This window comes from Kitasatospora sp. NPDC001309, assembly GCF_042896295.1.
GTDB lineage: Bacteria > Actinomycetota > Actinomycetes > Streptomycetales > Streptomycetaceae > Kitasatospora.
In genome coordinates this window covers 1-54,413 of record NZ_JBIAXC010000033.1, presented here as the reverse complement: position 1 = coordinate 54,413, position 54,413 = coordinate 1, and the positions used below count along the sequence as shown (strand labels likewise).

The following is a 54,413-nucleotide window of genomic DNA, read 5'->3' as shown; positions in this document are numbered from 1 at the left end:
GCAACCCGCAGAACTTCTTCGCCGAGACCGAGCAGGTGGCCTTCCACACCGCCAACGTCGTCCCGGGCATCGACTTCACCAACGACCCGCTGCTCCAGGGCCGCAACTTCTCGTACCTGGACACCCAGCTGATCCGCCTGGGCGGCCCCAACTTCACCCAGCTGCCGGTCAACCGCCCGCTTGCCGACGTGCGCACCAACCACCGCGACGGCTACGGCCAGCAGGTCGTCCACGACGGAACCAGCTACACCCCGAACTCCGTGGGCGGCGGCTGCCCCTTCACGATGGGCGGCGGCCGCTTGCCCGAGGGGGTGTTCGAGCACTACCAGGAGCGGATCGACGGCGCGGCCGTGCGCCGCCGCAGTCCCAGCTTCGCCGACCACTACAGCCAGGCCGCTCTGTTCTGGCACAGCATGAGCGACTGGGAACAGCAGCACATCACCGCCGCCTTCGCCTTCGAACTCGGCAAGCTGGGCAGCGACGAGGTCCGCCGCCGCATGGTCGGCAACCTGGTGCACGTGGACGGAGGGCTGGCCGCTGAGGTCGCCCGGCGGATCGGCGAGCCCGAACCCGAGGCCGAGCCCGCAGACAGGGCGACGGCATCGGCCGGTAGCGGTACGGCCGGGCCTCGGACTTCCCCCGCGCTGAGCCTGGAGAACCTGCGCGGTTCCGGCATCCGCACCCGCAAGGTCGCCGTACTGGCGGCTCCGGGCGTGGACGGGGAACAGATCCGTTCCGCCCATGAGCAGTTGGGTGCCCGGGGCGCCGTGGTGGAGACACTGGCCGCGCACGGCGGCCACGTGCTCGCGCACGACGGCGCCCGGGTGCCGGTGGACCGGCCGCTGCCGACCGTCGCCTCGGTCCTGTACGACGCGCTGGTGGTCCCCGACTTCGGCGACCTGGCCCGTCACGTCGATCCGGACGCGGTCCGGTTCCTCGCCGAGACGCTGCGCCACGGCAAGCCCGTCGCGCTGCTGGGATCCGGCGTCGAGCTGTCCCGCATGGCCGGCCTCGACCTTCCGAACGCGACGGCGGGTGTAGCGGTCCGCGGTGCCGACGAGGCAACCGGGCCGGCGTTCTGGGGGGACTTCGCCCGCCTCGTCGAGCAGCATCGTTTCCCACAGCGCTGACTCTGCGCAACCGCGTCCGGTGGTGCCCGCTCGTTCGGGCACCACCGGACGTCGTGGTCGAGGTCGGGACCTCAGGCGGGGGAGATCCTGCCCCGCCAGCCGCCTTCCTCCCGGCCGCGCTGCTCGATGAACTCCTTGAACCGGTGAAGGTCTCCCTTCACCCTGCGGTCCACGACGCCGAACAGGTCGCCGGCCCTCTCCGCCATGCCTTCGGGCTGGAAGTCGATGGCCATGTTGACGCGGGTGTGCCGGTCGTCGAGCCGCTCGAAGGTCACGACGCCCTTCTGTTGCACCTCCCCGTCCATGGTGCGCCAGGCGATCCGCTCGTCGGCCAGCTGGTCGACGATCTCGGTGTCGAACTCACGGCTGACGCCGCCGATGCTCGTGCGCCAGTGGTTGTGCCGGTCGTCCAGCTGGGTCACCGAGTCGACACCCTCCATGAACCGGGGGAACTCCTCGAACTGCGTCCACTGGTTGTAGGCGGTGCGCAGCGGGACGCCGACCTCGACGGACTCCTTGACCATGCTCATCCTGTGCCTCCTCGGGGTCACCGACCGGGTCTCTCCCGGCCGCCCCAGCGCCTGCCCGGCCCGCGCCGTCGTAAGCGCGGATGCCGGGACGAACCGACCGGGACGCGCCGGGGTTGCGTGGGGTGGCCGAGTCCGTGCGTTCCGGAGGCAAGGCGTGGGCGGGGCAACCTGCCGCAGGCGTTCGTGCACGTGATGCTGCTGGAGTGCTCCGGGCGCCTGGCAGGGACCGTCAACCAGCCGGAATCCGCAGCTCGCACCAGACGACCTTTCCCGGGCCCCACCGACGCCAGCCCCAGCGCAGTGCGAGGCGGTCCAGCAGCAACAGGCCGTGGCCGCCCGGTTCACCGGGGCCGCGCGGGCGACGCGGCACCGGCGGACGGGGGCTGGAGTCGCTGACCTCGATCCGTAGGAGGTCGGGGCGGCGGACAAGGAGGAGCCAGCCCGGCTGACCCGTGTGGCGTACGGCGTTGCCCACCAGTTCGGCCACCAGGAGCGCGGCGTCGACTGCCACGACGGGATCGGCCACGTCGGCCAGGAAGGCGACGGTCAGGGCCCGGGCCTCGGCCGAGGCCCCCGCGTGCCGCGACAGCCGCAGTCCTCGAGCCCGTACCCCGCCGTGAGCGCGCGAAGCGGCGGCCAGCGGTGCCCTGGTCATCCGTCAGCACCTCCCGTGCTCCTCCGCCGTGTCGTCCGGGCTCTACCACTCCTCTGTTGTCAGTGTCCGAACAGGTGCCGGATCCGGCCGCCTCGTGCGGGTTCGGCCTCCGGCATCCCGGCGGCCCGACCACCCTGTTCGGCGGCCCGCCGTTCCGGTGTCGGGGTTTCCGCCTCCACCGGCGGGGCGAGCGGCTCGACAGGCCCGATGGGCTGCGCCGGGCGGGCCCGGCGGTACGGTGCCCGGTGGGTGATCGGCCGCGGCCGGCGGCGCGGGGCCCGCCTGGTCAGCCCGATCAGGGCGAGGCCGAGGCAGAAGAGCAGGGCGAGGGCGACGCCGGACAGGAAGACGCCGAGGCTGTTGAGCGTCACGAGGTCGTTGCCCAGCACCGTGACCTGGTACTCGGGTCCACCGGAGAGGTTGTCCGCGATCAGCAGTCCGGCGAATGTGCCGGACGCCGCCGTCAGCAGTAGTCCTAGCAGTAGCAACATGGGAGTCCCTTTCGGTCCCGGTCTCGGCCACCCCCTCACTCGGCCGCGCCTACCCGGACCCGTCCGCTCCTAACGCTGCGCGCACACGCCGCCGCCCGCTCTGTGCGACCTATTCGACCCGGACGGCGATCAGGCAGGTGTCGTCCTGGGTGTCGGCCGAGCTGAGGGCCAGCAGCCGGTCGAGGTAGTGCTCCAGGTCGGGGCCGGGCGGCCCGGCGGCCCGGATCAGCTCGTTCACGGACTCCTCGGCCGGGCGGTCCCGCCGTTCGACCAGGCCGTCGGTGTAGAGCAGCAGTACGTCGTGGGTGCCGAGCCGCACGGTCCGCTCCTCGTAGCGGGCCTCCTGCAGAGCGCCGAGCAGTACCCCGTGGGGCAGTGGCAGGAGTTCCGCTCCCTCGCCACTGAACCGGACCGGCGGCAGATGGCCCGCGCGGGCCCAGCGCAGCTGGCCTGCCGCCGGGTCGAAGAGCACACAGGCGGCTGTGGCGGTCACCTGGCCCGGCTCGCGCAGTGCGACAGCGTTCGCCCACTCCAGCAGTCGGCCCGGCCCGGCACCCGTGACGGCCAGACCGCGCAGCGCGTGCCGCAGGGCGACCATGCCGGTGGCAGCGCCGACGCCGTGGCCGGCCACATCGCCGACCGCGAGCAGTACCCGCTCGTCCGGCAGCGGCAGCACGTCGTACCAGTCCCCGCCCACCCGGTCGCGTTGTGCGGCCGGCCGGTAGCGTACGGTGGCGCGCAGGCCCATCGCGGCGAGCGGAGGCGGTGCGCTGGGCAGGATGGCCTGCTGCAGCCGCAGCGCCAGCTGCTCACCCTCAGAGGCCTGCTTCTCGCTGTCGACGAGGCGCTCCTGGGTGGCGTCGAGCGCGACCTCGGTCCGGTGCTGCGCGGAGACGTCGTGGTAGGCGCCGCGGATTGCGAGGAGCCGGCCGTCGTCGTCGAGCAGCGGCTCGGCGATCACGTGGGCGTAGCGGTGCGTGCCGTCCGGGAGGGCGAGGCGGAAGACCCCTGAGGCGGTGCGGTGTCGTTGTCGGACCGTGTCGACCAGGCGCCGTACGGCGGGTTCGTCGTCCGGGTGGACGAGCCGGGTCAGGTGGCGCAGTGGGACGGGTGCGGCTTCGGGCGGCAGGCCGAAGAGTTCTCGCAGGCCGTCGCTCCAGCGGATCACGTCCTGGCCGGGGAGTTCCTCGAATCCGGCGACGCGGGCCAGCCGTTGTGCCTGGCGCAGTAGTGCGACCTGCTGGTCGTCGTCGGACGGTGAGGTCCCCAGCTGCCATCCGACCACCAGCCGGCCACCGAACGGGGCGATGGCCAGCTGGGTGTCGGCGGGAAGCGCGAGTCGTCCCGTGGTGAAGCCCAGTTTGACGGACTCGCCGGGCAGGGGGATGCCGGTGCGGTGGGCCCGCAGCAGCCGTTCGAAGAGCCCGGTGGCGCAGGCGAGCGGGTAGGTCTCCAGGAGAGAGGCACCCTCCAGCGCCTGCCGGGGGCGGCCCAGCGGGTCGTCGAAGCGGGTGTTGACCCGCACGAGCGTGAAATCAGTGGCCTGCCCGCCCCGGATGACCGGTTCCAGCAGCAGCGCGGGAGAGAGCAGCCCCTCCAGCAGGACGGCGAGTTCGTCGGCCGGTTCGGGCTCCTGTACGGGGCCGAGGAGGGTCGCGCAGAGGTCGGCGAGCCCGACCAGCAGTCGGCGGTGGGACGGACCGAGGGCGGGAGCGGGCCCGGACCACAGCACCTCGAACGCGCCACGGCAGCGGCCCCCGTCCAGCAGCGGCAGCACGGCCCGCGCGTTTGCGGCACCGATCGAAGGAAGTGCTGCGGCCCGGTCGCCGGGCCACAGGGCCGTTCCGCCTTGGACGACATGCTGCGCGGGGGTGTCGACGCGGGGCGGGACCCGGCTCCAGACGGCGGCTTCGTCGGCGGTGAGCCCGGCGTGCGCCGCGAGGGCGAGCGCTCCGCCGGGCAGCCGCTGCCAGAGTGCCACGCCGCGGACGCCGAGCGGGTCCGTCTGTTCCAGGACCGCGTCGGCGGCCCGTTGGAGGTCGGTTTCGGCCGCGAGGGCGGGCGTCAGGTGCGGCGGGGCGGCCAGGCCGCCCTCGGGGGCCTCGGGCGTGGCGTCGTGGATGCGGGCGATGTCGGCGGCCAGGGTCGGGACCGGTACGCCGGCCTCGCGGGCGAGCCGGGCCAGGCGTGCGGAGGCTTCGGCGGGCACGAGCCCGAGTCGTTCCGCCAGCATGCCCGTGGCCACGTCGACGACCGTTCTGCGTCGGGCCTCCTCCCGGGTTCGCGCGGCGGCGTCCTGGAGTCGGCGGACGGTCGCGGCCAAGGCCCGGGCGGTGGTCCTCCCGGGCTCCTCCTCGGCGGTCACGGAAGGTCCGTCCACTGTCGGATCCGGTCGAGCAGGCTGCCGGTGTCGACCGGCTTGGTGACGTGGTCGTCGGCGCCCGCCGCGAGGCTCTTCTCCCGGTCCCCGGGCATGGCCTTCGCCGTGACGGTGACGACCGGCAGGTGGGCGAAGCGTTCGTCGGCACGGATGGCGGCGATGGCGCCGTAGCCGTCCAGCCCGGGCATCATCACGTCCATCAGGACGAGCGCGGTTTCGGGGTGTGCTCGCAGCAGGGCGAGACCGGCGTTGCCGTCCGGGGCGTGCAGCACGTTCAGACCGCCCTGTTCGAGGGCCTCGGCCAAGGCGAAGACGTTGCGGATGTCGTCGTCGACGATCAGGACGGTCCGCCCGGCGACCGCTTCGTCCGCGGTGGCGGATGCCGGTGCGGGGCTCTGCTGTACGGGACGGCGCCCGCCGAGCAGCTGGATCACCCGGTCGTGCAGGTCGTCCAGTCCGTGGACGAGGTCGATGCCTCCGATCGCGTCACCGGGGGGCCGGCGCGTCCGGTCGCCTGCGTAGCCGAGGACGGGAGTACCGTCCGCCAGCTCCTCCAGCAGGGTCGGTGCGAGTTCGCCGGAGCGGGAGATGTCGAGGATGACGCACTGCGGGCCGGGTCCGGACAGGGCCGCCCGCAGCCCCGGTGCGTCTTCGGCGCTGACGACCTTTGCCGCCGCCTCGGTCGCGCCCACGGATTCGACGGCGGTTCGGGTGAGAAGGGTGAGCAGGCCCGGCGGGTCGGGTTCGACCACGAGGATCAGCGGATCGGCGGGGTCGCCGTTCTCCTGCTGCGGCTCGGTGACCGGCAGGTAGAGCGTGAAGCGGCTGCCTCGTCCGGGTGTGGAGGTGACGTCGAGGCTTCCGCCGAGGAGCCGGGCGAGTTCGCGGCTGATGGACAGGCCGAGGCCGGTGCCGCCGAAGCGGCGGCTGGTGGTGCCGTCCTCCTGCTGGAAGGCGCCGAAGATGGTTTCCAGGTGGGCGGTGTCGATGCCGATGCCGGTGTCCTCGACGTGGAAGGCCACCGCGGTTGTCCGGCGGAGCTCGGGCGGCACGTCCGCTCCCTCGGCACGCTCGATCCGGAGCTCGACCCGGCCGGTGTCGGTGAACTTGACGGCGTTGGAGAGCAGGTTGCGCAGTACCTGGCGCAGCCTGGCCTGGTCGGCGACGAGTTCGTCGGGAATGCTGCGGTCCAGGGAGACCTCGAAGTGGAGTCCCTTCTGGTCCGCAAGGGGTTTGAAGGTGGATTCCACGTACTCCAGGAGTTCGCGCACGAGGAAGGGCTCGGGAGTGATCTCCATCTTTCCGGCCTCGACCTTGGAGAGGTCGAGGATGTCGTTGATGAGCTGGAGCAGGTCGGTGCCGGCGGAGTGGATGACGCCCGCGTACTCGACCTGTTTGGCGGTGAGGTTGCCGCCGGTGTTCTGGGCGAGCAGTTGGGCGAGGATGAGCAGGCTGTTGAGCGGGGTGCGCAGTTCGTGGCTCATGTTGGCCAGGAACTCGGACTTGTACGTCGAGGTCAGGCTCAACTGCCGGGCGCGTTCCTCCAGTTCCTGACGGGCCTGCTCGATCTCCAGGTTCTTGGCCTCGATGTCGCCGTTGCGTTGGGCGAGCAGGGCGGCCTGCTCGCCCAGTTCGGTGTTGGAGCGTTGCAGCTCCTCCTGCCCCTTCTGCAACTGCTCGGACCGGGCCCGGAGTTCGGCGGTCAGTCGCTGGGACTCGGCGAGCAGTTCGTCGGTGCGGGCGTTGGCGAGCAGGGTGCCGATGTTGACGCCGCAGGACTCGGTGAACTGCTCCAGGAAGTCGAGGTGGACCGGGGTGAACGGGTGGACGGAGGCGAACTCCAGGACGCCGAGGAGCCGTTCCTCCAAGGTGATGGGCAGGACGACCAGGTACCGGGCGTCCGCCCGCCCGGCTCCGGAACCGATGACGGCGTAGCCGGCCGGCAGGTCGTCGACGGCGATGATCCGCCGACTACGGGCGGCCTGGCCGACCAGGGAGTCCCCGAGCCGCAGGCGCTGTTCCGGGAGGTCCGCGAGGGAGCGGCCGTAGGCACTGATGAGGACGAGCTCGGGGTGGTCCTCGGTCTCCTCGGCGAGGTAGAAGGCGCCGTACTGGGCGCCGACCAGGGCGGTCAGTTCGTCGGTGATCATGTCGGCGACGGCCCGGACGTCACGTCGACCCTGGACGGCGGCGGAGAAACGGGCCAGGTTGGTCTTCAACCAGTCCTGTTCCTGGTTGGCCAGGGTGGTGTCGCGCAGGGACCCGACCATGGCGTTGATGTTGTCCTTGAGGTCGGCGACCTCGCCGGAGGCGTCCACGCTGATCGAGCGGGTGAGGTCGCCGGCTGCGACGGCGCTGGTGACCTCGGCGATGGCGCGGACCTGCCGGGTCAGGTTGCCGGCCAGTTCGTTGACGTTCTCGGTGAGGCGCTTCCAGGTGCCCGAGACGCCTTCGACCTCTGCCTGGCCGCCGAGCCGGCCTTCGCTGCCGACTTCGCGGGCGACCCTGGTGACCTCTGCGGCGAAGGAGCTCAGCTGATCGACCATGGTGTTGACGGTGGTCTTCAACCGCAAGATCTCGCCGCGGGCGTCCACGTCGATCTTGCGGGTCAGGTCGCCCTCGGCGACCGCCGTGGTCACCTGGGCGATGTTGCGCACCTGGCTGGTGAGGTTGTGCGCCATGGAGTTGACGTTGTCGGTGAGGTCCTTCCAGGTGCCGGCGACGTTCGGCACCCGGGCCTGACCGCCGAGGATGCCCTCGGTGCCGACCTCGCGGGCGACCCTGGTCACCTCGTCGGCGAACACCGACAGGGTGTCGACCATGGTGTTGATCGCGCCCGCGAGGGCCGCGACCTCGCCCTTGGCCTCCACGGTGATCTTCTTCGAGAGGTCACCGCGCGCGACGGCCGTCGCGACCTCCGACATCGAGCGCACCTGGCCGGTCAGGTTGGAGGCCATCTCGTTCACGTTCTCGGTGAGGTCCCTCCAGGTGCCGGAGACGCCCCGGACGGTGGCCTGCCCGCCCAGGTTGCCGGCGGTGCCGACCTCCCGGGCCACCCTGGTCACCTCGTCGGCGAACGCGGACAGCTGGTCGACCATCGTGTTGATGGTCTCCTTGAGCTCCAGGATCTCCCCGCGGGCATCCACCCGGATCTTCTGCGTGAGGTCGCCCCCGGCGACCGCCGTGGTCACCTCGGCGATCGAGCGGACCTGGGCGGTCAGGTTGTCCGCCATGACGTTCACGGACTCGGTGAGGTCGCGCCACGTCCCGGAGACGTCGCGCACGTCCGCCTGTCCGCCCAGGCGGCCCTCGGTGCCGACCTCCCGGGCGACTCTGGTGACCTCGTCGGCGAAGGCGGACAGCTGGTCGACCATCGTGTTGAGGGTCGTCTTGAGCTCCAGGATCTCCCCGCGGGCGTCCACGTCGATCTTGCGGGTGAGGTCACCCTCGGCGACGGCCGTGGCGACCTGGGCGATGTTGCGGACCTGGGCGGTGAGGTTCCCGGCCATGAAGTTCACCGAGTCGGTCAGGTCGCGCCAGGTCCCCGCGACGCCCTCGACCCGGGCCTGTCCGCCCAGGCGGCCCTCGGTGCCGACCTCGCGGGCGACTCTGGTGACCTCGTCGGCGAAGGCGGACAGCTGGTCGACCATCGTGTTGACGGTGTTCTTGAGTTCCAGGATCTCCCCGCGGGCGTCCACGTCGATCTTCTGAGTGAGGTCACCGCGGGCCACCGCGGTGGTCACCTGGGCGATGTTGCGCACCTGCCCGGTCAGATTGCCCGCCATCGCGTTCACCGAGTCGGTCAGGTCCGACCAGGTGCCCGACGCTCCCGGCACCTGCGCCTGGCCGCCGAGACGCCCCTCGGTACCGACCTCGCGGGCCACCCGGGTCACTTCGGAGGTCACCCGGGCCAGCTGGTCGGCCATGCCGTTGAAGACCTCCGCGATCTCCGACAGCACTCCGGGCTTCCCCGGAGTCAGCCGGATGCGAAAGTCGCCGTCGCGGACGGCCGTCAGCCCGGCCAGGAGCTGCCGGAGCGCCTGCTCTCCGCCCGCCGCCAGTTGCTCGTCCATCCGTCCCACCGTCCGGATCGCCCTTCGGCCAGGCGCCGTGCACTGCGCCCCGGCCCGACGGCGGCAGCCCCGTCGCCTGATCCCACTGTGCCACCGGAGGCCGAAGGGTGACAGCCGTGACAGGTATCAGGCCGCAGGGCGCGGGCGAACGCCGACCTTCGGACCGGCCGGGAACTGGCCTCTTCGGCCGGTTCGGCTCCGGTTCGACGGTGGTCAGCCGGCCGTCAGGTGCCTTCCCCCATCAGCCGGGGACGGTGTCGCGGATCGGGAACGCGTGCGTGACGCCGGTGAGTTCGAGCATGCGCCGAATCATCGGCCGGGGGAGGCCAGCTCGATGCGGCTGCCGTCCGCCGTCGCGCGGGCCCGGGCCCGGAGCAGGAGGTTGAGTCCGGTGGAGTCGCAGAACTCCAGGCCGGCGCAGTCGACCACGATGACGCTGCCGGGCTGGGCCAGCGCCGGGGTGAGGGCAGCCTCCAGGTCGGCGACGGTTTCCAGGTCGAGCTCGCCGTACGGCGCCAGGACGGTTCCTTCGGCCCACGGGTGGACCTGAACGGTGAACCCGTCCTCGTTCGGTGGTTGGCGGGTCATGGTTCCGGGCTCCTTCCGTTGTGGGTGGTGTCCGGAGGGCGGATTCACCCGCTGCGGTACTCGGCGGCTCGGGCGCCGGTGGCCCGCCTCGCCGGCCGGACGGGATGTCGTGCGTCGAGCTGCGGCTCCCGGTCTTCGACTCCCGTGTCGGGCACGTTCCTTGTCAACCGTGTGGCCGCGGTCTCCTCGGCCTGTTCCTCGTCCACCTGTGGTCGAGCAGGCTCTCCTTGGTGTGCTCGCAATGGCGCCCCCGCTCGGGGCTGGACCCTCGCCCCTGCGGATGGCCACCGGGCCCGCTACCCGGCCCAGCGCGTCTGCGCCTGGCCCGGTCCGACGGGGTAACCGGGTTACGGGGCAGAGCCGGACCTGATACGGCGTCCGGATCGGTCCGTCACACCGGCGCGGTTCGTCCGGGACGGCGCGGGCCCCGCCCGGCATCAGGCGTGCATGGTCACGGTCCGGAGGACTCCGGCGTGGTCGGCGCCTGGCCCCGATGGCCGTCCGTTTCCTGCTGGCCGTCGGCAGGTCGGTGCAGCAGGGCGGCGAGGAGTTCGGCGACAGTCGGGCCGGCGTCGGCGGGGTGCCGCAGCTGTTTGGCGGCGATCACGCGGTAGTGGTTGGCGCGGCCGCGGCGTTCGTGGCTGAGGTATCCGGCCTGTTCGAGGTCGCTGATGATGCGTTGGACGGCTCGTTCGGTGAGCAGGCAGCAGGTGGCGATGTCGCGCACCCGGATGCCCGGGTCGCGGGCGATCTGCACGAGGACGCGGGCGTGGTTGGTCAGGAACGTCCACTGCCGGTCGGTCGTCCTGCCGCTGTCCATGCCTCCACGATAGGACCCGTCTTTCACCATTGCCGACGCACGAGAAAGGATTCGTGCATCGTTCGACGTGTCCGGCCCGGGGTGAGCGCACCGCTGTGGCGGCCGACCTGGGGTGCCGGCCGCCACAGCGGGTGACGATGGCCGTCCCGGTGGTCACTCCGGAGCCGGGACATACCGTGCGCCTGCCCGGGAAGGGCCGCGGTAAACCGCGCGGGCCGTCGGCGGATCCACCTGTGGTGGCTCCGCCGACGGCCCGCGTTTGGTGCCGCCCTGCCAGGGGACACGCCCGGTTCACACAGGGGGCCGAGGACGAAGGAGCCCTGCGATGTCGAACGATGCGATCGTCCTGCTGCGGGAGGACCACAAGGAGGTCCGCGGTCTGTTCCGCGAATACCGGGGGCTGGCCCAGGACGGCGACGACCGGGCACGGACCGATGCGGTCCGGCGGATCATCGAGGCGCTGACCGTGCACACCTATCTGGAGGACGAACTGGTCTACCCCCGGATCCGCCAGGAGGTACCCGGGCTCGCCGAGGACATGGACCGGGCCAAGGAGGAACACCACGTCGCCGACGTGCTCTGCGAGGAGCTGAGCCGGATGTCGCCCGGCGACGAGGGCTACGACGCCAAGACCGCCGTCCTGATCGACGCCGTCGAACGGCACATCGAGCAGGAAGAGGCATCGTGGTTCCCGATGGTCCGGGCCGCCCTCGGCCGCAAGGAGCTCCAGGAGATCGGCGAGCGGATGCAGGCCGTACGCGAGACCGCGCCGCGCCGCCCGTCCGCCGGTGGCGTGCTGCACCGCATAGCCGACGCCCTGGAGGGCTGAGCCGCGCACTCCGACGAAGACCTGCTGGACCAGCTCACCGCCGACCATCGGGCCGTCCAGATGGGCGACGACGAAATAGCTGTCGGTCACGTGGAAGTCGATGGGCGGCGGGGCCAGCAGCACCCCGGTCAGGCCGCCGAGTATGAAGGTCGCCAGGAAGCCCAGGGAGAACAGCATCGGGGTCTCGAAGGACAGCGAGCCGTTCCACATGGTGCCGACCCAGTTCAAGAACTTCACCCCGGTCGGCACGGCGATCAGCAGCGAGGCCAGGGAGATGAACGGCAGCGCCACGATGTAGACCTCGGGATGGCCGAAGAACCCCGCCGAGCATCTCGAACAGCAGCCGGGCCCGTCCGCGGGTGGAGTGCTCCTCCTCCAGGGTCGCGCGGTACGAGGGGCACATCACCCCGCCCCGGTGGGTGCGGCAGTTGCCGATGCCGACGCACCGCAGGACGGCCTGCCCGAAGTCGCCGTCGTCGTCGGGGTACGCGAACTGCGTCGCGCGGTGCGGTTCAGGGCGCCAGCGGGTGCCGAGGCGCAGGTTGTCGTCGACGCGGTACGGGCGGACGACCTTGCCCGGGTTCATCCGGTCGCCCGGGTCGAAGAGGGACTTGAGCTCGCCCATCGCCTCGACCAGCGGCGCGCCGAACATCCGGGGCAGCAGTTCGCCGCGGGCCTGGCCGTCACCGTGTTCCCCGGACAGCGAACCGCCGTAGGAGGCGACCAGGTCGGCCGCGTCGAACAGGAAGGCCCGGAACGCCTCGACCCCGCGGCCCTCGCGCAGTTCGAACGGGATCCGGGTGTGGACGCAGCCCTGCCCGAAGTGTCCGTACAGGGAGGCCTGCTGGTAGCCGTAGCGGTCGAAGAGCCGTTCCAGGTCGCGCAGGTAGTCGCCCAGTTTCTCGGGCGCGACGGCGGAGTCCTCCCAACCCTCCCAGGTCTCGGCGCCGTCCGGGGGCCGGGCGGTCACGCCCAGCCCGGCCTCCCGGGCCCTGAGCATCTCCTGCTCGCGCGGCGGGTCGTCCGAGAGTGCCACGGACGGGTCGTCCTCGGAGCGGCCGAGGGCGCGCAGCAGGTCCCGGGCCTTGCCGTCGGCCTCCGCCTCGGTGTCGCCGGTGAACTGGAGCAGCAGCCAGCTGTCGCCCTCGGGCAGCCGCTCCAGGGAGTCGAGGTAGGCGCGCTCCTCGCGCATGAGCTGGGCCATCCGCCCGTCGACGGCCTCCAGCTGGCTGGGCCGGCTGTGGGCGAGCAGTTCGGGGACGGCGTCGGCCGTCCGGTAGATGTCGTCGAACCCGAGCACCAGCAGGGCTTCGGCGGCCGGCACCGGGACCAGTTCGAGTTCGGCCCGCAGGACGGCCACCAGGGTGCCCTCGCTGCCGACCAGGGCCCTGGCCACGTCGAAGCCGTTCTCCGGCAGCAGTGAGTCCAGGTCGTAGCCGGAGACCCGGCGGGGGATCTTGGGGTAGCCGCGCCGGATGGCGGCCAGGTTGCGGTCGACGAGGTCCTTCATGCCTCGGTAGAGCCGGGCCCGCGGACCGCCGGCGCCCACGATCCGCCGGTACTCCTGGTCGTCGGTGGGGCCGGCCCAGAAGCGGACGCCGTCGTAGGTGAGCACTTCCAGGCGCCGGACGTTGTCGACGGTCTTGCCGTAGGCCTGGGCGGAGGCGCCGCAGCTGTTGTTGCCGATCATCCCGCCCAGCGCGCAGTGCGCGTGGGTGGACGGCTTGGGACCGAACATGAGCCCGTGCGGGGCGAGTTGCCGGTTCAGTTCGTCCAGCACGATGCCGGGCTCCACGACGCAGGTCCGTGCGGGCGGATCCACCGACAGCAGGCGGTTGCAGTACTTCGTCCAGTCGATGACGACGGCGGTGTTGGTGCACTGTCCGCCCAGGCTGGTGCCGCTGCCGCGGGACAGCACCGGCGCGGCGAAGCGCGAGCACACCGCGAGCGCCGTCGCGCCCGCCTCGACCGTCCGGGGCACCACCACGGCGAGCGGCACCTGCCGGTAGTTGGAGCCGTCGGTCGCGTACGCGCCGCGGCTGCCCGGGTCGAAGCGGACCTCGCCGTCCACCTCCTCCCGCAGCGCCCGTTCCAGGGCCGCCAGGTCCACGTCCACCTTCCGCGCGTCGGCCATGGTCAGCTCCGGCCGCCGGGCAGGAACTCCTGGACCTTGGCCTTGACCCCCTGGCGGACGACGGCGGCCCGGTCGCTGTCGCCGTGCAGCACGGCGGAGGCGGCGGCCTTGACCTGGTCCCAGGTCGCGTGCGGCGGGATCGGCGGCACCGCCGGGTCGGTGCGGAAGTCGATGACGAACGGTCGGTCCGCCGCCAGCGCCCGGCTCCAGGCGGGCCCCACGTCCTCGGGCCGCTCGACCCGTACGCCGTCGAGGCCGAACGACCGGGCGACGTCGGCGTAGCGGACGTCGGGCAGATGCTGGGAGGGCTCGAACTGCGGGGCGCCCTGCATGGCGCGCATCTCCCAGGTGACCTGGTTCAGGTCCTGGTTGTTCAGCACCGCCACGACCAGACGCGGATCCGTCCACTCGTGGTAGTACTTGGCGGCGGTGATCAGCTCGGCCAGGCCGTTCATCTGCATGGCGCCGTCGCCGACGACGGCGATGGCCGGCCGATCGGGGTGGGCGAACTTGGCGCCGATCGCGTACGGCACGCCGGGGCCCATCGTGGCCAGCGTGCCGGAGAGCGAGCCGCGCATGCTGCCGCGCATCCGCAGGTGGCGGGCGTACCAGTTGGCGGCCGACCCGGAGTCGGAGGACAGCATGACGTCCTCGGGCAGCAACGCGTCCAGGGTGTGCAGCACGTACTCCGGGTTGACCGGGTCCGCGGTCACCTCGGCTCGGCGCTGCATGACCTCCCACCAGCGCTCGGTGTTCTCCTCGACCGTCTTGCGCCAGGTGCGGTCCTCCTTGCGCTCCAGCAGCGGGAGCAGCCGGCGCAGCGTCTCGGCGGCGTCGCCGACGACGTTCACCTCGAACGGGTAGCGCAGGCCGACCATGGACGGGTCCAGGTCGATCTGCACCGCCCTGGCCTGGTCGAAGGCGGGCAGGAACTGGCTGTAGGGGAAGCTCGATCCGACCACGAGCAGGGTGTCGCAGTCGCGCATCATCTCGTAGGAGGGCCGGGTGCCGAGCAGGCCGATCGAGCCGGTGACGTACGGCAGCGTGTCGGGGAGGACGTCCTTGCCGAGCAGGGCCTTGGCGACGCCGGCACCGAGGAGTTCCGCGACCTGCTCGACCTCGGCGCGGGCCCGGCGCGCGCCCTGGCCTACGAGCACGGCGACCTTCTCGCCCGCGTTCAGGACCTCTGCGGCCCGGGCCAGGTCGTCGTCCCCCGGCACCGGCGCGTAGTGGGGGACCCCGAGACTGGAGGGGACCTGCTTGAAGACGTGGGCGGGCGGCTCGTAGTCGAGTTCCTGCACGTCGGCGGGGACGATCAGCGCGGTCACGGTGCGGCGGGTGGTGGCGATGCGGATCGCCCGGTCCAGGACGTTGGGCAGCTGTGCGGGGACGGTGACCATCTCGCAGAACTCCGAGGCCACGTCCTTGTAGAGCGACAGCAGGTCCACCTCCTGCTGGTAGGAGCCGCCCATGGCGCTGCGGTCGGTCTGCCCCACGATCGCCACCACCGGCACGTGGTCGAGCTTCGCGTCGTACAGCCCGTTGAGCAGGTGGATCGCGCCGGGACCGGAGGTGGCCGCGCACACCCCGGTACGGCCGGAGAACTTGGTGTACCCCACGGCCTGGAAGGCGGCCATCTCCTCGTGACGGGCCTGGATGAACCGCGGCCGGTTCTCGGCCCGGCCCCACGCGGCGAGCAGTCCGTTGATGCCGTCGCCGGGGTAGGCGAAGACGTGCTCGACCTCCCACTCGCGCAGCCGTCGCAACAGGTAGTCGGCAACCTTCATGATCTTTCCTCCGTGGTCCCCGCAGCTGGTCCCGGCGGCGGTCGTCGGGCGTGGCGGGAGCACCCACCAAGTGCGGGTAACCGTCAGAAGAGGGACAAAACGTGGCGGCCCGGAGACGTCGGCACAGCTGCCTGCCCCGCGTCCGGGCACACGCTGTTGCGAAACGCGGTTCGGCCCCGGCCGTCCGAACCGGGCGCTGCCCCGGGTCGTCCGGAGCCCGGGGCAGCGGCTGGGGGGCCGGCTACGCACTACCGGCCGGTTTCGTCCTGCTCGCGATCCGGGCCCGCCCCGGACCCCGCTGGGCGGCCCGCGCGGCGGTCGTCGAGCTGTCGAGCGGGTGTGTCAGTGTCCGAGTGCGTCGGCGAGTTCCTCCTTGTTCATCTTCGAGCGGCCGTGGATGTTGCGCTGATTGGCCTCGTTGTAGAGCTGCTCCTTGGTCGGTCCTTGGGAACCCGAGTGGGACCGCAGGCCGCCGCGCCGGGCGGACGAGATGTCGTGGATTGAGGAGCGGCCGGCCGTCCTGGACTCGCCGTGCCGCGCCCGTTCCTTGTTCACCGTGCGGGCGGCGATCTCCTTGGCCCGCTTCTCGCTCTCCCCCCGGTCCAGGGCGCTCTCCTTGATGTGCTCGTACTGGCGCTCACGCTTCCTGCTCGAACCGGCCGGCATGGTCTCCTCCTTCGTCGGCAAGGACGCCTCGGCGACGGTGTCAGGGCTGGAACAGCACCTTGACCATGCCGTCGTCCTTGTGTTGGAACATCTCGTAGGCGCTGGGGGCCTCACTCAGCGGCAGGTGGTGGGTGGCGAAGTCCTCGACGCCGAGCGGATCGCCGTCGTTGACGAGCGGCAGCAGGTCGTCCATCCAGCGCAGGACGTTCGCCTGGCCCATCCGCAGCTGCAACTGCTTGTCGAACATGGTCAGCAGCGGCAGCGGATCGGTCATGCCGCCGTAGACGCCGGAGAGCGAGACCGTGCCGCCGCGCCGGACCAGGTCCACCGCGAGGTGGAGCGCGTGGAGCCGGTCGAGGCCGACCCGGGCCATCAGCCGGGAGGCCAGGGCGTCCGGCAGCAGGGACGTCATGCGCTGCGCGGCCGTCGCGGCGGGCGAGCCGTGGGCCTCCATGCCCACCGCGTCGATCACGGCGTGCGGGCCCCGGCCGCCGGTGCGCTCCCGGACGGCGTCGACGACCCGGGCGCCGAGCCGGGCCAGGTCGAGCACGTCGACGCCGCGCTCCCGGGCGCGCTCCAGCCGTTCGGGCACCAGGTCCACCCCGATCACGGTGCCTGCGCCGCGGTGGCGAGCGATGCGCGTGCACATGTCCCCGATCGGGCCGAGGCCGAGCACCGCGACGCTGCCGCCGGGCGGGATCGCCGCGTACTCCACGGCCTGCCAGGCGGTGGGCAGCACGTCGGACAGCAGCACGTAGCGGTCGTCCGGCGGCCCGTGCGGGACGACGACGGGCAGCGTGTTGCCGAACGGCACGCGCAGGTACTGCGCCTGGCCGCCGGGCACCTGTCCGTAGAGCTTGGTGTAGCCGAACAGCGCCGCTCCGGTGCCGTACTCGTGCACCTGGGTGGTCTCGCACTGCGAGTGCAGGCCCTGGACGCACATGTAGCAGGTGCCGCAGGAGATGTTGAACGGCACCACCACGCGGTCTCCCGCCGACACCGCGTGGACGGCGGGTCCCACGTCGAGGACGACGCCCATCGCCTCGTGGCCGAGGATGTCGCCCACGTCGAGGAAGGCGCCCAGGACCTCGTAGAGGTGCAGGTCCGATCCGCACAGCCCGGTGGTGGTGACCTCGACCAGGACGTCCGTCGGCTTCTCGATCACCGGGTCGGGGACGGATTCGACGCGGACGTCACGGCGTCCGTGCCATGTCACGGCCTTCATGGCGACTCCCTCAGGACGTGGTCGGCTGGTTGTCGGCCCGTCCGGCCCGGCGTCCGAGCACGGTGAGCCGGTGCACCGGGCCGCCCGGTCGGTGCCGGGCGGCAGCGCGCACGCCCGGCACCCCGTGCTCGGGGGCGCCGCCGGCCGGCGGCAGCAGCCGGGACGCCAGTGCGAGCAGGCGGCCGGTGGTGGCCGGCGCGACGCCGTGGGCGAGCACGCCGGCCTTGGCGAGGGGGGTCAGGACCAGCTCGCGCCGGCCGCCCTCGACGGCGCGGACGATCCGCCGGGCGGCCCGCTCGGCGTCCATCGACACCAGGGGCAGCGACGCGGCGGCGGCGAACCAGGCGTACTCCTGCCCGGCCTGCCCGGCGAACTCGGCGGCGGTGTGCGAACCCGTGCGCATCAGGCCCGGGAGGACCGTGGTGACCCGGATCCCGTGCGGCGAGAGCTCCGCCGCGAGCCCCTCGGACAGGCCGGTGAGCGCGAACTTGGCCGCCACGTACGGCAGCAGGTGCGGCGCCGGGACACGCCCGGCGAGCGAGGAGACCATGACGATCGAGCCCGTGCCACGGGCCCGCATCGACGGGAGCACCGCCTGGACCAGCCGCAGCGGTGCCATCGTCATCAGCTCGTGGGCCCGCCGGAAGTCCTGCTCCTGCATCGCGGAGACCGGGCCGACCTGGATCAGGCCGGCGTTGTTGACCAGCAGGTCCACGTCGGCGCCGAAGCGTTCGCGGACCGCGCGGACCAGTCGGAGCGGCGCCTGCGCGTCCACGAGGTCGCAAGCGGTGGCGGCGACCTCGCCGGGGCGGCCGTTCAGCCGTCGTACGGCCCGCTCCAGCGCGAACTCGTCGCGGCCGCACAGCATCACCCGGCACCCGCGGTCCGCGAGTTCACCCGCGATCAGCAGGCCGAGGCCCCGGGAGGAGCCGGTCACCAGGGCGGTTCGCCCGGTCATGGTGCCGTTGCCACGGTGCATCGGCCGTACCTCCTCGGTCGGTGACGGTTCGATGCTCCGGCGTCTGTCCGACTACCGGGGGCGCAAACCCGTGCGATCCGCGCCCGCCCGGATCCGGGTGCTTCTGGTGAGCCGGGTAGGCACAGCAGGCGGTCAGGCGGGGCGCAGTTCGAGTACGCAGCACTTCGGGCCGCCGCCGCCTTTGAGGAGTTCGGGCATGCGGACCGGGACGGGGACGTACCCCCCGGCATGCAGGCGGCCCGCCAGTCCGCGGGCGGCGGCGGGCAGGACGACGTGGCGGCCGTCGCTGACGGCGTTGAGCCCGAACGCCACCGCGTCCGCCTCGGAGGCGAGGATCGCCCGCGGGTAGAGCACGTGCAGCAGGCGCCTGCTGGCCGGGGCGAACGCGGGCGGGTAGTACATGATCCGGTCGTCGTCGAGGACGGCGAGCGCGGTGTCGAGGTGGTAGAATCGCGGGTCGACCAGGGTCAGCGTGACCACCGGACGGTCCAGCAGCCGGCGGGCCTCGCGGTGTGCCGCCCGACTCGTGCGGAAGCCGGTGGCAGCCAGGATCCGCGGCCCCGCGAGCAGGAAGTCGCCCTCGCCCTCGTTGACCGGCCCCGCCGTGTGGACCGGCCGGTAGCCCGCCGCGACGAACCAGCGTCGGTGCGCGTCGGCCTCCGCTGCGCGCTGGTGGTGCCGAAAGCGGGCGACCAGGACCCGGCCGTCGACCACCGTGGCGCCGTTCGCGGTGAACACCATGTCCGGCAACCCTCGTACGGGGGTGAGGAGTTCGACCCGGTGTCCGAGGTCGAGCAGGACGGCGCGCAGCCCGTTCCACTGCTGGAGCGCGGCAGCCGGCTCGACCGGCCGGGCCGGGTCCATCCACGGGTTGATGGCGTACTCGACGGCGAAGTGGCGTGGTGGGCAGAGCAGGTAGCGGCGGCGCCTGGCCGCCCGAGCAGAGCTGGACGTCTTCATGCGGCGCGCGTGCCCGGTGCGGTGGGCGGGAAACCGGAGGGTGGCGGGAGCCGAGGGCGTCGTTGCTTGCGGCGGGGGACGACGGGCAGCGCGCAGGCGGGCCGTCCGCGTCTGCTCCGGCGGGTCGTCAGGTGATCGGATCGGGCGGGGGAACCGGCGCGGGCTGTGGGTCGAGCTCCGGCCGGGGCGGCGCGGGCGGGACCGGGTCCGGGCCGCCTGGCCCGGGGACCGGCCCGGGCAACGGACCCGGCTGCGGGCCTGGCCCGGGGAGCGGGGTGGGGCTGGGCGGCACCGGATCGTTCGGCGGGGTTCCCATGATCGCTACTCCAGTTCTGCGTCGCCGGTTCGTGCCGACGGCACGCGAGCGGTCCGGGCGGCTGGTCGGACCGCTCGGACCGGTTTCCTTGTCGGGCCTCGTCCGGGGACGGGCTCGACCCGCGTCTGCCCCCGGGGGAGGAGGTCAAACGGCACTGGAGCAGTCGGGACCCGTGCGGAGTGAACGGGGGCCGGCTGGGTACCCGCCGGAGCGTTCCGGCCGGAGCACTCCGGCCGGAGGCACCGACGACAGCCCGGGAGGCGTGGTGGACCAGCGCACCGAACACCCCGAACCGACCCTGGTCCTGAGCCGGGAGGCGGACGACGGGCCTTCGCGGTCCACCGCTTGCACGGCGCGGAACACCGACCGAACCGCGCCGGGCGGGTGAGGGGACCATGACGCTCGACCACCCGGCCGAGCGCGGCCGGGGGCGGTTCGCGCGGCTGGCGGAGCGCGCGTCCAACCTGACCAGTTCCCCGCTGTTCTACGCGCTGTGCGTCCTGCTCGTGGCGGGCTTCGTCGCGGTGCACGCCGCGGGACTCTCGACCTCGTGGCAGCTCCTCGTCGGCGACATGATGTCGGCCGTCACCCTGCTGCTGCTCGCGTTGCTCAAGAACGCCGAACGCCGGGCCGAGCACGCGATCCAGCGCAAGCTCGATGCCATCGCCGCAGCCCTGCTCGCGGAGGAGGGTGGTGATCGGAGCGAGGCCGTGCAGGATCTCAGAGACGCGATCCGCATGGAGGATGAGATCTGACTGGTGCGGGAGGAGGCGGGAAGTGATGGACGGAGATGAGCGGGGCACGGCGTACGGGGTTCGGGGGCCGTTGTCGGCGGCGGTGCTGGGGTTGGTGACGGCGGGGCCGCCGGGGGCGGGGCGGTTGCTGGTGTCGCCGGGGTCGTACGGCGAACCTTGGGGCGAGGACCACCAGTTCGCGCTGCACCTGTGCTACGAGCTCCATGACCGGGGGCTGGACGGGGTCCTGCCGGGCTGGGAGTGGGAGCCGGAACTGCTGCACCTGCGGAGGGAGTTGGAGCGATCGTTCCTCGCCGCGGTGCGCGCCGAGGCGGAGCCCGTCCGGCCGGTGCGGGAAGCCCTCGACCAGCTGTTGGCGGAATCCCCGGACGACACCGGGCCGTCGCACTTCCTGCGTGACGAGGGCAGGCTTCGGCACGTCCGTGAGTACCTGGTGCACCGTTCGGTCTACCACCTCAAGGAGGCCGATCCGCAGCTGTGGATGCTGCCGAGGATCCACGGGCCGGCGCAGGCCGTCCTGATGGCGATCGTCTACGACGAGTACGGTGCCGGCCGTCCCGAACGTGCCCACGCGGGCCTGTACGCCCGGATGATGGCGGCGTTCGGCCTCGAACCGGGCTACGCGCACTACCTGGACCTCGTACCGGCTCCCGCCCTCGCAGTGGTCAACCTGATGACGCTCTTCGGCCTGCACCGGGCGCTGCGCGGCGCCGCCGTCGGGCAGTTCGCCGCCCTGGAGATCACCTCCTCGCCCGGGTCCGCGCGGCTGGCGGCCGCACTGGAGCGGCTGGGCGGCGGGCCGGACGGGACACTGTTCTACCGGGAGCACGTGGAGGCCGACGCCGTCCACGAGCAGCTGGTCCGGCACGGGGTCGTGGAGCAACTGATTCTGAGTGAGCCCGAGTTGGCAGCGGGTATCGCCTTCGGGCTGGCGGCCGCACAGGTCGTCGAGGGCCGGTTCGCCGACCACGTGCTCGGCTGCTGGCGAGCCGGCCGTACGTCGCTGCGCTCAGCCCTTCCCGCCGCGCTTCCCGCTGGTGTCCCCGCTGCTTGAGGTGTCCCTGTTGTTCGAGCGCGGCCTGCGGGGGCGTCGGTGACTGGTGTCGCAGAACGGGTAGCACCGGCTCCGGTGGCACGCGCACAGTGCCACGACCGGTCGCTCGGACACCCGGACCTCTCCGTCCGGCAGGACCACTTCCACCGGTCCCTCGACGAGCAGCGGACCGCCCGGCACCACGACCACCCGGGTTGTCGACCGGTCAGCGTTCCCGGACACCGCGCACCACCACCAGGACTTCGTGCCGCTGGCCCGGGGCGATCAGCCCGAGCCGCTCGAAGCGTGCGGCCCGCGCTGCCATCACCGGCCCGAAGGCCTGTCGGCGACGAGCCGCCACCGTCGTCCGCAGTCCGGCCGTGCCCAGGGACACCAGGGTGGCCGGCACGTTCGCGAGGGAGGACTGGACGAGGAGCAGGACGCCCCCGCGGGCCAGCCGCCGGGGTGCCTCCCGGCAGATCCGGTCCAGCACGAGCCGTCCGTCCGGTCCCGCGTCCCACGCGAGCCCGGGCCCGGTTCCGGCACCCGTGGGGGCCGCGGTGGCCGCGGCCGGGACGTAGGGCGGATTGGCGGTGATCAGGTCGAAGCTGAGCTCCGCGACCGGGGCCAGCAGGTCGCCCCGGTGCAGCCGGATGCCGCTGCGGTGCAGCTTGGCGTTGAGCCAGGCCGTGGCCACGGCACGGCCGGAGAGGTCCACCGCCGTCACCCGGGCGCCGTCCTCGGCGGCCGCGAGGGCGACCGCTCCCGTCCCGGTGCAGAGGTCGAGCACCCGGCTGCCGCTGCGGAGGCGCTCGCGGTGCAGGCAGGAGACCAGCAACTCGGTGTCGCCCTGGGGTCGGTAGACGCCCGGCGGTCTGATCAGCAGCATGCCGCTCGGCCCCCTTTCGGGGACGTTGGCGCGGGGGATACGGGGATGACCTTCATGACAGGCGGCTTTCCGGGTCCGGGGCGGCGAAACCGTTCTGCCCCGTTCCATGGGGTCGGAGCGATCCGTCGGGCGTGTGCGCGGGGCCGCGCCGGGTAGAAGCGCGTGGCCGGACGCGCGGCGGAGGCGCTCGGGCTGCCTATACTGCGGTGATCAACTCCGGCCCGCGAAGCCGCCGTGGCGGTGGAGAACCGGGTGTGGCGGTCCCGCCCCGGCTGCGGTGCCGGTCGGCCGACGTCCGTCGGCCGGAGTCCGGAGCCGTACGTACATCCGGAGGTGCCCATGTCCCTGGTGGACGTGGCCGCGCTCGCCCATCTGGTCGCGGAGTACGACGCCCTGTCGGCGCTGCGGTCCGCGGAGGCCGAGCAGAGGCTGCACGACGTCTGCTACACCATCGCGGTGTACACCGGCGAGACGGAACCCGCCCGAGCCGTCGCCCGCGCGAGGGTCCTGATCGGCCTGGACCGTGGGAAACCCGGCCCGGAGGCGGTGACCGACGAGACGACGGCCGCCGGCGAGTCCGGCCCGCTGCTGACCGAACTCGGCGAGCCGGCGGCCCGCGAGAACGGACGGTCCCGGCCGTTCTCCACCCTGCCCGACGTCCTCCAGCTGGCCAGGACCACCGTCCCGGACTGCGTGGGCGCCGCCGTGAGCGCCTGGCACGACGACGGTTCCGTCGACGTCCTGGCAGCGAGCTCCCCACAGCTCCTGGCCCTCGAACGGGCCCAGAGCGAGGCGGGCACCGGGCCGCTGGCGCGGATCCGCCACCAGGGCAGCGGACAGGTGGTCCTCGGACTGGACCCGGGCCGCCCCGGCCGGTTCGCGGACCGGGCCCGGCGCTGCGGGGCGCGGACGGTGGTCGCCGCACACCTGCGCACCCACCCGCACGGGTGCACCGCCCTCAGCGTCTACCTCGGTTCGCCCGCGGAACCCGCGGGCCCCACACCGGGGCTGGTGGCGGTCCTCGCGCTCCACGCCTCAATCGCGCTCGACCGCTCCGCCCTGGCCCGCGCGGTCGCCGACCTGCTCGACCGCCGGCACGCCACCGGCGTGGCGATCGGCGTCACCACGGAGCGGTTCGAGGTGACCCCGCACATCGCCCTGACGCTGCTCGCGAGGGCGGCCCAGCGCCTCGGGACGGACCTCGACACGGTGGTCAGCCGGGTCGCCGTCGAGGGGCGGCCGGTCCCGGTCGGCCGCGAGAACGGCGGTTCGCCGCGCCGGTGACCCTCGATGACTCCGGTGAGAGCCCTTCGGGGCGGCCGGGGGGCCGGTTCGCCCGCCAGTCGCCCCGGCACCTGCCAGGGTGGCCGTGCCACGGGAAGTCGACGCCGGACGGGCCCGCGAGCCGTCCCGGTCACAGCTGGGCGACCAGTGCGACCAGGAGGGCGGCCAGGCCGACGGTCAGCCAGGCGATGTAGTCGCCGAGCAGGCCGGAGTGCAGACGGCGCAGCGGCAGGACGGTGGCCCGGTACAGGACTCCGGAGCCGCGTCGGGGGTCGCGGTTCAGGGCGGCGGTGGCGAAGGCGGCGGCCAGGGCGGCGGAGAGCAGGCCGAGCAGGACCCCGGCGGGAGTCCAGCCCGCCTCGGGGGTGGGCAGGGCGGCGGGTGCGGGGTGGCCGAGAGTGTCGGCCAGGTAGCCGGCGCGGTCGGTGAAGGCCGCGGCCGCCGTCGCGAGGGCCCGGCCGACTCCGGGGACGACGCCGACGGCCAGGCAGGCCGCCAGCAGGCCGGCGGGGACGGCGACCATCGGCACCGGCACCCGTCGGCTCGGGTCGCCGATCTCCGGCTCCTCACCCTCCCCAGTGGTCGCGGCGACCTCGGGGTGCTCCTTCGGCGGGGAGCCGATCCCGCCGAAGACCCGCAGGCCTGCGCGCAGCACCGCGCCGCCGGTGAGGGCCGACACCAGGACGAACACGGCGGGCAGCCAACCACCCCAGCGTCCGGCGGCCTCCTCGGTGACGGCCTTGCCCAGCGCGGTGCCGAACGGCGGGAGCCCGGCGAGGGCCAGTGCGCCGAGGACGAACAACGCGCCGGGCAGCCGCAGTTCGCGGGCCCGGCCGTGCAGGCCGTGCTCGTCCACCGAGCCGTACCGGTCGAGGAGGACGCCGGTGAGGCCGAACAGGGCGGCCTTGGCACCGGCGTGCCCGGCCACGTAGACGGCCGTCCCGGCGAGGCCGGCCGGGGTGAGCAGCGCCGCGCCGACCAGGAAGAGGCCGACGTGCCCGACCGTGGAGAAGGCGAGCATCCGTTTCAGGTGGCGCTGCTGCCAGCACATCACGCCGCCGACCAGCGCGGTCAGCACCCCGGCGGCGAGCAGGGTGTCCCGGACGGCGGCGTCCGGCAGTCCTCCCGCCCCGGCGAAGACCACCCGGTGGATCCGGGCCACCCCGTAGACGCCGAGTTCGACCATGACGCCGGAGAGCAGCATGCACACCGGGCTGGGCGCCACCGCGTGGGCGTCCGGCAGCCAGAAGTGGAACGGCGCGGTCGCGGCCTTGACCAGCGGGCCGGCGAGGACCAGGACGAAGGCTACGACGACCAGTGCGTCCCGGCCGTGTCCGGCGGCCGCGCGTTCGTCCAGCACGGCGCCGATCCGGGCCATGCCCAGTTCCCCGGTCCGGGCGTAGAGCAGGCCGATGCCGAGCAGCGAGACGTACGCCGCCGCCGAGTTGACGAGCCCGAAGGCGAGGGCGCCCTGCAACGGGCGCGGGTCCTCGATCCGGTAGCCGGTGAGCGCGTAGGCGACGGCGCCCATCAGCTCGAAGAAGACGAAGGCGTCGAAGAGGTCGCCGGTGAGCGCGAAGCCGCACATCCCGGCCTGGAACAGCAGGAGGAGAGCGGGGAACATCCCGCCGTGCTCGCCCGACGGCTCGTCGAAGTACCGCCAGGCGTAGCAGAACACGGCGAGCACGAGCACGGCGGCGAGCAGCGCGAGGCCGCTGCCGAGCCGGTCGGCGACCAGCACGATGCCGACGCCGTGGCCCTGGCTCGGAGTCCAGCCGCCGAGCCAGGAGACGGCGCGGCCGTCCGGGGCGGTACGGCACCACAGCAGGGCCAGGCAGCCGACGTCGACGGCCGAGCAGGCGGTGGCGAGCGCGTCGCGGCCGGGGCGGGGCAGCCACCGTCCGGCGACGGCCAGCAGCGCCGCGCCCAGCAGGGGGACGGCGACGGCCAGCGGTAGGAGGTCGGCGGTGCTCACCGGCGCGTCACCCTCGCAGTCCGGTGAGGTCCTCCGGGTCCACCGTGCCGTGCCGCTTGCGCAGTTGGATCACGAGGGAGAGGAGGAGCGCGGTGACGGTCGCGCCGACGACGACGTCGGTGAGCGCGAGCGCCTGGACCACCGGGTCGACGACCGGCGCGTCGGTCGGCAGGTCGGAGTAGACGGGCGCGGTGGCGCCCCGGCGGTAGCCGACGGCGAGCAGCAGCACGTAGGTCGAGCACTGCGCGACGGCCAGGCAGCCGACCGCCTGCACCAGGTTGCGGCTGGTGACCAGGCCGTACAGGCCGGCGAGCAGGATCCAGGCGGCCACCAAGTAGGGGAAGACGGTCATCGGGGGCTCCTTCGGGGGGTGACCTCCACGGCCTGGTCGAGGAAGTGCGCCAGCAGCACCACGACGGCGGAGCCGACCTCCACGCCGACGGCGGCATTGATGACGGCCACCAGTCCGCTGGAGGAGAGTTCGTTGAAGGTGCCGAGCGGCAGGGTGTTGGCCAGGTAGCCGGCGCCCTGGATCAGGCCGATCAGGCCCAGCGCGGCGTAGGAGCCGGCGGCGATCGCGTCCGTGACGTCGAGGGCGGCCAGCGGGCGGATCCGTTTCAGCACCCGGTAGTCGGCGGCGACGTAGGCCAGGTGCAGGGCGGTGGTGAGCACGACGCCGCCCTGGAAGCCTCCGCCGGGGCTCAACTGGCCGTGGGCGACGAGATATCCGCCGGTCAGCACCGCGACCGGGAGGAGGGTGGCGCCGAACAGCCGGGTGGCGGGCAGCACCCGCTCGGCGGCGGCCCGGCGCTTGTGCTCGTCCCGGGCCAGGCGCAGCAGTATCCCCGCGCCGAGCACCGAGCCGAACAGGATCGACTCCTCGCCGAGGGTGTCGAAGGCGCGCTGGTCGAAGTTGACGGCGGAGACGATGTTGGCGGTCCGGCGGGCCAGACCGGCTGCCACCGCCCTTTCGCCGTAAGAGTGTTGGGTGCCTCCGAAGCCCGGGAGCTGCTCGGCGGCGACGACCAGGGCGGCGGCGAGGACGGCGGCCGCGGTCAGGAAGAGCCGCAGGCGCGTGGTGCGGCTCACTCGGTGCGGTCCGGACGGTCGTCGTCGGTGTGTTCCTTGCGGCTCACCTTGCGGACGGTCAGCAGGATGAGCAGCGGGGTGATCGCACTGCCGACGCCCAGCTGGGACAGTGCGACGTCGGGTGCCTGGAGCACGGTGAACAGCAGGGCGAGGCTCAACCCGAGCAGAGCGAGGACGGCGGCCTGCCGGACGGGGTCGCGGGTGAGCGCGGCGGCGGTCGCGGTGACGGCCGTGAGCAGCAGGGCGATCACGATGAGGGCGTCGGTCACCGTCCGGCCCCCCGGTCCGAGTGCTGCTCGGCACGGAGGGTGGTGCGGCCGATGGCCATGGTGGTCACCGTGCCCCCCGCGGCCAGCAGCGCGCCGATGACCAGGAGTTTCACCGCCGCCCGCCCCGGCCCGGTGTCGATCGCCAGCGCGAGCGCGACGAGTGGGGCGCCGAGGGTGGCGGCGGGGGAGAGCGCGTGCAGCCGCAGGTGCGGGCCGGGCAGCACGACCAGCGCGAGGGCGGACAGCAGAAGGACGGCGGTGCCCGCGCAGAGCAGGACCACGGCGAGGACGTGGCGGCTCATCGGCGCTCCTCCCCGCTGTGCTTCCCGGCGTCCGATCCGGCGAGGAGACGGGTGAACACGAGTGTCCCGGCCGGCGCGAGCACCGCCAGGTCGAGGGCGAGGTCGGTGTAAGAGGGGCGGCCGTAGCCCTGGGCGAGCAGCAGCAGGACGGTGGAGCACACCGCGGCGGCGAGGTTGAGTCCGGCCAGGCGCTCGTGGGGCTCGCCGCGCAGCCCGACCAGCAGGCACGGGCCGAATCCGGCGGCGGCGAGCAGGGTCGCCGCCAGCAGCCAGGCGTTCACCGGCCGCTGCCCGTCAGGGCGGCTTCCAGCGCCGAGGTCCGCCCGCCGAGGCTGTGTACGGTCAGCGCGACGCCGCCGCCCGAGTCGCCGTCATCCCAGCCGCCCTCGTGGGAGACGACGTACGCGCCGGGGGTCGAGGACAGCAGGGCTGCGGCCCAGGCCGGTCCGGTACCGGTGGGGAGGCGGACGGTGCGGAAGCCGGCCTCCTGTCGGCGGGCGGGCGACGTCAGGAGGAGCACCAGTCGGCCGGTGTCGGCCAGCAGGGTCCAGGGGAATGCCAGGGTGGAGCGGGCGAGTCGGGCCGGGCCGCCGGGCGTGGCGCCGGAGGCGCGCCGGACGGCGAGGGCGCCGACCGCACCGAGCAGCGCGACGCCGCCGCCGACCGCGATCTCCAGCGGTGTCACCGAGCTGATGAACACGGTGTTGAGGAGCAGCAACATCCCCCACCAGAGCATGAGTTCGAACATCGATCGCATCGCACCACCCCCATGTGTCGTTGCCGGGCACGCCACCATGGCGAGCGGCCCCAGGTGTACCGTTCGGCCGACGGGAGGATCCCGCGCGCAACGCCGTCGCGTGCGGGATCACCCTGTCGGACCACCCGGTTGCCGCAGTGCGGCAGCGGATCCTGTGATCATCGGCCGGCCCGTCGCCCCCGCTCGGGTGACGCGGACTCGTGGGCCGGCTCGGTGACTTCGTACTCGGGGCCGTCCTGCGGTCCCTTCTCCTCCTCGTGCTCGGGCGGCGGTCCGCCCTCGCCGGTCATCCGTGACTCGGGCGTCTCGACCGGGGGTACCGACTCGACCGGCACGCGGTCCTTCCCGTCGTTCATCCTGTTCACCTCCTCGAACGTCCCGGCGGCCGTTCTGGCGCGGGCCGTCTCGGCCATGTCGCCTGGCTTTCGGGAGAAGCCCATGGCGTTCGTCGTTTCGCCGGTGGGGGCAAGTCCGTCCCTTGCGGCGCCTGCCCGGGGAACGCGGTTCCATGCGCGGCTACGGGGGGCGTTCGGTCAACGCGGTTTCCGGGGCAATGAGTTCATCTGCCCGGTCACCGCTCGTCACCGCCCCCGGGCCAGGGCACCGACCGCCGCGGCGCCGAGCAGGGCCGCCCCGCCGGCGGCGAGCAGCCCGTGGTGCTGGGAGGCCCACAGCTGGGCACTGCGTTCGCGGGCCTCGGCGTCGAAGCGCCCGTGCGCGCCGTGGTCGGCGTCGTCGTCGGCGGGTGTCCACAGGTTGTCGGGGTCCTGGTCCCGGCGCGGCTGGTCGTCCTGCTGGGCGTCGACGCCGTTGCGCGCGAGGTAGCGGTCGAGCAGGCCGGGAGCGACCGCGTTGGCGAGCAGGGTGGCGGCGGTGCTGGCGCCGACCCAGTACTCCCGGCGCCCGGGGTGGTCGGCGGCGTACCGGACGGCGCGGGCGGCGAGCTCGGGCTGGTGAACCGGGGGGACGGGCCGGGCCCGGCCGCGCAGCCGGTTGAGTACCCAGTCGAACTGTGGGGTGTTGACGGCGGGCAGTTGCACCATGGTCACCCGCACCCCCGAGCCGGTGGCGAGCAGTTCGCAGCGCAGCGCCTCGTGCCAGCCCTGGATGGCGTGCTTGGCGCCGCTGTAGGCGGTCTGCAGCGGGATGCCCCGGTAGGCGATGGCCGAGCCGACCTGCACGATCGTGCCGTGGTCGCGCGGCAGCATCCGGCGCAGTGCGGCGCGGGTGGCGTTGACGTACCCGAGGTAGGTGACCTCGGTGACCCGGCTGAACTCCTCGGGGGTGATCTCGGTGAACGGCGCGAACACCGACACGAAGGCGTCGTTGACCCAGACGTCGATCGGGCCGAACTCGGCTTCCGCGTGGGCGGCCGCCCCCTCGCAGGCTTCCGGGTCGGAGACGTCGGCCAGGACGGTGCGTACCGGTGAGCCGGCGGCCAGGGCCTCGGCGGCCGCGGCGTGCAGCCCGGCCGAGCCGCGGGCGACCAGGACGAGGCGGTCGCCGCCGGTGGCGAAGGCGCGGACGCAGGCCCGGCCGACGCCTGCGGTCGCGCCGGTGATGACGACGGTACGGGGTTCGGAGCGCGTACGGATCCTCATGGCGGGCGTCTTGCCGGAGGTGGGGAGCCGAAACCTCGCGGCCGGGACACCCGGGTTGCGGCGCCAGGGCCGTAGCGGTCACGGCTCATGCCCGGGCGGGTCCTCCGCGCCGGGATCGGCGGGCGGTGGCGCGCAGTGCCCGTCGGTGCGGCGCAGGTGCCGGACCGGCAGCAGGAACCAGCAGAAGGCGAACCAGAGCAGCACGGCTCCGACGATGCCGGCCGCTACCGCGGATCCGGCCGCCACCCGTAGCAGGAGCAGCAGCGCGGAGCCGATGGTGAGCGACAGCAGGATCAGGCCGGTCGCGACCAACCGTGCGGCCGCGTCGACCAGTTGGGGCTTGAGGCGGTGCCCGGCGAAGATCCGGTGGTAGGCGACCGGTGCGGTGAGCGCGCCGGTGGCGAGAGCGCCGAGCACGACGGTGACCACGTACAGCCCCCGCCCGAACCCGTCGAGCTGGGGGAAACGGGCCATGAAGACCACGCTCAGCAGGAAGCCGAACAGCACCTGGGAGCCGGTCTGGGCGACCCGCACCTCCTGGAGCAGGTCGGTCCAGCGCCGGTCGGCCCGTTCGTCGGGGGACTCCCGCCGCCCGGTCCGCGGCGCGTGGGCGCGCCCGGTCCGTCCTGTGTTCGTCGTCGCCATGAGGGGTCGCCTCCGGGAGGGACACGGGGGCGCGCCCTGCGTCGGACCGCAGCCCCGGGTCTCCGTCTCCTGCCGGTCTCCTTTCCGCCCCCGCCCGTCCGTGCGTGTAGCCGCGCCGGGCACGGGCAAACGCGCGCCGTGGGCGAGCAGCAGGCGGTGCCCCCGACCGCACCGTGACCTCCCTGTACACGGAATCGAACCGTCTGCTGGCACGGAGAATCGGACGAATCAGAAAAAGTCAGCTGAAACGTGAATTCCATGTCATATGTGGGGGTAGAACACCTGTTGCAGCGGTCGTAGCCGAATCCGGTGGCCGCGCCGGCACCCACCGGGTGCCACCGGGACCTTCGCTTGAAGAAGCCGGGCACAGGTCCTGGGGGAAGAAGTCCACAGCACGCGAGCGGTCCCGTTCGCGGAGCTGGGCGTTCACCCCGATGCCCAGGAGAAGCAAGTGTCCACCCTTCCGGAGACCGTTCACCGTGCCGTGCGGACGACCGCCGGCCTCCCGTCCGAGCCCTCCCCGTCCGAGCTGCCGCCCCGGTTCACCGAGGCCGAGCTGCGCGCGATGGGCAAGACCGAAGCGCGCGAGCTGAGCGACGCGCTGTTCCAGCGGCTGATCGGCCTGGCCCGCGAGAGCGCTGCGTACAGCTACGTCCGCGGCACGATCATCGAACTGAACATGCCGCTGGTGCGCTTCATCGCGGCCCGCTTCCGGCACCGCGCCGAGGACATGGAGGACATCCTCCAGGTCGGCACGATCGGCCTGATCAAGGCCGTCGACGGCTACGACCCGCAGCGCGGCGCCGAGTTCGTCACCTACGCCATCCCCACCATCGCCGGCGAGATCAAGCGCTTCTTCCGCGACACCTCCTGGCCCGTCCGGGTGCCGCGCAGCATGCAGGAGCTCTATCTGAGCGTCGCCCGCGGCTCCGACCGGCTGGAGCAGGAGCTCGGGCGCCTCCCGAACCCGGTGGAGATCGCCGAGGACCTCCACCTCACCGTGGCGCAGGCCACCGAAGGACTCGTGGCCGGCCGGGTCTACCGCCCCAACTCCCTGGACGCGCTGCGCGAGCAGGACACCGACGACAGCGGCAGCGCGCTGCTCGACCGCCTCGGCGACTGCGACCCCGGCATCGACCTCGCCGACTTCCGCACCGCCGTCCGCCCCCTGCTCGCCCACCTCCCCGAACGCGAGCAGACCGTGCTGAAACTGCGCTTCTGGGACGGCCTGACCCAGTCCGAGATCGCGGCCCGCATCGGCGTCTCCCAGATGCACGTCTCCCGACTGCTCAGCACCACGCTGAACGGGCTGCGCGAACGGTTGGAGGACCATGACGCGCCCGGCTGGTCGGACGAGCCGTTCGAGGACCCGCCGGACGGGAGCGGCCCCGGCTCCGCGGACCGAACCGCGGGCCGGGCATGACCGAGATCGAGCGGACCGGCGTGAGCGTCTACACCGTTCCCCCCGAGGCCGACGGCACCCTCGCCTGGGCCAGGACGACGCTCGTCCTGGCCGAGGCCGTCAGCGGCCCGTGCACCGGTCTCGGCTGGACCTACGGCGCGCCCGCCACCGCCGCCGTGATCCGCGAGGAACTGGCCCCGTTGCTCACCGGGCGTGACCCGCACGACACCGACGGGGCCCAGGAGGCCATGAGCCGGGCGGTCCGGAACGCGGGCCGCCCGGGGCTGGTCTCCGGGGCGGTATCCGCCCTCGACCTGGCCCTGTGGGACCTGCGCGGCCATCTGCTCGGACTGCCGCTCGCCCGGCTGCTCGGCGGCGCCGCCCGCCCCGTACCGGTGTACGGCAGCGGCGGCTTCACCACCTACTCGGCCGCCCGGCAGGAGCGGCAGCTGCGCGGCTGGAGCGAGGAGCAGGGCATCCCCCGGGTCAAGATCAAGATCGGTGAGTCCTGGGGCACCCGGGAGCGCCGCGACCTGGAGCGGGTGCGTGCTGCCCGCGCCGCCGTCGGCGACCGCACCGAGCTCTATGCCGACGCCAACGGGGGCTACCGGCGCAAGCAGGCCGTGCGGATCGGTCACGCCCTCGCCGACGAAGGCGTCACCTGGTTCGAGGAGCCCGTCTCCTCCGACGACCTCACCGGTCTGGGCCGCGTCCGCGACGCCGTCACCCCCGACGTCACCGCCGGCGAGTACGGCTACGACCTCCCGTACTTCGCCCGCATGGTCCCCGCCGTCGACTGCCTCCAGGCCGACGCCACCCGCTGCGGCGGCCTGACCGTCTGGCTGCGCGCCGCCGCCCTCGCCCAGGCGCACGGCCTCGACGGCTCGAAGTGGCGCGGCGTGGGCAGGACCTGGGCCAGCTCGCCGGGGAGCAACTCGCTGGGCCAGAGCCGGTGGACGGTCTCGACCGCGCGCTCGCGGTCCTGCGACCAGCACACCTTGACGCCGCCGAGGACGGGGCCGTCGCCACCTGCCGCCCGGTAGCGGCCGATCAGTTCGGCGTCCGGGGCCATGGTGACCAGCCCGTCCGCGAACCCGGCTGCCGTCTCGGCCGCCTTGGGGCCGAACGCGGAGGCGTACACGGGCAGTTCGCCGTTCTCCGGCGCGGTGTAGAGCTTGGCGTTCTCGACGGTGTAGTGGGTGCCGCGGCGATTGACGACCTCGCCGGTGAAGAGCTCTCGCATCACGGCGACGGCCTCCTCCAGCATCTCCGCGCGCACGCCGAACGGCGGCCAGCGGTCGCCCAGGACGTGTTCGTTGAGCGCCTCGCCAGTGCCGACACCCAGCCGCAGGCCGCCCGCCAGCTGCACGTCCGCCGTCGCCGCCGCCTGCGCGACGACGGCCGGGTGGAGCCGGACGGTGGGGCAGGTGACCAGCGTCGTCACCGGCAGCCGGGTCACCTGCGAGAGCGCGCCGATCACGCCCCAGACGAACGGGCTGCTGCCCTGGGCGTCGTTCCACGGGTGGTAGTGGTCGGAGACGGCGAGCCGGGTGAAACCGGCTTCCTCGGCCATCCGGGCCTGTTCGACCAGTTGGGCGGGGGTGAACTCCTCGCAGGACAGGAAGTAGCCGAACGCGGTCATGGCAGCCTCCGTTCGTGGCGGGCTCGGGCTCCTCGTCGGAGCGGCTAACCCGGTCCGGCACGCCGAAACCTCCGGGGCGTCGGGCGGCCCGGGCAGCGGGTCGCCGGACGGGCCCGGCGGGCCGAGCCGGAAGGTGGCCCCGGAGCGGGTGCGGACCGGCTGCCAGTGGGTAGGCGCGACCGTGATCGGAGGTGCGACATGCCGACGTGTGACGAGGAGACGTTGGGCCGGGTCCTGGCGCGGGCGCTGGCCCGGTCCCGGGCGAGCGGGCCGGGGGAGCTGCCGGGTGTGGTGGAGGAGGCGGTCCGCGGGTTGGGCGGCACCGGGGCGCGGGTGTTCCTGGCCGACGTCCAGCAACGGCAGCTCGCACCGCTGCCCGAACCGTCGGGCCCGGACCCGGGCGAGCGCCTCGACATCGAGTCCACGCTCGCGGGGCGCGCCTACCGGCTGCGCTGCACCCAGTTCTCCGCCGGTCCGTCGCCCGTGGCCTGGTTCCCGCTGGTCGACGGGATCGAGCGGATCGGCGTCCTGCGGGTCGCGCTCCCACAGCCGGAACCGGACGTGCTCGTCCGCTGGGAGTCGCTGGCGGCCCTGGTGGCGCTGCTCGTGGTCTCCAAGGGCGCGTTCAGCGACATGATCGTCCGAACGACGCGCGACCGCCCGATGAGCCTCCAGGCCGAACTCCTCTGGGCCTTCCTGCCGCCGCGCACCATCGGCACCCGCGACGTCACCTCCAGCGCGGTCCTCGAACCCGCCTACGAGGTCGGCGGGGACGCCTTCGACCACTCGGTCGCGGCCGGGCGGCTCCACCTGTCCGTGTTCGACGCGATGGGGCACGACCTCGCCTCCGGCGGCGCCAGTTCGGTGGCCCTGGCCGCCTGCCGCAGCACCCGCCGGGCCGGCGGAGGCCTCGCGGAGATCGCGCAGGCCATCGACCGCACGCTCTGCCGCTGGATCCCGGACCGACTGCTGACCGCCGTCGTCGCCGACCTGGACGCGGCCACCGGTGAGCTCACCTGGGTCAACTGCGGTCACCCGACGCCGCTGCTGATCCGCGGCCGGCACGTGGTCGCCGACGCCCTGCGGCGGCGCGCCGAACTCCCGCTCGGACTCGGCTTCCAGGAGCGCGAACAGCCGGCCGTCCACCACCTCAGGCTCCAGCCCGGCGACCGGCTCCTGGTCCACACCGACGGAGTGACCGACGCCCGCTCGGTTACCGGTGAGACCTTCGGTGAGGAGCGCCTGACCGACACCGTCGTCCGGCACATGGCCAGCGGCGAACCGGCCCCCGAGGCGTTGCGCCACCTGATCCACGCGCTGCTCGCCCACCAGGACCACCGGCTGCGCGACGACGCCACGATCGCCCTCGTCGAGTGGCACCCCGACGGGCGGGGCGAGTGAGACCCTTCCGGATCATCCGGAGGGCTCACCTCGTCCGGCGGGCTCACCGCCACGACCTTCCGCACTGCGGGCGCCGTTCTGCTCCGAGGCGTGGTCGGTGAACTCCACGTCGACCCGTTGTTCGGGGCGCCGCTCCTCCTGCCGGGCGATCGCGCCGAGCACCTGTTCGTCGGCGTCGGTGAGCGGCGGCTGGAGCAGGCTGCGCGGCCACAGTCGGCGGGCCAGGACGACATTCGTCTCGGCGGCGTACACGGTGATCTGCGCGGCCAGGTAGAGCCAGGACAGCAGGCCGATCACGGTGGCGAAGAAGCCGTACACCTGGCCGGCGTGGCGCAGCTCGTGCACGACGAGCAGGGAGCCGAAGGCCTGGAGGACGGTGAACAGCGGGCCCGCGATCGCGCAGCCGGGCCGGAGCGCGCGGGTCGGGATCCCGCGCGGGGTGAGCACCCGGAAGCAGACCAGGCACAGGGCGGCGTTCAGCAGCGCGGAGACGAGCAGTCCGCCCACCCGGGCGGCGGGCCCGCCGAGCGAGGAGGCGACGACCGAGGCGGCCCCCGTGCCGAGTACCAGGCCGGCGCCGAGCACCACCAGGAGCAGCAGGCTGCGGGCCAGCCGCGGCCAGTAGCCGGGGCGGCGCACCCCCGGGACGTTCCAGATCTCGGCCATCGCGTGCTGGAGCACCTGGGCGACGCCCAGCGCGCCGTAGAGCAGGAACAGCATGCCGACGGCGAGGGCGAAGCCGCTGCCCCGCAGCGAGTGGACGTTCTGGCGGAGCTGGTCCCCGATGATCGGGAAGTCGGCGAGCGCGGAGTCGAGGACGGACCTCTGCGCGCCGGGGTTGCCGTGCAGGACGAAGCCCAGGACGGTGCTCAGCAGGAGCAGCAGCGGGATCAGGGCGAGGAAGCCGTAGTAGCTGATCAGCGCGGCGAGCAGCCCGCCGCGGTCGTCGCCGTACTTCCTGACCACGCCGACGACCAGGGCGGTGGGCCGGTGGCGCTGCTGGAAGCCGTCCACCGAGCGCAGCCCGCGTTCGACCGGGTTCATGCCGTCCTCCTCCGCGCGGCGGTGCGCGGACCCGCCACGGATCGGGCCCGCGAGGGTGCGTCTGCCCGCCCGGGCCGGCTCCAAGCGGCTCCTCAGGTCCTAGCCTGGAGGGGGGCCCACGTGGTGAGGGTGATCCGGATGAAGGACTTTCCCGAGGTCAACGGCTGGAAGGTCGTTCCGCTCAGCGGTGATCTCGACGACTTCGCGGCCCCCGAGCTGCGGAGGCTCTTCGACGTGCTGGTCGACGGCGGTGCGCCCCGGCTGGTCGTGGACCTGGCCGCGGTCGGCTTCGTCGACTCCAGCGGCCTCAACGCCCTGCTCGGCGCCGCCCGGCGGGTGCGGGAGGGCGGGGGAGGGCTCCGGCTGGCGGGCGCCGCGCCGCGGGTGCGGGACGTCGTGGAACTGAGCGGGGTGTCGGCGGTGCTGCCGCTCTACCCGGACGTGGCGGCGGCCTGTGGCTGACCGGCGCGCCTCCGTGACCGCCCGGGCCGACGAGACCACTGTGCTGCGCGAGGCGGTGGACCGGCTGCGCGCGGAGGCCGAGGGGCTGCGCCGCGCGATGCGCACCCGGGGCGTGATCGAGCAGGCCAAGGGCATGCTCACCGAGCGACTGGGCTGCACGCCGGACGAGGCCTTCGGCCACCTGGTACGGCTCTCCCAGGACACCAACCGGCGGGTCGCGGACATCGCCGCCGGGCTGGTCGGCCTCGCGGCACCCATCACGGACCTCGCCGCGGACACGGCGCTCCAGGAGGCCGTCGAGGAGTTCGTCCGCCCGGTGCGGCATCCGCCCGCACCCGTCGAGCCCGCCGCCGGGCCCGTCCCGGCGGCGCCCGGCGCCCTCCGCCCGGCCCCGGTACCCGGCCTGGCCGCCCGCTACCACCTGGCCGTCTCGGCACTGGCCGCGGCGGAGACCCCGGAGGAACTGGCCCGGCTGCTGCACGAGGTGGCGCTGGCACCGCTCGGCGTCGTCGCCGTCGTCCTCGGCCTGCTGGAGCCGGACGGCGCCCTGACGCTACTCGGCAGCCACGGAGTGGAGCCGCGCCGGGTCAGCCAGTGGCGGCGGATCCCGCCGGAGACCGGCGTGCCGCTGGCCACCGCCGCCCACGGCGGCGGCCTGGTCTGGGAGTTCGACGCGCAGGACACCGGAGGACGAGCCCCCGAGACCGGCCGGATCGTCCCCGGGCGGACGGCCTGCGCGGTGCCGCTGCGCAGCGGGGACCGGATCGTCGGGGCGATGAGCCTCGGCTGGGACGGCCCGCCCGAGCGGGCCCGGGCGGCCACCCGCTACCTCGACGCGCTGGCCGGCCTGGCGGCGGGGCACCTGCTGCGGGTCGCCGCGGCCGGGGGCGGCGAGCCGGGCTTGGTGGTGCCGGGCGGGGAGTACTGGTTCCGCGGCGTGCTGGACGCGATGTTCGAGCCGGTCCTGGTGCTGTCGGTGGTCCGGGAGGGCGGCAGCGAGGGGGCCGTCACCGACCTGCGCATCAGGTACGCGAACGCCGCGGCCGGCTCCGCCCCGATGATCGGCCGGCGCCTGACCGAGGTGTTCCCCGGGCTGGTCGCGGCCGGGCCCTTCGCGCGGATCCTGGACGCGGCCGGCACCGGCGCCCGGTACGAGGGCCGGACCGAGGACTTCACGAGGACGTACGACCGCGCGGGCGCCGACGACCCGGCCAGGGCGGACGGCCCCACCGGTCCGGGGGAGCCGCTCACCCTGCGGGCGGTGCCGTTCCTCGACGGGCTGCTGCTCACCTGGCGCGCCGCGGACGGCGCCGCCGAGCCTGCGGCGGGAGCCGGCGACGCCCAGCGGTTGGCCGGCGTCGGCAGCTTCGCGTGGTCGCCCGGGGAGCCGGGCCCGTCGCTCTCGCCGGAGGCCCGGTTGCTGCTGGGCCTCGACCCCGGGCGGCCGGGCCCGGTCGGCGCGGCCGAGGCGCTGGCCCGGGTCCGGCCGTCCGACCGGGCCGCCGTCGGGGCGTTGGTGCGGCTGCTGCTGGGCGGGCAGCGGCCGCCCGCCGTGGACGTCGCGGTCGGGCCGCCCGGGCCGGGGGCGCGGACGGTCCGGATCGCTGCGGAGGCGGTCGTCGACCCGGCCACCGGGCGGGTGTGCGCCGTGCGGGGCGTCCTCCAGGACGTGACCGAGCGGCACCGTACCGAGCAGGTCCTGCTCGGAGTGCGGACGAGGCTCGCGGAGCAGCAGCGCCGGGCCGCGGCCGAGCACCGCACCACCCAGGCCCTGCAGAACGCCCTGATGGGAGCGCCGGACGAGCCGGACCCGCCGCTCGCGGGCCTGGACCACGCCGCCCGCTACCTGCCGGCCGGCGACCACCGCCGGGTGGGCGGCGACTGGTACGACCTCACCGCCCTACCCGGCGGTCCGGTGCTGCTCGCGGTCGGCGACGTCAGCGGCCACGGCCTGGCCGCCGCCGTCGGCATGTCCGAGCTGCGGTACGCGCTGCGCGGGCTCTGCATCGTCGGCGCCAGCCCAGCCCGGTCGCTCGACCGCCTCAACGTGCTGCTCTGCCACCGGGGCGGCCGCCGGATCGCCAGCGTGCTGTGCGCCCTGCTCGACCCGGCCGCCCGCACGCTCACCTGGAGCGCCGCCGGGCACGCGCCGCCCGCCCTGCTCCGGGGCGGGGCCGCCGCGCCGGCCGCCGGGCCCACCGGCACGGTCCTCGGAGCGCTGCTCGAGAGCCGCTACCGCGACACCGTCCAGCCGCTGGACCCCGGCGACACCGTCCTGCTCTGGACGGACGGCCTGCTGAACCGCCGGGACGCCGACACCGGCCGCCCCGACCGCCTGCTGCGCGCCGCCGAGGAGTACCCCGCCGCCGACCTCGTCGGGCTGCTCGACCACCTCGCGGACCGGCTGGGCGGCCCCAACCCCGCGGACGACAGTTGCCTCCTCGCCGTCCGCCTCCGAGCGCGACACGAGGTCGTGCGTTAGTCCGCGCCCCGACGGGGAACCCGGACCGGCGGACCGGGGGACGGGCGTGCGAGGAGGCAGGACGTCATGGACGGACGGCAGCGGCGGGCAGCGGCTTGGCGTGGGCGGCGGCGCGGTGCCCTGGGGCGTCGAATCGTGTTCGGGCTGCGCAGCCGGGCCCTGGAGGCCACCCGGGGTGCACGGACCCGGACGGTCCTGGCGCTCGGGCTGCTCTCCCTGGGCCTGCTCGCGGCCGGCCTCCGGACCACGGCCGCGCCTCTCGCGCTGACGGTGACCGGCTGCTGGGCCCTCGCCCTCGCCCTCGCCTGCGCGGTGCTGCGCGCCTGCGCCGTGCAGGGGCCCGGTGAGCGGCCGGCCCCTTGCCGGCAGAGCCGGGCGGGCGGTTCCCGGTAGTCGCTCCGGTGGCGCATCGCGAGCCACTGTCGCTCGGCCGTGCGCCGGAACGGTCGGCACGGTGCACCGGCCGGGCGGCGTGTGCCGCGAGGTGAGAGACGACGTCGGCCATGGATCCTCCGACCTCTCGATCCGACTGCTCGATCGCCCGGCGACAGCCCCTGATCGGGGTGCGGAACGGTGACGGCCGGTCAGCCGTCAGCTCCATCAACGGGTCAGCCGGCTCCCGGCAGCCGCACCTCCAGGTGCCCGGACAGCACCCGGGTCTCGAACACCGGTTGCGGCGCGGTGGCCGGGCCGGCGGCGACCTGGCCGTCCCGGAGGCGGAACTCGCTGCCGTGCCACGGGCAGCGCAGGCAGCCGTCGGCCACCGTGCCTTCGGCGAGCGGGCCGGAGAGGTGGGAGCAGCGCTCCGCGAGCACGTGGCAGCGCTCGCCCACCCGGACCACGACCACGGGCACCCCGCCCGCCGTCCTGCGGACGGGCTCGCCCGGCGGGAAGTCGTTCAATGGCCCGAGTCCGACCCAGTCCGCGGGCGCCAGCCGGGGCACGGCGGCGGTCCGGTCGGGTCCGGCGGCCTGCGCGTACGCCAGGTGACCGCCGAGCGTGCCGCCGGCCGTGACGGCACAGAGGCCTGCCAGCCCGAGCAGCCGCCCGCGGGCGCGGCGGCCCCGGCAGCGGGCCGACAGCGAGCCCGCGTACAGCAGCACGCCGACGGTGTTGGCGAGCGCGTGCACCAGACCGGTGCGGCGGCGTGGCGCGTCCAGCCGGGCCCAGTCCACCCAGCCGGCCAGCGCGGCCGGGGCGGCGCCCAGCAGCCCGACGGTGACCATGGCGTCGGCCGGGCGCCGGGCACCCGGGAGGAAGTCCAGCAGCGCGGCGGACGTCCAGCAGCCGATCGGCACCTGGACCAGCACCGGGTGCAGCGGGTGCCCGAGCCAGACGCCGTGCAGCGCGTCGCGGTACGGGCCGAGCGGGAGGGCCTCCACAGCATCGGCGATCGGCCCGGCCGGGCGGTCGAGGACCTCCCAGTGCGACGGCGCGTCGAGCGCCCGCCGCAGCCGGCGGGCCCACCGGTCCGCGCGCAGGGATGAGGAGTTCAGCAGGGCTGAGGGATTCAGGGGAGCGTTCATACCGGGCGGCTTGCCGGGGCGTGGCAGCCGAAACCCGTTCCCGGGTGTGCGCCGGACCGATCCGGGTAGACGCGCAACGGATGGTGGTCCCGTGGTGACGGCCCGGACACCTGTACTTCGGTGATCATGCCGCGGCGCGAGCCGCCGTGGTGCGGGAGAACCCGACGACCAGGACGACCATGACGACCGGGACGGCAGCCGGAGGGCCCGGGTCGGCCGCAGGCGAGGAGAACGAGGCGCGGAAATGGCCGATCTGACGCGGATCGCGCAGATCATGGCCGAGGCCGTCAACGGCCCGGGCCGCCCCTCTCTGCCCGAACGCCTCTGCGCGGCATGTGTCGACGCCCTGTCCGTGGAGGCCGCCTCGATCACCCTCATGGCCGACACCGGCCATCGGGCCGGCGTCTGGGCCAGCGACGGCCGGGCCCGCCACCTGGAGGAGCGGCAGTTCAGCCTTGGCGAGGGCCCCGGCGTGGACGCCTTCCGCAGCCGTCGGCCGGTGGCCGTCGCCGACCTGCTCGCACGGGCGGAGGTGCGCTGGCCGGTCCTGGTGACGGACCTCGCCTCGACCGCCGTCGTCGACCACCGGGGCCTTCGCAGCGTCTACGCCTCGCCGCTCCACCTCGGGTCCTCCGGCATCGGCGTGCTCAGCCTGTACCGCGCCACCCCCGGGCTCCCGGCGGCCGGTGAGGTCGCCGACATCCAGGTCGCCGCCACCAGCGTGACCCTCGCCATCGTCGGCTCCTTCATGACGCCCTCGGGCGAGGTGCCCGTCCAGCCGTGGCTCGACGACCCGCCGCTGAACGGCGTCGAGGTGGACCAGGCGGTCGGCATGATCATGGTGCAGCTGGGGGCACCTGCCGAGGAGGTCCTCGACCGGCTACGCGCCCACGCCTTCGCCCACGACCGCGAGATCGACGAGGTTGCGCACGACGTCGTGGAGCGACGGCTGCGGTTCACCGAGGAGGACCGATGACGGATGACCGACGGCCCGGCGCGGGCGTAGCCTGGCCCCGAAGGGAAGTGGAGGCGGTCATGACGCGCGAGGCCCGCGTGAACGAGGCGTTCGCCGGGCTCACCGAATCGCTGATCGGTCCCGGCTACGACACCGTCGAGTTCCTGCACCGGCTCACCGAAGTGTGCACGGCGCTCAGCGGGACGGCGGGCACCGGTCTCGTCGTCGCGGACCGCCGTGGCGAGCTGCGCGACATCGCCTACTCCAACGACCGGGTCCGCCGCCTGGAGGCCCTGCAGATCGCCATCGGCGAGGGGCCCTGCCTGGACTGCCACCGCACCGGCGAACAGGTCGTCGTCCGGGACCTCGACCGGGCCGGGGCCCGCTGGCCCCGCTTCGTGCCGCGCGCCCTCGACCTCGGGTTCCGCTCGGTTCGCGCGGTGCCGCTGCGCCTGGACGGCAGGGTCGTCGGCGCGCTCAACGTCTTCGACGTCCACCCCGGGATCGAGCCCGGCGAGGACGGCCCGGACGTTCTGAAGCCGCTGGCCGACCTGGCCGTGATCGCGCTGCTCCAGCGCCGCTACGGGCGGGAGCAGACCGCCGCCGAGGAGATCAGCGCCTCGCCGGCGGACCGCACTGCCATCGAGCGGGCCAAGGGCGTCCTCGCGGAGGCCGGCGGCCTCGACATGGACGGCGCCTTCGACGCGCTCCGGGACCACGCCCGCCGCAGCGGCACCGGCGTCGCCGACGCGGCCCGCGCCCTCGTGGAGGGGCGGATCGACCCTGCCGCCGTGCTCACCGACTGACCGCTGCGACCGTTCTGCGGCGTCACCGGGTGCGACGTCCCCCGCTGCTCGGGCAGGTGGTTGGTTTGTGACCCGGCGGGTAGGCGCGCCGCATGGAGGACATCGGCCCCCCAGCGGACGACCAGTCCGACGGCATCCCCGGAACACTCGACCTCTGCGACCTCTGCGGCCGGGCCGTCGACGAGGGCGACCTGCTCGGCGTGCTCGTGCCGGATTCCTCCGCGCTGCACGTCAGCGACCAGAGCCTGGACGGCAAACGGGCGCTGACCGCCTGCACCGTCAACCACCTGGCTGATCTGATCGCGCAGTACCGCAAGCGCCCGTTCGTGCCGGAGGAGCTGTGGGCCGGCAAGGTCTGCCGCGCGCTCGCAGAGTGCGACGGCGAGCCCGTCCCGCTCAGCACGGTCGCCGAGCTCAGCGGTCTTTCGATCCAGCAGGCCGCCCAGGGCGTCGAGTGGCACAACGCCAGGGCGCGCGAGTGGCGGGCCCGCTACGGCGACCCCGGCGAGGACTGACGGCACGACAGGGAGACGCGGCGGCACGGCGGAGCCCCCGGGGCTCCGGTGGTGGGCGGGGTCGGCCTCACGGTGCGACGGCGTCGGCGGCCGGCGGCTCCGGTTCCGGGGCCGGCCCCTGCGGAACGTCCGGGTTCCGGCGGTCGACCGCCGGTGCGTCCGCGACCGTGGCGGACCCCCTGGAGTGCGGACGGACGACGGAGGGCGGGAACGGCCTCGCTCCGTCGGGATCCGTGCGTTCGTGTCCGTGCCGGCCGCGCATCGCTATGGCCCACGAGCTTCGTCTCACACTCACCGCTTCCTCCTGGTCCTCGGGGCGGACGCCGGGGTTCGCCGCTGCCGCGCGGCTACCCGAACCTGGCCCGGCGAATCCCGGGTGGGGGCCCGGAGACCGGGTACCCGCAGCGGTCCGGGGGCCCGGGCGACGACGGCCCGGGCCCGGAAGAGGCCACAGGAGGCAGCCGTGAACAACCACACCAAGGTCCTCGCGATCGTGACCAACCACGGTGTCGAACAGGACGAACTCCTCGTCCCGGTACGGCACCTGCGTGACGACGGCGTCCACGTCGACATCGCCGCCCCGAGCCGGGACGACATCCGCACCCTCGTCGGGGACGAGAAGCGCGGCGAGACGGTGGAACCGACGCACACCCTCGACGACGTGGACGCGGACGCCTACGACCTGCTCCTCGTCCCGGGCGGCACCCTCAACGCTGACGCCCTCCGGACGCACCGGAAAGCCGTCGACCTCGTCCTCGCCTTCACCACCTCCGGCCGCCCGGTCGCCGCGATCTGCCACGGTCCGTGGGTGCTGGTCGAGGCCGGCGTGGTGTACGGAAAGGAGCTCACCTCCTACCCGTCGCTGCGCACCGACCTCGCCAACGCCGGCGCCGACTGGACGGACGCCGCGCTCGTCACGGACGACACGAACGGCTGGCGTCTCATCACCTCCCGCACGCCGGACGACCTCGACCAGTTCGTGCGGGGGATCGACGCGGCGCTCAAGGTGCGGGCCGCGGCCGCCGATCGGGGCTGACGCTCCCGGTCGGCGCCGGGTGGGGCCACCGGGCCTGCGGGGCTCATGGGCTCAGCGGCAGGGCAACCGGTGCACGGACTTCTCGACGTCGGTGGGGTGTCGCTCCGAGGCCGGGGGACCTGGGTTCCGGGGCTCGGAGCCTCCGGGGGTGATGCTCATCGCGCGTTCCCCACGCTCCGGCGGTGGGGTGTTCAGCGGTGCAGCAGGAGGTCGGCGGCCTGGACCGGGCCGGCGGCGGCCCGGCAGACGGTCAGCGTGCAGGGCGGGCAGGGCACCGTGATCCGTGCCGCGGCCTCGGGGACGCGGATCGCGCGGGCGCCGGCATCCAGGGCAGCGGCGATCACGGCGTCGCCGGAGCCGATCACCGTCACCCGGGCGGGCGGCAGACCGAGGGCCCGGCAGCTGGCGGAGACCAGAGCGGGCGAGGGCATGTGGCACGAGCAGCCGTCGTGCCTGCCGTGGGGGCAGACCGCCCACACGTCGAAGGGGCCGAGAAGTAGCTCGGCACGAGCCTGGACGGCCTCGACCTCCGCGCGTCCGATCAGGCCACGGGCGACGCCCGGCTGGTTGGTCAGCACGCCGATGGCGAGGCCCGCCCCGCGTAGGGCCGTCAGGGCGCCTCGTACGCCCGCCATGGGGAGGACGAGGGCGGGATCGCCGTTGCAGGACACATCCTGGAGGAGGGTGCCGTCCCGGCCGAACAGCACGGCACCAGTCGGTCCGTCAGCCCCGGAGGGGCCGCTGCGGCTGTACAACCACGGGCCGGTGCCGTCCGCGCCGTCCGGCCGGTCGCCGGCCGAACGGGGCTGCGGGACGGTCGGTACGGTTTCTCCTAGGTACGTCATACTCCTGCGGGTTGCCGCCGTGCCCGGCGTCAAACGGCCCACGGGCGGCGTGCCGGCCATGCTCGCCGGTCAGGGAATGCCCGTGCCGGGCGGAGGTCCCCGGACCGGCCCGGTTGGAGCCGCCGAGGCGGCTTGGCGCACGCGCCGCGAGCAGCGGCGCAGCTCCGGGGCCGGAGCACGGAGCCGCAGGGTGGGGAAGAGCCGGTTTTCCCGCCGCCGAGAGCTGTTCGGGGAGTCGTCACCAGCCCGCCCCGTCCCACCTCACCCCAGGCGGTCTGCCCGGTTACGCCGGGTGTCCGGCGTTGATGTCCTTCACGTCGTGCAAGGTCAGCGGCCCACCGCTGGAGTGCGACGTGGTCGTGGTGTCGAACGGGGCGAGGAGGAATCCCACGTGGTCGCCCCAGTCGGCCCGGTCGAGGACGTGGCCGGCGAACCAGGCCATGGCGCCGGTCAGGACCGGGACTCCGCCCGGACCGGGCTCCCACGCGGTGGCCGCGAACTTGTCGATCCGGTCACCGGTGCGAGCACCGAAGAGCTCGGCGAGGTCGTGGCGGTGTGCGGGGAGCAAGTGGACCACCAGCACCCGTGACCGTGACGCGACGGCGTAGGTACGGTTCGCCTTGGAGATCCACACGGTGAAACGCGGTGGGTGCAGCGAGTTCTGGCCGGCGAAGCCGACCAGGCACCCCGCGCGATCCTCACCGACCGCCGCGGTGACGACATAGACCGAATAGTCCAACAGGGCGCTGAACGCCTCGAATTGACCCACGCCTCTGCTCCTTCCTGCGGATTCCCGGGCCATGGCCGCGTTTGGTGAAGCCGGTCCGCCGTCCGTGGGACGCAGCGCCACGTGCCTGCGTGCGCGTCGCCGCAGGGACCCTGCCGGGTCACGGATGGTCGTCGTGGTGGCCGCAGAGCCAGGCCAGTGCCTGGTAGGCGCCGAGGGCGTAGCCGGCGTCGGCACCGTCGTTCAGGGCGGCGCGCAGTCTCACGGCGGTGCTGCGGCATTCGGCGAAGAGCTGCTCACGGCAAGGCCCCCCGGTCCCGGGCGACGCGAATTCGGTCACGGGGGCTTCGGTCTGGACACCGGTGGCCCACTGGTAGGACGCCAGCACTCCGTGCTCGAAATCGGTGCGGGGCGAGGGGTGCCGGTTGGCCGCCTTGGTCACTTCGAATACCTCGTCCAGGCCACGCGCCCCCACCGCGGGGATCGTCGCCTCGTCTGTTGTCATGCGAGCAACCTATGTGCGTCGGCCCTCAGCTGCCTCCCGGGCGGCTCGAGCGCTCCCGCTCGCCGGTGGCCAGAGCTGCCGGTGTCCTTCACGCCGTCGGACCCCAAGCCCACCGGAGGAGCAGGTCGGGAACGAGGGCTCCTCCACCGGAGTGGGCTGTTCGAGCTGGGTACGATGTCGGCACCTTTCCGAAAGCGAAGCGGCAGCGGTCAGGGACGGTCGTCGTGGTGGCCGCACAGCCACGCCAGCGCCTGGTAGGCGCCGAGGACGCCCGCGCCGTCCGTGCCCGCAGCCAGGGCTTCGCGCAGACGGACCGAGGCGGCCTGGCACTCCGCCAGCGCCGGGTCTGCCGACGCTCCGACCACGGTCGGCCGGTGGCGGAGCAACACCGCCTGCCGGGCCGGGTGAACAGATCTCGGCGGCCGACGCCTCTCGGCGCCGACCGCTCCGCCGGTTCCTGAGGACCGGTCAGTGGCCCAGGGCGCTGGCCAGTTCCTTCTTGTTCATCGTCGAACGGCCGTGGATGTTGCGCTGCCTGGCCTCGTTGTACAGCTGCTCCTTCGTCGGCCCCTGGGAGCCGGAGTGCGAACGCAGTCCACCGCGCCGGGAGGACGAGATGTCGTGGAGGGAGGAGCGGCTGGCCGTCTTCGACTCGCCGTGCCGGGCCCGTTCCTTGTTCACGGTCCGGGCCGCGATCTCCTCGGCCCGCTTCCGGCTCTCCCCGCGCTCCAGCGCGCTGTCCTTGATGTGCTCGTACTGGCGTTCACGCTTCTTGTTCGAACCCGCAGGCATGGTTCCTCCTCCGGTGTGCGGTGCCCCGGCGCGTACCCCTGGCCTGCGATCCCACGCGTGCGGTGAGTGCTGCGGTCGCCGCGTCGGCCCCATCGGGGCCGACGGCCGCAGTTTGCCGCTGCGGGGGGTGGGCAGCCGCTCCGATACGCGTTCGCACCGGCGGACGGGAAGCGAGGAAAGATCATGGTGAAGGTTCTGCTCGTGCTCCTGTGCCTGGTGCTGCCGTGGCTGGCGGTGCTCATCAAGGACGGCCCGAGCATGAAGGTGCTGTGGGCGTTCCTGCTCCAGCTCTGCGGCCATGTGCCCGGTGTCGTCTACGGCATCTACCAGGTCGTTCAGGACTGACCGCGGCACCGGGCCGGCGGCCGCGCGGGGCGGCCGCCGGGTGCCGGGTGTCGGGGTCAGTGCTTCCCGGCGTCCTTGACCTTCTCGACGGCCTGCTTGAGGTCGCTCTTGATCTGCTTGCCGCGGCCCTCGGCCTCGACGGTGCGGTCGCCCGTGGCCTTGCCGACGGCTTCCTTGGCCTTGCCGTGGGCCTTCTCCGCCGCGTTGCGCAGCTTGTTCTCGGTACCCATCGTGTGCGCTCCTCTCGTACGGGGGCGGGGTGCGCCCCGCGCTGCGTCTGCCCGGGCGGACCGGTTTCACACCCGGAGCACCCCGGCGTGCCGTGCTGAGCGCCTCGGCCTCCTGCCCGTCGGTGCGTGTAGCCGTGAGGGGGTCGGGCAGACGCGGGGCATGGACGACGAGCGGGCGGTACTCCAGGTCACACCGGGGGCGACCCCGTGGGCCCCGGTCGTTCGCGCGGCCGACCGTGGTGCGCGGCATGATGGGCGGGACGGCACATCGCCGTCCCGACCGGTCAGGGAGCGTGCCATGCCACGGCCAGCCGAGGATTCCACCACGGCCGAGGGGGACGGGGGTGAGCTGCGGGTGACGGTGGACCGCCGGGGGGCGGTCCTCGTCGTCGGCGTGGCGGGGGAACTGGACCACGACACGGCGGGTGAACTGCGTGCCGTGCTCGCCCGCCCGGTGGGCGACGGCATCGACCGGGTCGTGGTCGACCTGGCGGACCTGCGGTTCTGTGATTCGACCGGGCTCAACCTCCTGTTGCGTGCCCGCATCGAGCGGGAGGAGGCCGGGCTGCGCCTGGAACTCGCGGGATTGCGCCCGATGGTGGCGCGGCTGTTCGCGATCACGGGAGCCGACAGCGTGCTGCGGATCCACCCGGACGTCCGGTCGGCGCTCGGATCGGCGGACCTGCCGGACCCGCCGGAGGCGCCCGGCACTGCTCCGCCGACCGGTCCGGTGTGAGGGGACGTGATGGTCCTCCCCGGGCAGGGTCCGTCACCGGGCCGCGAGCGCACCAGACGGATGGCGTTCAGCGGGGTCGACGGCGCGGTGCGGCGCAGCCGTGAGTTCAGCCGGGACGCGTTGCGGTCCTGGCGCTGGCTGCCCGCCGCCGACGACGAGCAGTCGGCCGTCACCGAGGACGTCCTGCTGATGGTCTCGGAGCTGGTGACCAACGCCTGCCTGCACGCGCCGGGAGGCCCGCGCGAACTGCGGCTGCACTGGGACGGGGCCCGGCTGCGGGTGGAGGTCACGGACGCCAGTCCGGTGCCCCCGCAGCTGCGGCCCGCCGCCGAGCCGGGGCGGCCGGGCGGTCACGGGCTGCGGGTCGTCGACCGGCTGGCCGGGGCCTGGGGATGTGTGCCCGAGGACGGTGGGAAGCAGGTCTGGCTGGAGGTGCGCTCCCCGCTCGACCGCCACGTCCGCCGCCCCCTCTGACGACCCCGGTCTCCGATGACGACCCCGGTCCTCCGACGCCGTCGGCCCGTGCTACCGGCCGGGGTGCGGTACCGGCGGCGGTGCCGGATCGGGGTCCGGGTACGGCTCGGGCCGCGGGAACGGCGGGATCGGCGGTGACGGCGGGTCGGGGTCCTCGCCCGGTCGGGGCACCGGAGCGGGATGCGGGATCGGTTCGGTGTCCGGATCCGGCGGCGTCGGAATCGTCATGGCTTCGCCCTCGTCGGAAGGAGTGGACACGCTCGGTGAGCGAGCGCGTGTGCCGGCCCGCGCCCGTTCGTCGTCGAATGGGCGGCCGGTGCACCGCCCAGGCGTCTACCCGCGCAAAAGGTAGTAAACCGGGCTAAACATGACTGGAAAGTCGTATGTCGGGTGGGGCAGTCATGCGATGGCCGAGCACGACCGGCCGTTCGCCGACACCGACCCGGGTGTCTCCGGGGCCTCGCTGGACGCAGCCGGGCACAGGTCCTGGGGGAAGAAGCCCCGCCGGGCGAGCCGCAGACCCGTCGGCGTTACCTGGCACTCACCCGATGCCCAGGAGAACCGGGCACCGCTGCCGAGGCCCGCGCCTTCACCGGTGACTTCCTCGCCGACACCGCCGATCCGAGGGCGGTGGCCGATGCCGTCCTGCTGGTCTCGGAGCTCGTCGGCAACGCCCTACGGCACACCGGCGGATCGCGGGCGCTGCTCCTGATCCGCGCCGGTGGGCGGCTGCGGATCGAGGTCAGTGACGCCAGCCCGTGGCCGCCATCGCCCCGGTCAACGCACCGGGCGGGCGACCAGGGCGGCCTCGGGCTGTTCCTGCTGGACCGGCTCTCACTCCGCTGGGGGTGGCTCCCGACGGGGCCGGGCAAGACGGTCTGGTGCGAGCTGCGGCTGCCCGCCGGGTGACGCCGAGGTGCGCGTGTCGGCGAGGAGGACAGTGCCTTTCGGACGCCTGCGCCCCCGGTTTGTGTCCCGGCCGCCCGGGGAGACGCCGGGTCGAGGGGGGAACCGTGCAGAGGAGGAGATGAACCATGTCGAACGACGAGCAGACGCGGGAGCGGTCCGCGGAACAGCGGAACATCACGGCGCCGACGCCGGCGGACGTCCGGGCGAAAGCGGAGGAGGCCAAGGAGCAGGAGGAGGCCAAGGAGGCCAGGGAGCACGAGGAGCGCAACGAGGCCGAGCGCGGTCGGGCGAGCGCACCGCCGGCGGCCGGCACCCGGGCACCCTGACCGCCCGCGACAGCCAGGACCAGCTGCCCGGCGGCAGGAGCGCAGGGCAAGGCCTCAGGTCCGTCAGGGCCGGGGTGACTCCAGCGCGGTGGGCGCCGGGTCCCGGTGTCCGTCGGCGGTCGAGCGCAGGAGCGTGGCGAGGAGTTCGGAGACCGTCGGGCCCGCATCGGCGGGGTGACGCAGCTGCTTGCTCGCGGTGACGCGGTAGTGGTTGGCGCGGCCCTGGCGTTCGTGGCTGAGGTACCCGGCCTGTTCCAGGTCGGTGATGATGCGCTGGACGGCGCGTTCGGTGAGCAGGCGGCAGGAGGCGATGTCGCGCACGCGGATGCCGGGGTCGCGGGCGGTCTGGACCAGGACGCGGGCGTGGTTTCCCGGCTGCCGAGACACAACGGCGCATGCGTGCAGCGGTTGACGCGTCAGCAGGCAGGTCCGAGGACGATGTTCAAATGTCTGATGTTTGTATATTGTGCTTCCATGAAACCCATCAGCGCACCACGGCGAACGGCCAGCCTCTCCGCCCAGCTCGTGGCGAGCCTCCGCTCGCACATCGAGGCAGGGGGCTGGCCGGTCGGGACGCGGATCCCGCCGGAGCAGGTCCTCATGGAGGAGCTCGGGGTCGGACGCAGCACACTGCGGGAGGCGATCGGTGCCCTGGTACACCTCGGCCTGCTGGAACCCAGGGCAGGTGACGGCACCTACGTCCGCTCCTCCAGCGAGCTCCAGTCGGTCATGGTGCGGCGGGCGGGCTCCGCGAAGCGGGACGACGTGCTGGAGTTGCGGACCGTCCTGGAGGAGTACGCCTCGGGCGCCGCGGCCCTGCGCCGCAGTGAGGAGCAGGTGCGGCAGCTGCGGGAGCTGCTGGCCGACGCCGAAGCGGCCGTCGCCGGCGAGGACGCGGCCGCGGCCACCGACGTCGACGCGCTCTTCCACCGGTCCGTCGTCCGGGCGAGCGGGAACGATCTGCTGATCGAGGTGTACGACCACCTCGGCACGGCGCTCACCTCGCACCTGGGGGGCCTGTCCTGGGACACGGCCCACGCCGAGGAGCACGCCGGCCTGCACCGGCGGCTCGTCGACGCGATCGAGGCCCGGGACGCGGGCGGCGCTCGTGGCGCCGCGGCCGCGATCGTCCGGCTCGCCCACGACCACGGGGCCGCCGACGCACGCGCGGCCGAGGGCCGGTGAGCCCGCGGCCGACCCCGGTACCCCGGCACTCCGCACCGCACGCCTGAACAGGCTCTCCCGGCTGCCAAGGAGATCATCCGTGTCCCGTTCCCACCTCCCCGCCGACGAACTCGACGCCCGTACCGACCGACGAAGCACCCACCTGTACGCGACCGACGCCCAGTTCCGCGACGCCGCGCCCCTGGACGCCGTCACCGAGGCGATCCGGCGCCCCGACCTGCCGCTCGCCGACCTCGTGGCCACCGTGATGGAGGCGTACGCCGACCGCCCCGCCCTGGGCGAACGTGCCACCGAGCAGGTCACCGACCCGGAGACGGGCCGCACGACACTGCGCCTTCTGCCGCGGTTCGACACGCTCACCTACCGCGAACTCTGGGAGCGGGTCGGCGCGGTGGCCGCCGAGTGGCGCCACCACCCCGAACAGGCGCTCGGCCCCGGCGACTTCGTCGCCCTCCTCGGGCCCGCGAGCGCCGAGTACACCGTGGCGGACCTGGCCTGCGTCCGCTCCGGCGCGGTGTCCGTCCCCCTGCCGTCGGGTGCCCCGGCGGCGCAGCTGGCCCCCATCGTCGAACAGGCCGGACCGCGCCTGCTCGTGGTGGACGTCGACCAGCTGGACGTCGCGCTCGACGTCGCGGCGAACGCCCCCTCGCTTGGCAGGATCGTCGTCATCGGCCACCGGCCCGGGGTCACCGCCCACCAGGAGAAGCTGGAGTCCGCGTCCGCCCGGCTCGCGGCGCTGGGCCGCGCAGTGGCCCTGGACCCGCTGGCGTCGGTCGTCCGGCGGGGAAGGGCACTGCCGTCGCTCCGGCGGGTTCCCGACGGGTCGGCGGCCGACGCGCTGGGCGCGCTGATCTACACCTCGGGAAGTACCGGCACCCCCAAGGGCGCCATGTACACCGAGCGCCTGGTCCGGCAGTTCTGGGTCGACTTCCTGCCCGACCGGGCGGCGCGGCCCGCCATCACGCTCAACTACCTGCCGTTGAGCCACATGATCGGCAGGGGAGTGCTGTTCGGGACGCTCGCCAAGGGGGGCCTGGCCTGTTTCGCGGCGTCCAACGACCTGTCGACCCTCCTGGAGGACCTCTCCCTGGTCCGTCCCACCGAGATCGTCATGGTGCCCCGCATCTGCGACCTGCTGCTCCAGCACTACCGGGCGCAGTCGTCCCGCCGGGCCGGGACCGGTGGTGATGCGGCCGAGCAGGTGAAGGAGGAGCTGCGGGAGAAGGTCATGGGCGGCCGCCTCCTGCGGGCCGTCAGCGGCTCGGCCCCGCCGAGCGAGGGGACGACGGCCTTCATCGAGGACTGCTTCCACGTCAGGCTGCTCGACGGCTACGGGTCGACGGAAGGCGGGATCATCTCCCTCGACGGCCGGGTGCAGCGCCCGCCGGTGACCGACCACAAGCTGGTCGACGTACCCGAACTGGGGTACTTCGGCACCGACTCGCCGTACCCCAGGGGCGAGCTGCTGATCAGGTCCGACCGGCTCGTCCCCGGGTACTTCCGGCGTCCGGACGCCACCGCCGAGGTCTTCGACGAGGACGGCTTCTACCGCACGGGCGACATCATGGCCCGCGTCGGCCCCGACGAACTGCGGTACGTCGACCGCCGCTCGAACGTCGTCAAGCTCTCCCAGGGCGAATTCGTCGCCCTCTCCCGCCTGGAGACGCTCTACGACGGCAGCCCGCTCGTCCGGCAGATCTTCCTGTACGGCAGCGGCGCCCGCGCCTACCTGCTCGCGGTGGTCGTGCCGACGCAGGACGCCCTCGACCGCGTCGACGGGGACGTCCGGCGACTGAGGCCGGTCCTGCGGGCGTCCCTGCAGCAGCTCGCCGCCGAGGCGGGGCTGAACTCCTACCAGATCCCACGGGACCTGCTCGTCGAGACCGAGCCGTTCACCCAGCAGAACGGGCTGCTCTCCGGGGTGCGCAAGCCGTTGCGGCCGGCCCTGACGCAACGGTACGGCGAGCGTCTCGAAGCGCTGTACACCCGGCTGTCCGACCGGGAGGCCGAGGAACTCCGGACGCTGCGCCGGACCGCCACCGACCAGCCGGTGCCGGCGACCGTGCTCCGGGCCGCGCAGGCGCTCCTGGGGGTGGCGGACGGGGTCGTGGGGCCCGGCACCCGCTTCCTCGAACTCGGCGGTGACAGCCTCACGGCGCTGTCGTTCTCCCAGCTGATGAAGGAGACCTTCCACGTCGACGTCCCTGTCGACGTGATCATCAACCCGGTCAACTCGCTGCAACGGGTGGCCGACCACATCGAGCGGGCACGCGCGGCGGAGCACCGCCGTCCCACCGTCGACAGTGTCCTCGGCCCGGACGCGACGCGGCTCGACGCGGCCCGGCTGCGGCTGGACGCGTTCCTCGACGCGCGGACCGTCGAGCAGGCCGGACGGCTGAGGCCGGCCGGCCCGCTGCCCGCGGCCCGGACCGTCCTGCTGACCGGCGCCAGCGGCTACCTGGGCCGATTCCTGTGCCTGGAGTGGCTGGAGCGAGTGGCGGAGCGCGGCGGCACGCTGGTGTGCGTGGTCCGCGGCTCCTCCGCCGAGGCGGCCCGGGCACGGCTCGACGCGGCCTTCGACAGCGGCGACCCGGACCTCGTGGAGCGCTACCGGAAGTCCGCCGCCCGGCACCTCCAGGTGGTCGCCGGCGACATCGGGGAACCGGGCCTCGGGCTCGACGAGGAGACCTGGCAGCGGCTGGCCGACACCGTGGACCTGATCGTCCACCCGGCGGCACTGGTCAACCACGTCCTGTCCTACGGCCAGCTGTTCGGCCCCAACGTGCTGGGAACGGCCGAACTGATCAGGCTCGCGGTCACCTCCCGGATCAAGCAGTTCACCTACCTGTCGACGGTCGCCGTCGTCTTCGGGAACGCGGCGGCCGCCGACGAGTCGGCGGACATCCGGACCGCCGGCGGGGTACGCGAGCTCGACGGTGGCTACGCCGACGGCTACGCGGCCAGCAAATGGGCCGGCGAGGTGCTGCTGCGCGAGGCGCACGAGGCCTTCGGTCTGCCGGTCGCCGTCTTCCGCTCGAACATGATCCTCGCGCACCCGCGCTACCGCGGTCAGCTCAACGTCCCGGACGTCTTCACCCGCCTCGTGCTGAGCCTGCTGGCGACCGGCATCGCACCCGGCAGCTTCTACGCCCCGGGCAGCGGCGCCGTGCGCGGGCACTTCGACGCGCTCCCGGTGGACTTCACCGCGCGGGCCGTCACCTCGCTCGGTGACGACGCACGGGAGGGCTACCGGACGTACAACGTGGTCAACCCGCACGACGACGGCATCTCACTCGACACGGTCGTCGACTGGCTGCTGGCAGCCGGACATCCCCTGACCCGCGTCCAGGACCACGCCGAGTGGATCGACCGCTTCGAGTCCGCCCTGCGCGGCCTGCCCGACCGCCGGCGCCGGCATTCGTTGCTCCCGCTGCTGCACGCCTTCACCGAGCCGGAACAGCCACTCGCCGGATCCGCCCTGCCGGCGGACCGGTTCCGCGCGGCCGTACGGGCCGCGGCCCTCGACGACGGCGACGACATCCCCCACCTGTCACCGGAGCTGATCACCAAGTACGTGGCCGATCTCCGGGCGCACCGCCTGATATGACACGGCCCGTGACCGCCGCAGGGTCCGCCGTCGCCGGCCCTGCGGCGGGGAGTACGGGGAGCTCGCCGCCGCAGGGCCGGTCGACGGCGCCTACCGGCGGGAGTCGTCGGTGTTGGGCTGGGTCTTCTGGTTGTAGATCTCCTTGCCGTCCGCGTTGAAGGCGTGGACGTAGGCGTCCGGGGGGAAGGCCTTCGGGTCGGAGCTGGCGGTGACGGCGGCCGCGTGGACGAACGCGCCGTCCGCCATGACGGCCGGGTACTGCGTCGGGTCGTCGCCGTAGCTGATGGTCACCTTGGCGA

55 protein-coding genes and 4 pseudogenes (1 of these 59 running past the window's edge) are annotated in these 54,413 nt (G+C 73.6%); 22 read left to right on the top strand and 37 right to left on the bottom strand.

Going from position 1 to position 54,413, the window contains the following annotated elements:
• Nucleotides 1-1,130 carry the 3' portion of a catalase gene (locus ACFY2K_RS28860; protein WP_387715280.1) on the top strand. It extends 1,108 nt beyond the left edge of the window, so only the last 1,130 of its 2,238 coding nucleotides appear in the window; its start codon lies beyond the left edge, outside the window; it ends in the stop codon at nt 1,128-1,130.
• 71 nt (nt 1,131-1,201) lie between these two features.
• Here ACFY2K_RS28860 and ACFY2K_RS28855 read toward each other — a convergent pair whose 3' ends face one another.
• From ACFY2K_RS28855 to ACFY2K_RS28825, 7 genes are all read right to left on the bottom strand, one after another.
• Nucleotides 1,202-1,660 (bottom strand): SRPBCC family protein, encoded by a 459-nt coding sequence (locus tag ACFY2K_RS28855; RefSeq protein ID WP_380522181.1) that lies wholly within the window; start codon nt 1,658-1,660, stop codon nt 1,202-1,204.
• Nucleotides 1,661-1,889: 229 nt separating this feature from the next.
• On the bottom strand, nt 1,890-2,315 hold the full coding sequence (locus tag ACFY2K_RS28850) for an ATP-binding protein (protein WP_380522178.1): 426 nt from the start codon (nt 2,313-2,315) through the stop codon (nt 1,890-1,892).
• A 59-nt stretch (nt 2,316-2,374) separates the two neighbouring features.
• Nucleotides 2,375-2,806, bottom strand: a complete 432-nt coding sequence (locus tag ACFY2K_RS28845; RefSeq protein WP_380640305.1) for a hypothetical protein — start codon at nt 2,804-2,806, stop codon at nt 2,375-2,377.
• A 109-nt stretch (nt 2,807-2,915) separates the two neighbouring features.
• Entirely contained in the window at nt 2,916-5,171 is a 2,256-nt protein-coding gene (locus ACFY2K_RS28840; RefSeq protein ID WP_387715276.1) for a SpoIIE family protein phosphatase, read from the bottom strand.
• A complete protein-coding gene (locus ACFY2K_RS28835; protein ID WP_387715274.1) occupies nt 5,168-9,259 on the bottom strand; it encodes a HAMP domain-containing protein in 4,092 nt (1,363 codons plus the stop codon). Before ACFY2K_RS28835 ends, ACFY2K_RS28840 begins: the two co-directional genes overlap by 4 nt.
• A 309-nt stretch (nt 9,260-9,568) precedes the next feature.
• On the bottom strand, nt 9,569-9,847 hold the full coding sequence (locus tag ACFY2K_RS28830; protein ID WP_387715271.1) for an STAS domain-containing protein: 279 nt from the start codon (nt 9,845-9,847) through the stop codon (nt 9,569-9,571).
• A gap of 451 nt (nt 9,848-10,298) precedes the next feature.
• Complete coding sequence (locus ACFY2K_RS28825; protein ID WP_380522167.1) at nt 10,299-10,667, bottom strand: helix-turn-helix transcriptional regulator; 369 nt, start codon at nt 10,665-10,667, stop codon at nt 10,299-10,301.
• A 325-nt stretch (nt 10,668-10,992) separates the two neighbouring features.
• Between ACFY2K_RS28825 and ACFY2K_RS28820 the strand changes: the two genes are divergently transcribed.
• Nucleotides 10,993-11,496 (top strand): hemerythrin domain-containing protein, encoded by a 504-nt coding sequence (locus tag ACFY2K_RS28820; protein WP_380522165.1) that lies wholly within the window; start codon nt 10,993-10,995, stop codon nt 11,494-11,496.
• 39 nt (nt 11,497-11,535) lie between these two features.
• Here the strand turns inward: ACFY2K_RS28820 and ACFY2K_RS28815 are convergent.
• The 7 genes and pseudogenes from ACFY2K_RS28815 to ddaH form a co-directional block, all read right to left on the bottom strand.
• Nucleotides 11,536-11,787: pseudogene (locus ACFY2K_RS28815) on the bottom strand (cbb3-type cytochrome c oxidase subunit I); the annotation flags it as partial.
• Nucleotides 11,788-11,815: 28 nt separating this feature from the next.
• A pseudogene (locus ACFY2K_RS28810) lies at nt 11,816-13,630 on the bottom strand (FAD-linked oxidase C-terminal domain-containing protein); the annotation flags it as partial.
• A 2-nt stretch (nt 13,631-13,632) separates the two neighbouring features.
• Nucleotides 13,633-15,417 carry a thiamine pyrophosphate-requiring protein gene (locus ACFY2K_RS28805; RefSeq protein ID WP_387715268.1) on the bottom strand — a complete coding sequence of 595 codons (1,785 nt, stop codon included), beginning with the start codon at nt 15,415-15,417 and terminating at the stop codon, nt 13,633-13,635.
• Between the two features lie 342 nt (nt 15,418-15,759).
• Nucleotides 15,760-16,083: a plasmid stabilization protein gene (locus ACFY2K_RS28800; RefSeq protein WP_387715266.1), complete on the bottom strand. Its 324-nt coding sequence runs from the start codon at nt 16,081-16,083 to the stop codon at nt 15,760-15,762.
• Between the two features lie 40 nt (nt 16,084-16,123).
• Entirely contained in the window at nt 16,124-17,308 is a 1,185-nt protein-coding gene (locus tag ACFY2K_RS28795) for an alcohol dehydrogenase catalytic domain-containing protein (RefSeq protein WP_387715263.1), read from the bottom strand.
• Nucleotides 17,309-17,318: 10 nt separating this feature from the next.
• A complete protein-coding gene (locus ACFY2K_RS28790; RefSeq protein ID WP_380588834.1) occupies nt 17,319-18,287 on the bottom strand; it encodes an SDR family NAD(P)-dependent oxidoreductase in 969 nt (322 codons plus the stop codon).
• Between the two features lie 132 nt (nt 18,288-18,419).
• Complete coding sequence (ddaH, locus tag ACFY2K_RS28785; protein ID WP_387715260.1) at nt 18,420-19,247, bottom strand: dimethylargininase; 828 nt, start codon at nt 19,245-19,247, stop codon at nt 18,420-18,422.
• A 711-nt stretch (nt 19,248-19,958) separates the two neighbouring features.
• On the opposite strand from ddaH, the gene ACFY2K_RS28780 reads away from it, so the two are divergent.
• A complete protein-coding gene (locus ACFY2K_RS28780; protein WP_380522148.1) occupies nt 19,959-20,318 on the top strand; it encodes a low affinity iron permease family protein in 360 nt (119 codons plus the stop codon).
• A gap of 25 nt (nt 20,319-20,343) precedes the next feature.
• Nucleotides 20,344-21,372 (top strand): iron-containing redox enzyme family protein, encoded by a 1,029-nt coding sequence (locus ACFY2K_RS28775; protein WP_380522146.1) that lies wholly within the window; start codon nt 20,344-20,346, stop codon nt 21,370-21,372.
• On the opposite strand, the gene ACFY2K_RS28770 is transcribed toward ACFY2K_RS28775, so the two are convergent.
• On the bottom strand, nt 21,328-21,552 hold the full coding sequence (locus ACFY2K_RS28770) for a CDGSH iron-sulfur domain-containing protein (RefSeq protein ID WP_380522336.1): 225 nt from the start codon (nt 21,550-21,552) through the stop codon (nt 21,328-21,330). The genes ACFY2K_RS28775 and ACFY2K_RS28770 overlap by 45 nt on opposite strands.
• Nucleotides 21,553-21,577: 25 nt before the next feature.
• Nucleotides 21,578-22,240: a HemK2/MTQ2 family protein methyltransferase gene (locus ACFY2K_RS28765; protein WP_387715256.1), complete on the bottom strand. Its 663-nt coding sequence runs from the start codon at nt 22,238-22,240 to the stop codon at nt 21,578-21,580.
• 339 nt (nt 22,241-22,579) lie between these two features.
• Here ACFY2K_RS28765 and ACFY2K_RS28760 point away from each other — a divergent pair, with 339 nt between their 5' ends.
• The gene (locus tag ACFY2K_RS28760; protein ID WP_387715253.1) at nt 22,580-23,524 is read left to right on the top strand and encodes a DUF5133 domain-containing protein; all 945 of its coding nucleotides are present in this window, start codon (nt 22,580-22,582) and stop codon (nt 23,522-23,524) included.
• Nucleotides 23,525-23,654: 130 nt separating this feature from the next.
• Here the strand turns inward: ACFY2K_RS28760 and ACFY2K_RS28755 are convergent, their stop codons facing one another.
• From ACFY2K_RS28755 to ACFY2K_RS28710, 10 genes are all read right to left on the bottom strand, one after another.
• The gene (locus tag ACFY2K_RS28755; RefSeq protein ID WP_380588817.1) at nt 23,655-25,499 is read right to left on the bottom strand and encodes a complex I subunit 5 family protein; all 1,845 of its coding nucleotides are present in this window, start codon (nt 25,497-25,499) and stop codon (nt 23,655-23,657) included.
• 7 nt (nt 25,500-25,506) lie between these two features.
• Nucleotides 25,507-25,851: a sodium:proton antiporter gene (locus tag ACFY2K_RS28750; RefSeq protein ID WP_380522139.1), complete on the bottom strand. Its 345-nt coding sequence runs from the start codon at nt 25,849-25,851 to the stop codon at nt 25,507-25,509.
• Nucleotides 25,848-26,588: an MnhB domain-containing protein gene (locus ACFY2K_RS28745; protein WP_387715250.1), complete on the bottom strand. Its 741-nt coding sequence runs from the start codon at nt 26,586-26,588 to the stop codon at nt 25,848-25,850. Before ACFY2K_RS28745 ends, ACFY2K_RS28750 begins: the two co-directional genes overlap by 4 nt.
• A complete protein-coding gene (locus ACFY2K_RS28740; RefSeq protein ID WP_380522136.1) occupies nt 26,585-26,857 on the bottom strand; it encodes a Na(+)/H(+) antiporter subunit B in 273 nt (90 codons plus the stop codon). Before ACFY2K_RS28740 ends, ACFY2K_RS28745 begins: the two co-directional genes overlap by 4 nt.
• The gene (locus tag ACFY2K_RS28735; protein ID WP_380522134.1) at nt 26,854-27,159 is read right to left on the bottom strand and encodes a monovalent cation/H(+) antiporter subunit G; all 306 of its coding nucleotides are present in this window, start codon (nt 27,157-27,159) and stop codon (nt 26,854-26,856) included. The genes ACFY2K_RS28740 and ACFY2K_RS28735 overlap by 4 nt, the downstream gene beginning before the upstream one ends.
• Nucleotides 27,156-27,440, bottom strand: coding sequence for a monovalent cation/H+ antiporter complex subunit F (locus ACFY2K_RS28730; protein ID WP_380522133.1), 285 nt, complete (start codon nt 27,438-27,440; stop codon nt 27,156-27,158). Before ACFY2K_RS28730 ends, ACFY2K_RS28735 begins: the two co-directional genes overlap by 4 nt.
• Nucleotides 27,437-27,916, bottom strand: a complete 480-nt coding sequence (locus ACFY2K_RS28725; protein WP_387715246.1) for a hypothetical protein — start codon at nt 27,914-27,916, stop codon at nt 27,437-27,439. The genes ACFY2K_RS28730 and ACFY2K_RS28725 overlap by 4 nt, the downstream gene beginning before the upstream one ends.
• 158 nt (nt 27,917-28,074) lie before the next feature.
• The gene (locus ACFY2K_RS28720) at nt 28,075-28,272 is read right to left on the bottom strand and encodes a hypothetical protein (RefSeq protein WP_387715243.1); all 198 of its coding nucleotides are present in this window, start codon (nt 28,270-28,272) and stop codon (nt 28,075-28,077) included.
• A gap of 225 nt (nt 28,273-28,497) precedes the next feature.
• Nucleotides 28,498-29,517 (bottom strand): SDR family oxidoreductase, encoded by a 1,020-nt coding sequence (locus ACFY2K_RS28715; protein ID WP_387715240.1) that lies wholly within the window; start codon nt 29,515-29,517, stop codon nt 28,498-28,500.
• A 78-nt stretch (nt 29,518-29,595) separates the two neighbouring features.
• Complete coding sequence (locus ACFY2K_RS28710; protein WP_380640333.1) at nt 29,596-30,162, bottom strand: DUF6328 family protein; 567 nt, start codon at nt 30,160-30,162, stop codon at nt 29,596-29,598.
• Nucleotides 30,163-30,613: 451 nt separating this feature from the next.
• Here ACFY2K_RS28710 and ACFY2K_RS28705 point away from each other — a divergent pair, with 451 nt between their 5' ends.
• Together ACFY2K_RS28705 and ACFY2K_RS28700 are read left to right on the top strand one after the other, a co-directional pair.
• The gene (locus ACFY2K_RS28705) at nt 30,614-31,585 is read left to right on the top strand and encodes a SigB/SigF/SigG family RNA polymerase sigma factor (RefSeq protein ID WP_387715238.1); all 972 of its coding nucleotides are present in this window, start codon (nt 30,614-30,616) and stop codon (nt 31,583-31,585) included.
• A pseudogene (locus tag ACFY2K_RS28700) lies at nt 31,582-32,385 on the top strand (enolase C-terminal domain-like protein); the annotation flags it as partial. The gene ACFY2K_RS28705 and the pseudogene ACFY2K_RS28700, both read left to right, overlap by 4 nt.
• On the opposite strand, the gene ACFY2K_RS28695 reads toward ACFY2K_RS28700, so the two are convergent.
• A complete protein-coding gene (locus ACFY2K_RS28695) occupies nt 32,319-33,206 on the bottom strand; it encodes a TIGR03557 family F420-dependent LLM class oxidoreductase (protein WP_387715236.1) in 888 nt (295 codons plus the stop codon). The pseudogene ACFY2K_RS28700 and the gene ACFY2K_RS28695 overlap by 67 nt on opposite strands.
• A gap of 198 nt (nt 33,207-33,404) precedes the next feature.
• Here ACFY2K_RS28695 and ACFY2K_RS28690 point away from each other — a divergent pair, with 198 nt between their 5' ends.
• Nucleotides 33,405-34,607, top strand: coding sequence for a PP2C family protein-serine/threonine phosphatase (locus tag ACFY2K_RS28690; protein ID WP_380522119.1), 1,203 nt, complete (start codon nt 33,405-33,407; stop codon nt 34,605-34,607).
• Nucleotides 34,608-34,619: 12 nt separating this feature from the next.
• On the opposite strand, the gene ACFY2K_RS28685 is transcribed toward ACFY2K_RS28690, so the two are convergent.
• Nucleotides 34,620-35,651, bottom strand: a complete 1,032-nt coding sequence (locus ACFY2K_RS28685; protein WP_387715233.1) for a YihY/virulence factor BrkB family protein — start codon at nt 35,649-35,651, stop codon at nt 34,620-34,622.
• A gap of 138 nt (nt 35,652-35,789) precedes the next feature.
• On the opposite strand from ACFY2K_RS28685, the gene ACFY2K_RS28680 reads away from it, so the two are divergent.
• From ACFY2K_RS28680 to ACFY2K_RS28670, 3 genes are all read left to right on the top strand, one after another.
• The gene (locus tag ACFY2K_RS28680) at nt 35,790-36,113 is read left to right on the top strand and encodes an STAS domain-containing protein (protein ID WP_380522114.1); all 324 of its coding nucleotides are present in this window, start codon (nt 35,790-35,792) and stop codon (nt 36,111-36,113) included.
• Nucleotides 36,106-38,595 carry a SpoIIE family protein phosphatase gene (locus tag ACFY2K_RS28675; protein WP_387715230.1) on the top strand — a complete coding sequence of 830 codons (2,490 nt, stop codon included), beginning with the start codon at nt 36,106-36,108 and terminating at the stop codon, nt 38,593-38,595. The genes ACFY2K_RS28680 and ACFY2K_RS28675 overlap by 8 nt, the downstream gene beginning before the upstream one ends.
• Before the next feature lie 135 nt (nt 38,596-38,730).
• Complete coding sequence (locus tag ACFY2K_RS28670) at nt 38,731-38,988, top strand: hypothetical protein (RefSeq protein ID WP_380522108.1); 258 nt, start codon at nt 38,731-38,733, stop codon at nt 38,986-38,988.
• Nucleotides 38,989-39,203: 215 nt separating this feature from the next.
• Here the strand turns inward: ACFY2K_RS28670 and ACFY2K_RS28665 are convergent, their stop codons facing one another.
• The gene (locus ACFY2K_RS28665; protein ID WP_380522106.1) at nt 39,204-40,121 is read right to left on the bottom strand and encodes a Rieske 2Fe-2S domain-containing protein; all 918 of its coding nucleotides are present in this window, start codon (nt 40,119-40,121) and stop codon (nt 39,204-39,206) included.
• 244 nt (nt 40,122-40,365) lie between these two features.
• Between ACFY2K_RS28665 and ACFY2K_RS28660 the strand changes: the two genes are divergently transcribed.
• The 4 genes from ACFY2K_RS28660 to ACFY2K_RS28645 all read left to right on the top strand — a co-directional run bounded on the left by ACFY2K_RS28660 (nt 40,366) and on the right by ACFY2K_RS28645 (nt 43,433).
• On the top strand, nt 40,366-41,097 hold the full coding sequence (locus ACFY2K_RS28660) for a GAF domain-containing protein (RefSeq protein ID WP_380522104.1): 732 nt from the start codon (nt 40,366-40,368) through the stop codon (nt 41,095-41,097).
• Nucleotides 41,098-41,156: 59 nt separating this feature from the next.
• Nucleotides 41,157-41,882 (top strand): GAF and ANTAR domain-containing protein, encoded by a 726-nt coding sequence (locus ACFY2K_RS28655; protein ID WP_387715226.1) that lies wholly within the window; start codon nt 41,157-41,159, stop codon nt 41,880-41,882.
• Nucleotides 41,883-41,974: 92 nt separating this feature from the next.
• On the top strand, nt 41,975-42,397 hold the full coding sequence (locus ACFY2K_RS28650) for a hypothetical protein (protein WP_380522100.1): 423 nt from the start codon (nt 41,975-41,977) through the stop codon (nt 42,395-42,397).
• Nucleotides 42,398-42,860: 463 nt separating this feature from the next.
• Entirely contained in the window at nt 42,861-43,433 is a 573-nt protein-coding gene (locus ACFY2K_RS28645; protein ID WP_380522098.1) for a type 1 glutamine amidotransferase domain-containing protein, read from the top strand.
• 191 nt (nt 43,434-43,624) lie between these two features.
• Here the strand turns inward: ACFY2K_RS28645 and ACFY2K_RS28640 are convergent, their stop codons facing one another.
• From ACFY2K_RS28640 to ACFY2K_RS28620, 5 genes are all read right to left on the bottom strand, one after another.
• Entirely contained in the window at nt 43,625-44,278 is a 654-nt protein-coding gene (locus ACFY2K_RS28640; protein WP_387715222.1) for an HAD-IIIA family hydrolase, read from the bottom strand.
• A 283-nt stretch (nt 44,279-44,561) separates the two neighbouring features.
• A complete protein-coding gene (locus tag ACFY2K_RS28635) occupies nt 44,562-45,047 on the bottom strand; it encodes a flavin reductase family protein (protein WP_380522094.1) in 486 nt (161 codons plus the stop codon).
• 118 nt (nt 45,048-45,165) lie between these two features.
• Nucleotides 45,166-45,510: a hypothetical protein gene (locus tag ACFY2K_RS28630; RefSeq protein ID WP_380522092.1), complete on the bottom strand. Its 345-nt coding sequence runs from the start codon at nt 45,508-45,510 to the stop codon at nt 45,166-45,168.
• A 209-nt stretch (nt 45,511-45,719) separates the two neighbouring features.
• On the bottom strand, nt 45,720-45,875 hold the full coding sequence (locus tag ACFY2K_RS28625) for a hypothetical protein (RefSeq protein ID WP_380595078.1): 156 nt from the start codon (nt 45,873-45,875) through the stop codon (nt 45,720-45,722).
• 103 nt (nt 45,876-45,978) lie between these two features.
• Entirely contained in the window at nt 45,979-46,302 is a 324-nt protein-coding gene (locus ACFY2K_RS28620; RefSeq protein WP_387715218.1) for a plasmid stabilization protein, read from the bottom strand.
• A 183-nt stretch (nt 46,303-46,485) separates the two neighbouring features.
• On the opposite strand from ACFY2K_RS28620, the gene ACFY2K_RS28615 reads away from it, so the two are divergent.
• The gene (locus ACFY2K_RS28615) at nt 46,486-46,647 is read left to right on the top strand and encodes a YqaE/Pmp3 family membrane protein (protein ID WP_380453000.1); all 162 of its coding nucleotides are present in this window, start codon (nt 46,486-46,488) and stop codon (nt 46,645-46,647) included.
• Between the two features lie 56 nt (nt 46,648-46,703).
• Here the strand turns inward: ACFY2K_RS28615 and ACFY2K_RS28610 are convergent, their stop codons facing one another.
• Nucleotides 46,704-46,877 carry a CsbD family protein gene (locus tag ACFY2K_RS28610; protein WP_380522086.1) on the bottom strand — a complete coding sequence of 58 codons (174 nt, stop codon included), beginning with the start codon at nt 46,875-46,877 and terminating at the stop codon, nt 46,704-46,706.
• Nucleotides 46,878-47,175: 298 nt separating this feature from the next.
• Here ACFY2K_RS28610 and ACFY2K_RS28605 point away from each other — a divergent pair, with 298 nt between their 5' ends.
• The 4 genes from ACFY2K_RS28605 (at nt 47,176) to ACFY2K_RS28590 (ending at nt 49,322) form a co-directional block, all read left to right on the top strand.
• Nucleotides 47,176-47,613, top strand: a complete 438-nt coding sequence (locus ACFY2K_RS28605) for an STAS domain-containing protein (RefSeq protein WP_387715215.1) — start codon at nt 47,176-47,178, stop codon at nt 47,611-47,613.
• A gap of 9 nt (nt 47,614-47,622) precedes the next feature.
• The gene (locus ACFY2K_RS28600; protein ID WP_387715212.1) at nt 47,623-48,087 is read left to right on the top strand and encodes an ATP-binding protein; all 465 of its coding nucleotides are present in this window, start codon (nt 47,623-47,625) and stop codon (nt 48,085-48,087) included.
• Between the two features lie 390 nt (nt 48,088-48,477).
• Nucleotides 48,478-48,996, top strand: coding sequence for an ATP-binding protein (locus tag ACFY2K_RS28595; protein WP_387715209.1), 519 nt, complete (start codon nt 48,478-48,480; stop codon nt 48,994-48,996).
• 125 nt (nt 48,997-49,121) lie between these two features.
• Entirely contained in the window at nt 49,122-49,322 is a 201-nt protein-coding gene (locus tag ACFY2K_RS28590; protein WP_380522078.1) for a hypothetical protein, read from the top strand.
• A 63-nt stretch (nt 49,323-49,385) separates the two neighbouring features.
• Here the strand turns inward: ACFY2K_RS28590 and ACFY2K_RS28585 are convergent, their stop codons facing one another.
• Nucleotides 49,386-49,709, bottom strand: a complete 324-nt coding sequence (locus ACFY2K_RS28585; RefSeq protein ID WP_380522076.1) for a MarR family transcriptional regulator — start codon at nt 49,707-49,709, stop codon at nt 49,386-49,388.
• Between the two features lie 87 nt (nt 49,710-49,796).
• Between ACFY2K_RS28585 and ACFY2K_RS28580 the strand changes: the two genes are divergently transcribed.
• Together ACFY2K_RS28580 and car are read left to right on the top strand one after the other, a co-directional pair.
• Nucleotides 49,797-50,507, top strand: a complete 711-nt coding sequence (locus tag ACFY2K_RS28580; protein WP_387715205.1) for a FadR/GntR family transcriptional regulator — start codon at nt 49,797-49,799, stop codon at nt 50,505-50,507.
• A 79-nt stretch (nt 50,508-50,586) separates the two neighbouring features.
• On the top strand, nt 50,587-54,114 hold the full coding sequence (gene car / locus ACFY2K_RS28575) for a carboxylic acid reductase (protein WP_387715202.1): 3,528 nt from the start codon (nt 50,587-50,589) through the stop codon (nt 54,112-54,114).
• Between the two features lie 90 nt (nt 54,115-54,204).
• Here the strand turns inward: car and ACFY2K_RS28570 are convergent.
• A pseudogene (locus tag ACFY2K_RS28570) lies at nt 54,205-54,413 on the bottom strand (hypothetical protein); the annotation flags it as partial.

Bases quoted from the DNA above. Each gene is read 5' to 3' on its own strand.
- ACFY2K_RS28855 (WP_380522181.1), bottom strand. From the start codon at position 1,660: ATGAGCATGGTCAAGGAGTCCGTCGAGGTCGGCGTCCCGCTGCGCACC.
- ACFY2K_RS28850 (WP_380522178.1), bottom strand. From the start codon at position 2,315: ATGACCAGGGCACCGCTGGCCGCCGCTTCGCGCGCTCACGGCGGGGTA.
- ACFY2K_RS28845 (WP_380640305.1), bottom strand. From the start codon at position 2,806: ATGTTGCTACTGCTAGGACTACTGCTGACGGCGGCGTCCGGCACATTC.
- ACFY2K_RS28835 (WP_387715274.1), bottom strand. From the start codon at position 9,259: ATGGACGAGCAACTGGCGGCGGGCGGAGAGCAGGCGCTCCGGCAGCTC.
- ACFY2K_RS28830 (WP_387715271.1), bottom strand. From the start codon at position 9,847: ATGACCCGCCAACCACCGAACGAGGACGGGTTCACCGTTCAGGTCCAC.
- ACFY2K_RS28825 (WP_380522167.1), bottom strand. From the start codon at position 10,667: ATGGACAGCGGCAGGACGACCGACCGGCAGTGGACGTTCCTGACCAAC.
- ACFY2K_RS28820 (WP_380522165.1), top strand. From the start codon at position 10,993: ATGTCGAACGATGCGATCGTCCTGCTGCGGGAGGACCACAAGGAGGTC.
- ACFY2K_RS28805 (WP_387715268.1), bottom strand. From the start codon at position 15,417: ATGAAGGTTGCCGACTACCTGTTGCGACGGCTGCGCGAGTGGGAGGTC.
- ACFY2K_RS28800 (WP_387715266.1), bottom strand. From the start codon at position 16,083: ATGCCGGCCGGTTCGAGCAGGAAGCGTGAGCGCCAGTACGAGCACATC.
- ACFY2K_RS28795 (WP_387715263.1), bottom strand. From the start codon at position 17,308: ATGAAGGCCGTGACATGGCACGGACGCCGTGACGTCCGCGTCGAATCC.
- ACFY2K_RS28790 (WP_380588834.1), bottom strand. From the start codon at position 18,287: ATGCACCGTGGCAACGGCACCATGACCGGGCGAACCGCCCTGGTGACC.
- ddaH (WP_387715260.1), bottom strand. From the start codon at position 19,247: ATGAAGACGTCCAGCTCTGCTCGGGCGGCCAGGCGCCGCCGCTACCTG.
- ACFY2K_RS28780 (WP_380522148.1), top strand. From the start codon at position 19,959: ATGACGCTCGACCACCCGGCCGAGCGCGGCCGGGGGCGGTTCGCGCGG.
- ACFY2K_RS28775 (WP_380522146.1), top strand. From the start codon at position 20,344: ATGGACGGAGATGAGCGGGGCACGGCGTACGGGGTTCGGGGGCCGTTG.
- ACFY2K_RS28765 (WP_387715256.1), bottom strand. From the start codon at position 22,240: ATGCTGCTGATCAGACCGCCGGGCGTCTACCGACCCCAGGGCGACACC.
- ACFY2K_RS28760 (WP_387715253.1), top strand. From the start codon at position 22,580: ATGTCCCTGGTGGACGTGGCCGCGCTCGCCCATCTGGTCGCGGAGTAC.
- ACFY2K_RS28750 (WP_380522139.1), bottom strand. From the start codon at position 25,851: ATGACCGTCTTCCCCTACTTGGTGGCCGCCTGGATCCTGCTCGCCGGC.
- ACFY2K_RS28735 (WP_380522134.1), bottom strand. From the start codon at position 27,159: ATGAGCCGCCACGTCCTCGCCGTGGTCCTGCTCTGCGCGGGCACCGCC.
- ACFY2K_RS28725 (WP_387715246.1), bottom strand. From the start codon at position 27,916: ATGCGATCGATGTTCGAACTCATGCTCTGGTGGGGGATGTTGCTGCTC.
- ACFY2K_RS28720 (WP_387715243.1), bottom strand. From the start codon at position 28,272: ATGAACGACGGGAAGGACCGCGTGCCGGTCGAGTCGGTACCCCCGGTC.
- ACFY2K_RS28715 (WP_387715240.1), bottom strand. From the start codon at position 29,517: ATGAGGATCCGTACGCGCTCCGAACCCCGTACCGTCGTCATCACCGGC.
- ACFY2K_RS28710 (WP_380640333.1), bottom strand. From the start codon at position 30,162: ATGGCGACGACGAACACAGGACGGACCGGGCGCGCCCACGCGCCGCGG.
- ACFY2K_RS28695 (WP_387715236.1), bottom strand. From the start codon at position 33,206: ATGACCGCGTTCGGCTACTTCCTGTCCTGCGAGGAGTTCACCCCCGCC.
- ACFY2K_RS28690 (WP_380522119.1), top strand. From the start codon at position 33,405: ATGCCGACGTGTGACGAGGAGACGTTGGGCCGGGTCCTGGCGCGGGCG.
- ACFY2K_RS28685 (WP_387715233.1), bottom strand. From the start codon at position 35,651: ATGAACCCGGTCGAACGCGGGCTGCGCTCGGTGGACGGCTTCCAGCAG.
- ACFY2K_RS28680 (WP_380522114.1), top strand. From the start codon at position 35,790: ATGAAGGACTTTCCCGAGGTCAACGGCTGGAAGGTCGTTCCGCTCAGC.
- ACFY2K_RS28665 (WP_380522106.1), bottom strand. From the start codon at position 40,121: ATGAACGCTCCCCTGAATCCCTCAGCCCTGCTGAACTCCTCATCCCTG.
- ACFY2K_RS28660 (WP_380522104.1), top strand. From the start codon at position 40,366: ATGGCCGATCTGACGCGGATCGCGCAGATCATGGCCGAGGCCGTCAAC.
- ACFY2K_RS28655 (WP_387715226.1), top strand. From the start codon at position 41,157: ATGACGCGCGAGGCCCGCGTGAACGAGGCGTTCGCCGGGCTCACCGAA.
- ACFY2K_RS28650 (WP_380522100.1), top strand. From the start codon at position 41,975: ATGGAGGACATCGGCCCCCCAGCGGACGACCAGTCCGACGGCATCCCC.
- ACFY2K_RS28640 (WP_387715222.1), bottom strand. From the start codon at position 44,278: ATGACGTACCTAGGAGAAACCGTACCGACCGTCCCGCAGCCCCGTTCG.
- ACFY2K_RS28630 (WP_380522092.1), bottom strand. From the start codon at position 45,510: ATGACAACAGACGAGGCGACGATCCCCGCGGTGGGGGCGCGTGGCCTG.
- ACFY2K_RS28620 (WP_387715218.1), bottom strand. From the start codon at position 46,302: ATGCCTGCGGGTTCGAACAAGAAGCGTGAACGCCAGTACGAGCACATC.
- ACFY2K_RS28615 (WP_380453000.1), top strand. From the start codon at position 46,486: ATGGTGAAGGTTCTGCTCGTGCTCCTGTGCCTGGTGCTGCCGTGGCTG.
- ACFY2K_RS28610 (WP_380522086.1), bottom strand. From the start codon at position 46,877: ATGGGTACCGAGAACAAGCTGCGCAACGCGGCGGAGAAGGCCCACGGC.
- ACFY2K_RS28605 (WP_387715215.1), top strand. From the start codon at position 47,176: ATGCCACGGCCAGCCGAGGATTCCACCACGGCCGAGGGGGACGGGGGT.
- ACFY2K_RS28600 (WP_387715212.1), top strand. From the start codon at position 47,623: ATGGTCCTCCCCGGGCAGGGTCCGTCACCGGGCCGCGAGCGCACCAGA.
- ACFY2K_RS28590 (WP_380522078.1), top strand. From the start codon at position 49,122: ATGTCGAACGACGAGCAGACGCGGGAGCGGTCCGCGGAACAGCGGAAC.
- ACFY2K_RS28580 (WP_387715205.1), top strand. From the start codon at position 49,797: ATGAAACCCATCAGCGCACCACGGCGAACGGCCAGCCTCTCCGCCCAG.